Annotated in this window: 57 protein-coding genes and 1 riboswitch (2 of these 58 cut by a window edge); of the genes, 29 read left to right on the top strand and 28 right to left on the bottom strand. The window is 66.5% G+C overall.

What is annotated here, in order from left to right; all coding sequences use genetic code 11:
- The 4 genes in view from ACI0FO_RS13175 to ACI0FO_RS13160 are tightly spaced (at most 18 nt apart) and all read right to left on the bottom strand, a layout consistent with a single transcriptional unit that may run on beyond the window.
- On the bottom strand, positions 1-459 hold the start of the coding sequence (locus ACI0FO_RS13175) for an NAD(P)/FAD-dependent oxidoreductase (protein WP_416027248.1). Its footprint begins 789 nt before the window's first position; only the first 459 of its 1,248 coding nucleotides appear in the window; the start codon lies at positions 457-459; its stop codon lies off the left edge, out of view.
- Positions 460-477: 18 nt separating this feature from the next.
- A complete protein-coding gene (locus ACI0FO_RS13170; RefSeq protein WP_416027247.1) occupies positions 478-897 on the bottom strand; it encodes a DUF6691 family protein in 420 nt (139 codons plus the stop codon).
- A gap of 1 nt (position 898) precedes the next feature.
- Complete coding sequence (locus ACI0FO_RS13165; protein ID WP_416027245.1) at positions 899-1,330, bottom strand: YeeE/YedE family protein; 432 nt, start codon at positions 1,328-1,330, stop codon at positions 899-901.
- On the bottom strand, positions 1,327-1,662 hold the full coding sequence (locus tag ACI0FO_RS13160; protein ID WP_416027243.1) for an ArsR/SmtB family transcription factor: 336 nt from the start codon (positions 1,660-1,662) through the stop codon (positions 1,327-1,329). The genes ACI0FO_RS13165 and ACI0FO_RS13160 overlap by 4 nt, the downstream gene beginning before the upstream one ends.
- A gap of 99 nt (positions 1,663-1,761) precedes the next feature.
- On the opposite strand from ACI0FO_RS13160, the gene ACI0FO_RS13155 reads away from it, so the two are divergent.
- The 4 genes from ACI0FO_RS13155 (at position 1,762) to ACI0FO_RS13140 (ending at position 5,102) form a co-directional block, all read left to right on the top strand.
- Entirely contained in the window at positions 1,762-2,616 is an 855-nt protein-coding gene (locus ACI0FO_RS13155; protein ID WP_416027241.1) for an MBL fold metallo-hydrolase, read from the top strand.
- An 86-nt stretch (positions 2,617-2,702) separates the two neighbouring features.
- On the top strand, positions 2,703-4,169 hold the full coding sequence (gene pap / locus ACI0FO_RS13150; RefSeq protein WP_416027239.1) for a polyphosphate:AMP phosphotransferase: 1,467 nt from the start codon (positions 2,703-2,705) through the stop codon (positions 4,167-4,169).
- A gap of 22 nt (positions 4,170-4,191) precedes the next feature.
- Positions 4,192-4,641 (top strand): GNAT family N-acetyltransferase, encoded by a 450-nt coding sequence (locus ACI0FO_RS13145; RefSeq protein WP_416027237.1) that lies wholly within the window; start codon positions 4,192-4,194, stop codon positions 4,639-4,641.
- Complete coding sequence (locus ACI0FO_RS13140; protein ID WP_416027235.1) at positions 4,638-5,102, top strand: HIT family protein; 465 nt, start codon at positions 4,638-4,640, stop codon at positions 5,100-5,102. The genes ACI0FO_RS13145 and ACI0FO_RS13140 overlap by 4 nt, the downstream gene beginning before the upstream one ends.
- Before the next feature lie 52 nt (positions 5,103-5,154).
- Here ACI0FO_RS13140 and ACI0FO_RS13135 read toward each other — a convergent pair whose 3' ends face one another.
- Positions 5,155-6,309: a glycosyltransferase gene (locus tag ACI0FO_RS13135; protein ID WP_416027234.1), complete on the bottom strand. Its 1,155-nt coding sequence runs from the start codon at positions 6,307-6,309 to the stop codon at positions 5,155-5,157.
- Positions 6,290-6,682 carry a hydrogenase gene (locus ACI0FO_RS13130; RefSeq protein WP_416027232.1) on the bottom strand — a complete coding sequence of 131 codons (393 nt, stop codon included), beginning with the start codon at positions 6,680-6,682 and terminating at the stop codon, positions 6,290-6,292. Before ACI0FO_RS13130 ends, ACI0FO_RS13135 begins: the two co-directional genes overlap by 20 nt.
- A gap of 344 nt (positions 6,683-7,026) precedes the next feature.
- Between ACI0FO_RS13130 and nhaA the strand changes: the two genes are divergently transcribed.
- Positions 7,027-8,244 (top strand): Na+/H+ antiporter NhaA, encoded by a 1,218-nt coding sequence (gene nhaA / locus ACI0FO_RS13125; protein WP_416027230.1) that lies wholly within the window; start codon positions 7,027-7,029, stop codon positions 8,242-8,244.
- On the opposite strand, the gene ACI0FO_RS13120 is transcribed toward nhaA, so the two are convergent.
- On the bottom strand, positions 8,241-8,951 hold the full coding sequence (locus tag ACI0FO_RS13120; protein WP_416027228.1) for an N-acetylmuramoyl-L-alanine amidase family protein: 711 nt from the start codon (positions 8,949-8,951) through the stop codon (positions 8,241-8,243). The two genes, nhaA and ACI0FO_RS13120, sit on opposite strands and share 4 nt — an antisense overlap.
- A gap of 272 nt (positions 8,952-9,223) precedes the next feature.
- Between ACI0FO_RS13120 and tenA the strand changes: the two genes are divergently transcribed.
- From tenA to ACI0FO_RS13100, 4 genes are all read left to right on the top strand, one after another.
- The gene (gene tenA, locus ACI0FO_RS13115; RefSeq protein WP_416027226.1) at positions 9,224-9,886 is read left to right on the top strand and encodes a thiaminase II; all 663 of its coding nucleotides are present in this window, start codon (positions 9,224-9,226) and stop codon (positions 9,884-9,886) included.
- Between the two features lie 53 nt (positions 9,887-9,939).
- Positions 9,940-10,701, top strand: coding sequence for a uracil-DNA glycosylase (locus ACI0FO_RS13110; protein WP_416027224.1), 762 nt, complete (start codon positions 9,940-9,942; stop codon positions 10,699-10,701).
- A gap of 279 nt (positions 10,702-10,980) precedes the next feature.
- Complete coding sequence (locus ACI0FO_RS13105; RefSeq protein WP_416027223.1) at positions 10,981-12,780, top strand: DEAD/DEAH box helicase; 1,800 nt, start codon at positions 10,981-10,983, stop codon at positions 12,778-12,780.
- Between the two features lie 106 nt (positions 12,781-12,886).
- The gene (locus ACI0FO_RS13100) at positions 12,887-14,095 is read left to right on the top strand and encodes a class I SAM-dependent methyltransferase (protein ID WP_416027221.1); all 1,209 of its coding nucleotides are present in this window, start codon (positions 12,887-12,889) and stop codon (positions 14,093-14,095) included.
- Between the two features lie 30 nt (positions 14,096-14,125).
- Here the strand turns inward: ACI0FO_RS13100 and ACI0FO_RS13095 are convergent, their stop codons facing one another.
- Positions 14,126-15,220: a CCA tRNA nucleotidyltransferase gene (locus ACI0FO_RS13095; RefSeq protein ID WP_416027220.1), complete on the bottom strand. Its 1,095-nt coding sequence runs from the start codon at positions 15,218-15,220 to the stop codon at positions 14,126-14,128.
- Positions 15,217-17,346: a lytic transglycosylase domain-containing protein gene (locus ACI0FO_RS13090; RefSeq protein WP_416027219.1), complete on the bottom strand. Its 2,130-nt coding sequence runs from the start codon at positions 17,344-17,346 to the stop codon at positions 15,217-15,219. The genes ACI0FO_RS13095 and ACI0FO_RS13090 overlap by 4 nt, the downstream gene beginning before the upstream one ends.
- A 189-nt stretch (positions 17,347-17,535) precedes the next feature.
- On the opposite strand from ACI0FO_RS13090, the gene ACI0FO_RS13085 reads away from it, so the two are divergent.
- From ACI0FO_RS13085 to ACI0FO_RS13060, 6 genes are all read left to right on the top strand, one after another.
- Positions 17,536-18,210: a 5-formyltetrahydrofolate cyclo-ligase gene (locus tag ACI0FO_RS13085; RefSeq protein WP_416027218.1), complete on the top strand. Its 675-nt coding sequence runs from the start codon at positions 17,536-17,538 to the stop codon at positions 18,208-18,210.
- Between the two features lie 243 nt (positions 18,211-18,453).
- Positions 18,454-19,884 carry a circularly permuted type 2 ATP-grasp protein gene (locus ACI0FO_RS13080; RefSeq protein ID WP_416027216.1) on the top strand — a complete coding sequence of 477 codons (1,431 nt, stop codon included), beginning with the start codon at positions 18,454-18,456 and terminating at the stop codon, positions 19,882-19,884.
- Positions 19,885-19,886: 2 nt separating this feature from the next.
- Complete coding sequence (locus tag ACI0FO_RS13075; RefSeq protein WP_416027214.1) at positions 19,887-20,897, top strand: alpha-E domain-containing protein; 1,011 nt, start codon at positions 19,887-19,889, stop codon at positions 20,895-20,897.
- 13 nt (positions 20,898-20,910) lie between these two features.
- Positions 20,911-21,714: a transglutaminase family protein gene (locus ACI0FO_RS13070; protein ID WP_416027212.1), complete on the top strand. Its 804-nt coding sequence runs from the start codon at positions 20,911-20,913 to the stop codon at positions 21,712-21,714.
- Between the two features lie 54 nt (positions 21,715-21,768).
- Positions 21,769-22,632 (top strand): peptidase, encoded by an 864-nt coding sequence (locus tag ACI0FO_RS13065; RefSeq protein WP_416027211.1) that lies wholly within the window; start codon positions 21,769-21,771, stop codon positions 22,630-22,632.
- Between the two features lie 166 nt (positions 22,633-22,798).
- The gene (locus ACI0FO_RS13060) at positions 22,799-23,797 is read left to right on the top strand and encodes a tripartite tricarboxylate transporter substrate-binding protein (RefSeq protein WP_416027209.1); all 999 of its coding nucleotides are present in this window, start codon (positions 22,799-22,801) and stop codon (positions 23,795-23,797) included.
- Positions 23,798-23,907: 110 nt separating this feature from the next.
- Here ACI0FO_RS13060 and metF read toward each other — a convergent pair whose 3' ends face one another.
- The 9 genes from metF to ACI0FO_RS13015 form a co-directional block, all read right to left on the bottom strand.
- Complete coding sequence (gene metF / locus ACI0FO_RS13055; protein WP_416027207.1) at positions 23,908-24,750, bottom strand: methylenetetrahydrofolate reductase [NAD(P)H]; 843 nt, start codon at positions 24,748-24,750, stop codon at positions 23,908-23,910.
- Complete coding sequence (locus ACI0FO_RS13050) at positions 24,750-25,085, bottom strand: phage holin family protein (RefSeq protein WP_006224804.1); 336 nt, start codon at positions 25,083-25,085, stop codon at positions 24,750-24,752. Before ACI0FO_RS13050 ends, metF begins: the two co-directional genes overlap by 1 nt.
- Before the next feature lie 120 nt (positions 25,086-25,205).
- Positions 25,206-26,624 (bottom strand): adenosylhomocysteinase, encoded by a 1,419-nt coding sequence (gene ahcY, locus ACI0FO_RS13045; RefSeq protein WP_416027206.1) that lies wholly within the window; start codon positions 26,622-26,624, stop codon positions 25,206-25,208.
- 102 nt (positions 26,625-26,726) lie between these two features.
- A riboswitch (S-adenosyl-L-homocysteine riboswitch) is annotated at positions 26,727-26,876 on the bottom strand.
- A gap of 74 nt (positions 26,877-26,950) precedes the next feature.
- Entirely contained in the window at positions 26,951-27,991 is a 1,041-nt protein-coding gene (locus ACI0FO_RS13040) for a glycosyltransferase family 4 protein (RefSeq protein WP_416027205.1), read from the bottom strand.
- A gap of 88 nt (positions 27,992-28,079) precedes the next feature.
- Positions 28,080-28,316: a DUF1289 domain-containing protein gene (locus ACI0FO_RS13035; protein ID WP_416027204.1), complete on the bottom strand. Its 237-nt coding sequence runs from the start codon at positions 28,314-28,316 to the stop codon at positions 28,080-28,082.
- Between the two features lie 78 nt (positions 28,317-28,394).
- Complete coding sequence (locus tag ACI0FO_RS13030) at positions 28,395-29,282, bottom strand: alpha/beta fold hydrolase (protein WP_416027202.1); 888 nt, start codon at positions 29,280-29,282, stop codon at positions 28,395-28,397.
- A gap of 18 nt (positions 29,283-29,300) precedes the next feature.
- The gene (leuD, locus tag ACI0FO_RS13025; RefSeq protein WP_416027201.1) at positions 29,301-29,957 is read right to left on the bottom strand and encodes a 3-isopropylmalate dehydratase small subunit; all 657 of its coding nucleotides are present in this window, start codon (positions 29,955-29,957) and stop codon (positions 29,301-29,303) included.
- Positions 29,954-31,375, bottom strand: a complete 1,422-nt coding sequence (gene leuC / locus ACI0FO_RS13020; protein WP_416027199.1) for a 3-isopropylmalate dehydratase large subunit — start codon at positions 31,373-31,375, stop codon at positions 29,954-29,956. The genes leuD and leuC overlap by 4 nt, the downstream gene beginning before the upstream one ends.
- A 92-nt stretch (positions 31,376-31,467) precedes the next feature.
- The gene (locus ACI0FO_RS13015; RefSeq protein WP_416027198.1) at positions 31,468-32,451 is read right to left on the bottom strand and encodes a tripartite tricarboxylate transporter substrate binding protein; all 984 of its coding nucleotides are present in this window, start codon (positions 32,449-32,451) and stop codon (positions 31,468-31,470) included.
- A 141-nt stretch (positions 32,452-32,592) separates the two neighbouring features.
- Between ACI0FO_RS13015 and ACI0FO_RS13010 the strand changes: the two genes are divergently transcribed.
- Positions 32,593-33,516 (top strand): LysR family transcriptional regulator, encoded by a 924-nt coding sequence (locus ACI0FO_RS13010; RefSeq protein WP_416027197.1) that lies wholly within the window; start codon positions 32,593-32,595, stop codon positions 33,514-33,516.
- 10 nt (positions 33,517-33,526) lie between these two features.
- On the opposite strand, the gene ACI0FO_RS13005 is transcribed toward ACI0FO_RS13010, so the two are convergent.
- The 3 genes from ACI0FO_RS13005 to ACI0FO_RS12995 are packed head-to-tail and all read right to left on the bottom strand — an operon-like array spanning position 33,527 to position 35,960.
- Positions 33,527-34,168 (bottom strand): flavin reductase family protein, encoded by a 642-nt coding sequence (locus tag ACI0FO_RS13005; RefSeq protein WP_050446162.1) that lies wholly within the window; start codon positions 34,166-34,168, stop codon positions 33,527-33,529.
- A gap of 1 nt (position 34,169) precedes the next feature.
- Positions 34,170-34,949 (bottom strand): GntR family transcriptional regulator, encoded by a 780-nt coding sequence (locus ACI0FO_RS13000; RefSeq protein ID WP_416027196.1) that lies wholly within the window; start codon positions 34,947-34,949, stop codon positions 34,170-34,172.
- A gap of 48 nt (positions 34,950-34,997) precedes the next feature.
- Positions 34,998-35,960, bottom strand: a complete 963-nt coding sequence (locus ACI0FO_RS12995; protein WP_416027194.1) for a polysaccharide deacetylase family protein — start codon at positions 35,958-35,960, stop codon at positions 34,998-35,000.
- Between the two features lie 230 nt (positions 35,961-36,190).
- On the opposite strand from ACI0FO_RS12995, the gene ACI0FO_RS12990 reads away from it, so the two are divergent.
- The 3 genes from ACI0FO_RS12990 to ACI0FO_RS12980 are packed head-to-tail and all read left to right on the top strand — an operon-like array spanning position 36,191 to position 40,778.
- Complete coding sequence (locus tag ACI0FO_RS12990; RefSeq protein ID WP_416027193.1) at positions 36,191-37,381, top strand: ABC transporter substrate-binding protein; 1,191 nt, start codon at positions 36,191-36,193, stop codon at positions 37,379-37,381.
- 26 nt (positions 37,382-37,407) lie between these two features.
- A complete protein-coding gene (locus ACI0FO_RS12985; RefSeq protein WP_105555834.1) occupies positions 37,408-38,286 on the top strand; it encodes a branched-chain amino acid ABC transporter permease in 879 nt (292 codons plus the stop codon).
- Positions 38,286-40,778 carry an ATP-binding cassette domain-containing protein gene (locus tag ACI0FO_RS12980; RefSeq protein ID WP_416027191.1) on the top strand — a complete coding sequence of 831 codons (2,493 nt, stop codon included), beginning with the start codon at positions 38,286-38,288 and terminating at the stop codon, positions 40,776-40,778. Before ACI0FO_RS12985 ends, ACI0FO_RS12980 begins: the two co-directional genes overlap by 1 nt.
- A 361-nt stretch (positions 40,779-41,139) precedes the next feature.
- On the opposite strand, the gene metK is transcribed toward ACI0FO_RS12980, so the two are convergent.
- A complete protein-coding gene (gene metK, locus ACI0FO_RS12975) occupies positions 41,140-42,303 on the bottom strand; it encodes a methionine adenosyltransferase (protein ID WP_183014010.1) in 1,164 nt (387 codons plus the stop codon).
- Positions 42,304-42,589: 286 nt separating this feature from the next.
- Between metK and ACI0FO_RS12970 the strand changes: the two genes are divergently transcribed.
- From ACI0FO_RS12970 to xerC, 5 genes are read left to right on the top strand one after another with little or no spacing between them, the layout of a single operon-like run.
- Complete coding sequence (locus tag ACI0FO_RS12970; protein ID WP_416027189.1) at positions 42,590-43,459, top strand: lysophospholipid acyltransferase family protein; 870 nt, start codon at positions 42,590-42,592, stop codon at positions 43,457-43,459.
- 43 nt (positions 43,460-43,502) lie between these two features.
- On the top strand, positions 43,503-44,393 hold the full coding sequence (locus ACI0FO_RS12965) for a lysophospholipid acyltransferase family protein (protein ID WP_416027187.1): 891 nt from the start codon (positions 43,503-43,505) through the stop codon (positions 44,391-44,393).
- A gap of 31 nt (positions 44,394-44,424) precedes the next feature.
- Positions 44,425-45,336, top strand: a complete 912-nt coding sequence (dapF, locus tag ACI0FO_RS12960) for a diaminopimelate epimerase (protein WP_416027185.1) — start codon at positions 44,425-44,427, stop codon at positions 45,334-45,336.
- Positions 45,337-45,340: 4 nt separating this feature from the next.
- Positions 45,341-46,018, top strand: a complete 678-nt coding sequence (locus ACI0FO_RS12955; RefSeq protein ID WP_416027183.1) for a DUF484 family protein — start codon at positions 45,341-45,343, stop codon at positions 46,016-46,018.
- A 22-nt stretch (positions 46,019-46,040) separates the two neighbouring features.
- Complete coding sequence (gene xerC, locus ACI0FO_RS12950; RefSeq protein ID WP_416027181.1) at positions 46,041-47,054, top strand: tyrosine recombinase XerC; 1,014 nt, start codon at positions 46,041-46,043, stop codon at positions 47,052-47,054.
- A gap of 4 nt (positions 47,055-47,058) precedes the next feature.
- Here the strand turns inward: xerC and ACI0FO_RS12945 are convergent, their stop codons facing one another.
- Genes ACI0FO_RS12945 through ACI0FO_RS12920 form a run of 6 tightly spaced genes read right to left on the bottom strand, consistent with a single transcriptional unit; the run spans position 47,059 to position 51,585 of the window.
- Entirely contained in the window at positions 47,059-48,117 is a 1,059-nt protein-coding gene (locus tag ACI0FO_RS12945; RefSeq protein ID WP_416027411.1) for a nickel/cobalt transporter, read from the bottom strand.
- 59 nt (positions 48,118-48,176) lie between these two features.
- Positions 48,177-48,860 (bottom strand): DUF1007 family protein, encoded by a 684-nt coding sequence (locus ACI0FO_RS12940; protein ID WP_416027179.1) that lies wholly within the window; start codon positions 48,858-48,860, stop codon positions 48,177-48,179.
- Positions 48,821-49,813, bottom strand: coding sequence for a metal ABC transporter substrate-binding protein (locus ACI0FO_RS12935; RefSeq protein WP_416027177.1), 993 nt, complete (start codon positions 49,811-49,813; stop codon positions 48,821-48,823). Before ACI0FO_RS12935 ends, ACI0FO_RS12940 begins: the two co-directional genes overlap by 40 nt.
- 19 nt (positions 49,814-49,832) lie before the next feature.
- Entirely contained in the window at positions 49,833-50,699 is an 867-nt protein-coding gene (locus ACI0FO_RS12930) for a metal ABC transporter permease (protein WP_416027175.1), read from the bottom strand.
- On the bottom strand, positions 50,696-51,418 hold the full coding sequence (locus ACI0FO_RS12925; RefSeq protein ID WP_416027173.1) for a metal ABC transporter ATP-binding protein: 723 nt from the start codon (positions 51,416-51,418) through the stop codon (positions 50,696-50,698). Before ACI0FO_RS12925 ends, ACI0FO_RS12930 begins: the two co-directional genes overlap by 4 nt.
- Complete coding sequence (locus tag ACI0FO_RS12920) at positions 51,415-51,585, bottom strand: hypothetical protein (RefSeq protein WP_416027171.1); 171 nt, start codon at positions 51,583-51,585, stop codon at positions 51,415-51,417. Before ACI0FO_RS12920 ends, ACI0FO_RS12925 begins: the two co-directional genes overlap by 4 nt.
- A 174-nt stretch (positions 51,586-51,759) precedes the next feature.
- Here ACI0FO_RS12920 and ACI0FO_RS12915 point away from each other — a divergent pair, with 174 nt between their 5' ends.
- The 5 genes from ACI0FO_RS12915 to hslU all read left to right on the top strand — a co-directional run.
- On the top strand, positions 51,760-52,263 hold the full coding sequence (locus ACI0FO_RS12915) for a Fur family transcriptional regulator (RefSeq protein WP_006224833.1): 504 nt from the start codon (positions 51,760-51,762) through the stop codon (positions 52,261-52,263).
- A gap of 367 nt (positions 52,264-52,630) precedes the next feature.
- Positions 52,631-53,749, top strand: a complete 1,119-nt coding sequence (locus ACI0FO_RS12910; RefSeq protein WP_416027169.1) for a CobW family GTP-binding protein — start codon at positions 52,631-52,633, stop codon at positions 53,747-53,749.
- Between the two features lie 126 nt (positions 53,750-53,875).
- A complete protein-coding gene (dksA, locus tag ACI0FO_RS12905; RefSeq protein WP_006216410.1) occupies positions 53,876-54,340 on the top strand; it encodes an RNA polymerase-binding protein DksA in 465 nt (154 codons plus the stop codon).
- 132 nt (positions 54,341-54,472) lie between these two features.
- Entirely contained in the window at positions 54,473-55,012 is a 540-nt protein-coding gene (hslV, locus tag ACI0FO_RS12900) for an ATP-dependent protease subunit HslV (RefSeq protein WP_006216412.1), read from the top strand.
- 79 nt (positions 55,013-55,091) lie between these two features.
- Positions 55,092-55,213: the 5' end (the start) of an ATP-dependent protease ATPase subunit HslU gene (gene hslU, locus ACI0FO_RS12895; protein WP_169273399.1), read on the top strand. 1,213 nt of this gene lie beyond the right edge of the window; only the first 122 of its 1,335 coding nucleotides appear in the window; it begins with the start codon at positions 55,092-55,094; the stop codon falls past the right edge of the window.

The raw sequence follows: 55,213 nt of genomic DNA, 5'->3' as shown, positions 1-55,213 counted from the left end.
CCACACCGACTCCCAGGTGTAGGGCGCCAGATCGTAGCGGTAGTTGGACGTGACCCCGTGTTTGCCCAGCGCATCGGACAGGCCGTCGATCTTGTCCCAGGCCAGCCGCAAGCCGGGGCACACAATCAACTGCTGGTAGGTCACACCGCGGCCGTCCGCCAGCCGTACCCGGTTCGATTGCGGTTCGAATCCCGCTGCCGACGCGTGCAGCCACGTGGCGCGCGACGGCATCACCGAGCGGGTCGGGCGCACGGTCTTTTTCACATCGAACGCGCCGCCGCCCACCAGCGTCCACGCGGGCTGGTAGTAGTGATTGTCGCTGGGTTCGATCACGGCGATGCGCAAGTCCGGCCGGCGCCGCAGCAGGCTGGCGGTTACGCCGATGCCGGCCGCGCCCCCGCCCACCACCACCACGTCGAAATCGGCGGACGCCTGTGCTGCTGACTGTGCTTGGGGCATGTCTGTCTCCGCGCCGGTCTACCGGCTGTTGAAGTGTTCGAACGCCGAGAATACCCCCATGCCGGCCAACATCGCGGCCACGAAGATCAGCGCCTCGGTCACGCCCGCCGAAGCGGCCACGAGCGCGGGGCCCGGACAAAACCCCGCCAGCCCCCAGCCCGCGCCGAACGCCAGGCTGCCAGCGGCCAGACGCAAGTCGATGCGGGTGGCCGTGGGCCAGCGCATCGGTTCGCCGGACGCACTGGCGCGGCGGCGGCGCAGCACGGCAAAGCCTGCCGTCGTGACCAGCACCGCGCCGCCCATCACGAACCCCAGCGACGGATCCCAGTCGCCGGCAATATCCAGGAAGCCCAGCACCTTGGCGGGGTCGGCCATGCCCGACACGATCAGGCCCAGCCCAAAGACGAGGCCCGATGCAAAGGCAATCAACGCACCCATGTCAGCCCCCCGCCAGATGCCGCACGGCGTACACGGTGGCGAACCCCGCGGCCATGAACAGGGCCGTCGCCGCGAAAGACCGCCGCGACCCGCGCGACAGGCCACAGACACCGTGGCCGCTGGTGCAGCCCGATGCGAAACGGGTGCCAATGCCCACCAGCAGGCCGGCGACGATCAGGCGCGGCGTGCCCGCGTCCACGGTGACCGCCGGCAGCGCCGCCCCCAGTTGGTACAGCCAGGGCGACGCGCACAGGCCCAACAGGAACGCCACGCGCCACAGGCTGTCGCGCTGCGGTGGCAGCAAGCCGCCAAGAATGCCGCTAATGCCTGCGATGCGCCCGGCGCCCGCCATCAGCAGCACGGCGGCGGCGCCGATCAGCAAGCCGCCCGCCGTGGCGGGCGCGGGAGTGAAGGCCGCCCAGTCCAGGCTCACGCGAGTGACTCCAAGGCGCGGCCGCAGTACAAACTGGATAACGTCTTCATGACCTGGCTGACTTCAAAACTGGCCATCTGGTAGTACACGTACTTGCCGTCGCGGCGCGTCGTCACCAGCCCTTCGTCGCGCAGCACGCCCAGTTGCTGGGACAAGGTTGGTTGGCGGATGCCCGTCAGCGATTCCAGTTCACCGACATTGCGTTCTTGCTGTACCAGTTGGCACAACAGCAGCAAGCGGTCTTCGTTGGCCAGCGCTTTGAGCAGCGCGCAAGCCTGAGCGGCGGATTCCCGCAAGACGGCAAGTTCGCAATCAGTCAGGGCGGCATTCATAAGGCGGATCGACAGAAGGACATGAACGGATCATTATATTGACGGATAAATTATCAAACAATATTATTTAAATATATATATTGTTATTAGCGGGCGGCCATGAATCCCAACGTACAAGCCTTCTTCGATCCCGTCACCGCCACGGTCACTTACGTTGTGCACGATGGCAGCGTCTGCGCGATCGTCGATTCGGTGTTGGACTACGACCCCAAGTCCGGACGCAGCAGCACCACCAGCGCCGACCGCGTGGCGGCCTATGTGGGCGAGCAAGGGCTGACCGTCCAATGGCTGCTTGAAACGCATGCCCATGCCGACCACCTGTCCGCCGCCCCTTACCTGCAACGACAGTTGGGCGGTGTCATCGCCATCGGGCAGAGCATCCGCACCGTGCAGGGCGTGTTCAAGCAGATTTTCAACCTGGAGCCGGAATTCCAGCTGGACGGCTCGCAGTTCGGCCATCTGTTCGCCGATGGCGAGACCTTTCGCATCGGCGCGCTGGAAGCCACCGCGATCCACGTGCCGGGACACACGCCGGCCGATATGGCCTATCTGGTCGGCGACGCCGCGTTCGTGGGCGACACGATGTTCATGCCGGACGTGGGCACCGCGCGCTGCGACTTTCCCGGTGGCGACGCACACCAGTTGTACCGGTCGATCCAGCGGCTGCTGCGCCTGCCCGGCGGCACGCGGCTCTTCATGTGCCACGACTACCCGCCACCGACGCGCGAGGCCCATTGGCAGACCTCGGTGACCGAACAGCGGGCCGCCAACATCCACATTCATGACGGCATCAGCGAAGCCGACTTCGTTGCGATGCGCACCCGGCGCGACGCCACCCTCTCCATGCCCACTTTGATCCTGCCCGCCATCCAGGTGAATATCCGGGCGGGCCATTTTCCGGCGCCGGAAGACAATGGCGTGCGTTACCTGAAAATCCCCATCGACGCGCTCTGACCAGAGACCGCCCGCCGCACTTGCGCGCCGGGCGCTTATCCCGCAAGATCGGCCGATCTACCGATTGCCGATCAGACGGATCTCCCATGTTCGCAGAAGCCGAAAAAGACCCCAGCCTTTCCAAAGAGGAATTCAAGCCGCTGGAAGCGAGGCTGCGCGTGGCCCTGCTCAATGCGCAATACCGGCGTCTTGAACAAGCGGACAAGACGCTGCTGATCGTAGTCGCCGGGATCGATGGCGCCGGCAAGGGCGCCACGGTCAACCTGCTGAACGAATGGATGGACCCGCGCCACATCAAGACACTGGCATACGGCCCGCCCGAAGGCGAAGAGCAAGACCGCCCGCCGTTCTGGCGCTATTGGAAAGACCTGCCGCCCAAGGGCAGCACCGGCATCGTATTCGGTTCCTGGTATGCGCCGCTGATCATCGAAGCCGCCCGCAAGAAGCCTGATCACGAGGCCATCGAAGCGCGCGCCGCCGCGATCCGCCGCTTCGAGGCGATGCTGGCCGCGGAGGGCGTGCAGATCATCAAACTGTGGTTCCACCTGTCGGCAAAGGCGCAAAAGGACCGTGCGCAACGGCTCCTGGCCAGCCCCGAGACATCCTGGCAAGTCAGTCCCGTCGACTTGAAGGTCTACAAGAAATACGACCGCATCCGCGCGGGCGGCCAGGTCGTGGTGAACCATACCGACAGCGGCCACGCGCCCTGGGTGATCATCCCCAGCGCCGACGAGAACCTGCGTTCCGCCCGCACCGCGGAAGCCGTGCTGACCGCGATGCGCCAGCGCGGCGTGCCCCGCATCCCGCAGTCGTTCATGGCGCATTCCGCGCCTGCCCGCATCGTGGACCGTCTGGGTGAACTGGATTACGACGCCCGCGTCGACAAAGGCGACTACGAGTCCGAACTTGGCTTGCTGCAAGGCCGGCTGGCGCGTGCGGCCCGATCCAGGAAATTCCAGGACCGCTCCCTGGTGCTGGTGTTCGAGGGACAGGACGCGGCAGGCAAGGGCGGCGCCATCCGGCGCGTGACCCACGCGCTGGACGCGCGGCAGTTCGACATCACCCCCGTGGCCGCGCCAAACAGCTACGAGCTGTCGCGCCCCTACCTGTGGCGCTTCTGGCGCCAACTGCCGCGCCACGGCCGCGTCGCGATCTTCGACCGCTCGTGGTACGGCCGCGTGCTGGTCGAACGGGTCGAGAAGCTGACCGCGCCCGCCCACTGGCGCCGCGCGTATGCCGAGATCAACGACTTCGAGGGACAACTCGCGGCAAGCGGCGCGATCGTCCTGAAATTCTGGCTGGCCGTGACGGCCGACGTGCAGTTGGAGCGCTTCAAAGAGCGCGAGAAATCGCCTTTCAAGAATTTCAAGATTACGCCCGACGACTGGCGCAACCGCGACAAATGGAAGGAATACGCGGCGGCGGCCAACGAGATGCTGGCCCGCACCGATGTCGCGCACGCACCGTGGCATCTGGTGTCCGCCAACGACAAGCGCTACGCTCGCCTGCAAGTGCTGCGACACGTCGTCGAAGCGATGGAAAATCAACTCTGAACATCACAGGAGGCCCTGCGCCATGAGCACCGCCGAAATCCGCCCCGTCGTCGCCGCCGACTTCGAAGTCTGGCTGCCCTTGTGGAAGGGCTATCAGGACTTCTACCGCGTCAACATCGACGACGCCGTCACCCGCAACACCTGGGCCCGTTTCCTGGACCCTGCCGAACCCATGCACGCGGCGCTTGCCTATGAAAGCGGCCGGGCTGTCGGCATGGTGCACTGGATTTTCCACCGGTCCACCTGGACTGCGGGCGACTACTGCTATCTGCAAGACCTGTACGTGGACCCCGACGTGCGCGGCACGGGCGCGGGCCGCAAGCTGATCGAACACGTCTACGCCCAAGCCGCGGCCAACAATTGCGCCCGGGTGTACTGGCTGACCCACGAAACCAACGCGACCGCGATGCAGTTGTACGACCGCATCGCGGACCGCTCCGGCTTCATTCAGTATCGCAAGGTGCTGGCTTGAGCGCGCGCGACCCTGACTGTCCCCTGTGCCAGGAAGACGGCGGCACGCTGCTGTGGCGCGGTCCGCACTTGCGTGTGATCGAAGTCGCCGACGCCGACTATCCCGGCTTCACGCGCGTCGTGTGGAACGCCCATCTGGCGGAAATGACCAGCCTGTCCACGCATGGGCGCGACCTGCTGATGCGCGCCGTGTACGCGGTGGAAGAAGCGCAGCAGGCCGTGCTGGCGCCAGACAAGATCAATCTGGCTTCGCTGGGCAACATGGTGCCGCACCTGCATTGGCATGTCATTCCACGTTGGCGCGGCGACCGCCATTTTCCCGATCCGATCTGGGCGGCGCCTCGTGTCGCGGCGGGATCGGAGCCCGCCGAATGGCACGACCGGCAGGCACGCACGAATGCCCTGCTGCCGCGCTACCGCAATCGCGTGATCGAAGCGATGAACGCGTTGCTCATGCATTGAACGCCGGGAACCCCGGCCTTCAATGCTGGCCCCGGGGCCAGCGGATCCGGCCTTAGCCCATACGCGCGGGCCGGCGTCGCTCGGCCAGCCAGTGCGTGTAGGCATCTTCCACCAGCCCTGCGGAGCGTTCGGCGGAAAACAGGCCTTGGCCCCGAATTCGTTCACGGCCCGCGTCGCCCATTCTGCGGCGCATGGCCGGGTCCGCCAGCAACGTCTCCAGCGCGGCGGCCAGCGCGGCAGGATCGCGCGGCGGCACCAGCAACCCGGTCACGCCGGCCTGCATGGTTTCCGGCACCCCTCCGACTTCCGTGCCGATGACGGGCACGCCCATCGCCGCCGCTTCGATGAACACGGTGCCCAGGGCCTCGCGATGCGTCGGCAAGGCGAACACGTCCAGGGCCATCATCACATTGCCGATATCCTGCCTGCGGCCGGTGAAATGCACCCGGTCCGCCAATCCTAGCGCCGATGCCTTCGCGCGCAGTTGATCGAACAGCGGCATGCCGTCGCCCACCAGGACCAGGTGCGCCGACGGATAGCGGGCGGACACTTGGTGGAATGCGTCGATCAGGTCGCAATGCCCTTTTTCGGTCCGCATCACGGCGACGCAGCCCACCACCAGCGCGTCCGGCGGCAGGCCCAGTTCACGGCGCACGCATGCGTCTTCGCGTACATGCGGCAATACGATCGGGGAGTGGATCGTGGCGACCGACTCTGGCCGCGCCCCACCGTCCAGCAATTGCTTTCGCACGTAGCGGCTGACGGCGATGACCCGATGCGCCAGCCAGGTATAGGCATAGAGGGAATTGATGGGTTTGGCCAGATGACGCGTGCGCACGATCAAGGACGTGCCGGCCAGGCGCGCGGCCATGGCGGCCAGCACGGTGTCACGGCGGCTGTGGGTGTTCAACACGTCGAAGCGCCCCTGCCGCAGCAGGCGCCGCACGAACGCCACGCCGCGCACGAAGTTGCCGGCGCCGTCCATGACGATGCGGTGGACGGTGAACCCGGCCTCGGCCAGACGGTCTCCCAGCTCTGCCCCGGGCTGGCAGACCAGCTCAAGGTGATGGCCGCGGTCGCGCATGGCGATCATCTCTTTATAAATGCAGAATTCCTGCCCGCCGAAAGACGTGGCCGCCTCGGTGTGCAAAATGCGCAGACGGGCGCCGGCGCGGCCAGCGTGCGGTTCAGCGGGAGTATGCGTCATGCGAAGGATCCTCTGCGGCGTTGAAATTGTTCCAACTGCGGTTCTGCAGCAGCAGGTAGGCTTCGAGATAAGCGACGTCGTCCGGCGCCAACGGCGCGGCGGGCTGCGGCCCGCCCCCTGGTGCGCGCTCGGCCGCCGTCAGCTGGCGGCCCGCCCACACGCGGATCCCGCCGCTGCGCGAAAGGTCAAAGCGCGCCCCCTCGCGTTGCCACGTCAAAAGGCGCATGCTGGGCCTCAGCTGCTTGAGCTGATAGCTGCCATGCGAAGGCTGGCAGGCGGGGACGTCCAACGACGTTCCCACGTCGACCAGACGGCTCGTGGCGCCGGGCTTAGCGGGCGTGTAGATCAAGACGGATAGGGAAGGCAGGGTCATGTGCTAGCCGTTGTCGCCAAGCGTCGTCGCTAGCCACGAACTGGTCAAAATTAAGGCAGAAAGCGGAAGGCAAAACGCGCAAGAAAATGCGCCTTCTTGAATTTCTAGAAATATTTATTTACGCAAAAAGGCACCGTACTCCGAAATTTAATCGAAGCGCCTGGAGGGTGTCATCTGTACTTACCGCAATCGACGCCTGGGCGCCGTATCGCTATCCACCGTTTTTCGCCACAATTGCGGGAAAATGGCCGACGTTCGGCCGCATAAATCCGTCCCTTATATTTTATTCAGCTAAAATTCAGGATCAGTCCGCCATGTTAACAAAATATGACTAAGGAGGCCCAGTGAACCAGCAGGTTCCGCCCCATTCCCGTCCCCCCTCATTCCTTCAGGCGTTCCTGCAATCCGAAGCCCTGGGCGGCTACGTGCTCATGGCCGCCGCCCTGGCCGCGCTGATCATCGCCAACAGTGCGGCCGCGCCGCTCTACTCCGATGTGCTGGGAACCAAGCTGGGCTTCCAGGCCGGTCCCGTTGTGCTCAAGGAAACCGTGCTGCACTGGATCAACGACGGTCTGATGGCCGTGTTCTTCCTGCTGGTGGGGTTGGAAATCAAGCGCGAAGTGCTGGACGGCCAATTGCGCGGCGCCGCGCGCATCATCCTGCCCGGCATCGCCGCCCTGGGCGGCATGGCGGCGCCAGCGCTGATCTACGTGCTGATCAACCTGGGCAGCCCCGACACCCTGCGCGGCTGGGCCATCCCCGCAGCCACCGACATCGCCTTCGCGCTGGGCATCCTGGCGCTGCTGGGCAGCCGCGTGCCGACGTCACTGAAGATCTTCCTGACCGCGTTGGCGATCCTGGACGATCTGGGCGCCATCATCATCATCGCGCTGTTCTATACCTCGCAATTGAATGTCTTTGCGCTGGTCATGGCCGGCGCCTTGCTGGCTTGCCTGTTCTGCCTGAACCGCGCGGGCGTGCTGCGGCTGACCCCGTACCTGGTGATCGGCGCCGTGCTGTGGTATTTCGTGCTGAAGTCCGGCGTGCATGCCACCCTGGCCGGCGTGGCGCTAGCGCTAACGATTCCGCTGCGGCCGCGCAACGCGGGCAAGCCGGAGGCACATTCGCCGTTGCATGACCTGGAACACGTCTTGCACAAGCCCGTGGCCCTGCTCATCGTGCCCATCTTCGGCTTTGCCAACGCCGGCGTGTCGTTTGCCGGCATGGGCTTGGCCAGCCTGACGCAACCCGTGCCGCTGGGCGTGGCGCTGGGCTTGTTCCTGGGCAAGCAGTTGGGCGTGTTCGGCTTTGCCTGGTTGGCCATCAAAACAGGCGTCGCCAGCCTGCCCCGCCATGCCTCGTTCACGCAGCTATACGGCGTGGCGCTGCTGTGCGGCATCGGTTTCACCATGAGCCTCTTCATTGGCGCGTTGGCCTTCACCGATGCGGCTACGGTGGACGCCACCAAGATCGGCGTGCTGACAGGATCACTTGCCTCGGCAGTGATCGGCTTCCTGCTGCTGCGCATGAGCAGTCCGCCGGCAGAACCCGCGTTGAGCTAGGGCTGCTGGCAGGTGCGGGCCCCGTGTGCGATCGCCCGCGCGGCCCGTTGAATGACTTCAGGGCGGGCCAACCGGCGTTCCTCGTCCGGATTCACGATCACGCCCACCTCCACCAATACGGCAGGCATGGGCGCCGTCTTCAGCACGGCCAAGCCGTCGAAGCGGTGCACGCCCAGGCGGCTGTCTATCAAGGGCCGGTTTTCGCCGGCGATCGGCTCCGCGTGATACAGCGAGGGCTTTTCCCCGGCTGCGATCAGCGCCTCGGCAATGGCGCGGGCGCAGCGCAGGCTCTGCGCATACTTGGGATTGCGTTCGGACACGAACACGGCGAAGCCCGCGAACTCGCGCTGACGGCCCGCGTCGATGTACTGCTGCTGCATCGAATCGTGGTGAATCGACACGAAAAGATCCGCCGTTGGCGCCACCCATGACCGCTTGCCCAGTTCCACTTCCGCGCCATTGGCCGCCACCTGGGTCACGCGGTCGCCGGCGGCGCGTAGATCTGCTGCCACCAGATTGCTGACATCCAGGTTGTACAGGTATTCCACCCGCCCGCTAGCACCCGTCGCGCCCGGCCGCCTGAGCGTGTGCCCCGTATCCACCACGATATGCGCCGCCTGGGCGGGCGCCCCCGCCAGCAGAACGCCCGCGCACAACGCCACGCGGACCGCCGCTCCCGAAAAACACTGGATGAAATCTGCTGCCACGACGCTGACCGCCTGCAAGAAGAAAAGGCGTCTGGAAGGGTCCAGCCGCCGCAACGGGTCAGATATTACCGGCAAGCCGCGGTCGGATCGGCGGCCTGGCCCGACCGCACGGACGGGGTTGCCGGCAAATCGGGCGGGCCCGCGAATTGCGCATCCGCGAAGCAGACATGGTAAAGAAGGTTCGTGGTCTGCCACGGGAAGGTTCGTGATCAGCCACGGCGGGTACAAGCAAGCACCGCGCGTAATAACCGCATGCAAATACAAGGAATCCCATGTCTTTCAGTTCTGACGCGTGGGCGCGCAACGCCGCGCTCTACGAAAAAACGCGCGACATGCCGTTCAACCAGGCGTTGGCCAGCGGCCAGCTCGACGAGAACGCATTCAAGCACTACATGATCCAGGACGCGCACTACCTGGTCGCATTCGGGCGCGCGCTGGCGATCGCGGCCGCCAAAGCCGATGACGCCGACGGCGTGGTGCAGTTCGCGGATGCGGCCAAAGGCGCCGTCGTGGCCGAACGTTCACTGCATGCGGGCTTCATGAAGCAATTCGGCATCGACGCCGCCACCTTCGAGGCCACGCCGCTGACGCCCGCCAGCCACCACTACACCAGCTTCCTGATCGCCACCGCCTGGAGCGCGCCGTATCCGGTGGCGCTGGCGGCGCTGCTGCCGTGCTTCTGGATCTACGCCGAGATCGGCCGCGATATCCACGCGCATGCGGTGCGCCCCAATCCCTATGCGGCATGGATCGACACGTATGCCGGCGATGACTTCCATGCGTTGGTGCGGGCCGTGATCGCCTCGGTGGACCGCGCCGCCGAAACCGCCTCGGCGCACACCCTCGAAGCCATGCATCAGGCCTACACGCACGCCGCCCAGCTGGAATGGATGTTCTGGGATTCGGCCCACCGGCAGGCGGGTTGGCCGGTCTGATTCCGGCGGCGGGCCGCGTGTTCCGTCGGGCCGGCTATGCCAAAATCGCGCCCATGCCGATCGATAACCGCCTCGTTCCCCACGCCCTTGCCGCCCAGACGGCGCAACTACCCGACGCCTGGGCCGCCGCTTTCGCGCACAGCGCCGTCGCCGACGCGCTGGCCGCGATAACCGCCCACGTCGAACAACGCCTGACCGAGGGCGCCAGCGTCTATCCCGCCACGCCGTTCCGGGCGCTGCACGGGCTGGCGCCGTGCGATGTGCGCGTCGTGATCTTGGGACAAGACCCGTACCACGGCCCCGGCCAAGCCCAGGGCCTGGCGTTCTCGGTGCCCGACGACTGCAAGCGCCCGCCCAGCCTGCGCAACATCTTCAACGAGATCGCGCAGGAATTCCCCGGCACGCCGGTGCCACAAGGCAACGACCTGAGCCCGTGGGCGGACCAGGGCGTGCTGCTGCTGAACACCGCGCTGACCGTGGAAGATGGGTTGCCCGCTTCGCACGCCAAACGCGGCTGGGAAACCGTAACCGACGCGCTGATTACGCTGGTCGCCCGCGACCCCTCGCCCAAGGCCTTCCTGCTGTGGGGCGCCCATGCGCAAGCCAAACGGTCGTTGCTTCCCGACAACAGCGGGCATCTGGTTCTGATGTCCAACCATCCCTCGCCGCTTTCCGCCCGCAGGCCGCCGGTGCCGTTTCTAGGTTGCGGCCACTTCCGGGCGACCAACGACTGGCTGGTGGACCAAGGGAAAAACCCTATTGATTGGGGACTGGACAAAAAAATAATTCCCCTGCAAGGCGAATTCGGGTTATGATCCTCGCACTGCACAAAAAGAGTTCGGCATTTACCGCCTTGATTTAGCGGAATTTTTTGCAGTCTGCCGGGCAGCCTACGCCCCGGCCCCATGCCGAACTATCATCGATTCCTGACCTCCTTTCCTTTCGCCCTGCGTTCCACTCTGTATACGAGAACGCGCCACGCGCACGGTTGATTCGGTCGGCACGATGCTCCATCAACCGTCGCCTGGATCCGGCCGCCTAATCCCCTGGCCCGACCAAGCACTGCGTCGCATTGATTGCGGCAAGGGAAAGTAATGTCTTTCGAAAACCTGGGTCTTGCACCCGCTCTGTTGTCGGCCGTTCAAGAAGCTGGCTTCAGCACCCCCACCCCCGTCCAAGCCGCTGCCATTCCGCAAGCGCTGGCCGGCCACGACCTGATGGTGTCCGCGCAAACGGGTAGCGGCAAGACCGCCGCCTTCATGCTGCCGGCCCTGCACCGCATTGCCCAGATGCCCGCCAATAAAGGCGTCGGCGTGCAAGTGCTGGTCCTGACCCCGACCCGCGAATTGGCCCTGCAAGTCACCGAAGCGACCGATATGTATGGCCGCAAGCTGGCTGACCTGCGCACGGCAACCGTCGTGGGCGGCATGCCTTACGGCGCGCAACTGAAGGCACTGTCGCGCCGCGTTGACGTGCTGGTCGCCACCCCCGGCCGCCTGATCGACCACCTGCAATCGGGCCGCGTCAAGCTGAACACCGTGCACACGCTGGTGCTGGACGAAGCCGACCGCATGCTGGACATGGGCTTCATCGAGGATATCGAAACCATCATCAGCCGCCTGCCGGAAGACCGCCAGACGCTGCTGTTCTCGGCCACGCTGGACGGCACGATCGCCAAGCTGGCTGCGAAAATGATGCGCGACCCGCAACGCATCGAATTGGCCGGCGCCAAGGAAAAGCACACCAACATCACGCAAAGCCTGCTGTACGCGGACGATGCCAGCCACAAGATGCAGCTGCTGGATCACGTGCTGCGCGACGCCAAGCTGGACCAAGCCATTGTCTTCACGTCGACCAAGCGCGGCGCCGATGACCTGGCCGACCGCCTGGCCGACCAAGGTTTTGCCGCCGCTGCCCTGCACGGCGACATGAACCAGCGCCAACGTACCCGCACGCTGTCGCAACTGCAACGCGGCCAGCTGCGCATCCTGGTTGCCACCGACGTGGCCGCCCGCGGCATCGACGTGCAAGGCATCAGCCACGCCGTCAACTTCGACCTGCCGATGCAAGCCGAAGACTACGTGCACCGTATCGGCCGTACCGGCCGCGCCGGCCGCAGCGGTCTGGCGTTCACGCTGGCAACGCACTCCGAGCGCCACAAGGTCCGCCGTATCGAGCACTACATCGGCCAATCGATCACGCCTGAAGTGATCGCCGGCCTGGAACCGAAGCGCACGCCGCGTCCGTCCGCAGGTGGCAGCGGCGCCCCGCGCGGCGGCAAGCCGTTCGGCAAGCGTCCTGGTGGTTTCGGTGGTTCGCGCCATGAAGGCGGCGGCTACCAAGGCAACCGTGACGGCGCACCGCGTGAAGGTCGTTCGTTCGCCCCTCGTGACGGCGCCCCGCGTGGCGAGTTCAAGCCGCGTGAAGGTGGTTACCAAGGCAACCGCGACAGCGCACCGCGCGAAGGCGGCTACCAAGGCAATCGTCCTTTCGGCGACCGCCCGGCACGTTCGTTCAGCGACCGCCCCAGCTTCGGTGATCGTCCGCAGCGCGAAGGCGGCTACCAGGGCAATCGTCCCTTCGGCGACCGTCCCCCGCGTGAAGGCGGCTTCCGTGGCGGCGACCGCGATGCACGCCCCAGCTTCGGCGGTGATCGCCCCAGCTTTGGCGACCGCCCCCAGCGCGACGCCCGTCCGTTCAGCGAGCGCGCTCCCCGTGACGCCCGTCCGAGCTTCGGCGATCGCCCCAGCTTCGGCGACCGTCCGCAACGCGAAGGCGGCTTCCGCGGCGGTGATCGTCCGGAAGGCGGTTTCCGTGGCGCCAAGCCCTCGTTCGACAAGCGCCCCGGCGGCCCCGCCAAGCGCTTTGCCAAGCCGGCTGACCGCCGCGGCTAATTCGCCCGCTTGACCCCCAACAAACCCCGCGCCCGTCGCGGGGTTTGTGTTTTCAGGGTGGCAAATGCGCGCAGCGTGACCGTTCTTTTTTTGGGAAAATGCGGCTATGACCACGCCTTCTTCGACCATGCAACGCCCCGCCCCCGCCAATCTTCCCCCGCTGTCCGATTCCGCCCAGAAACACCGCGATGCCACCGCCGCGCACCTGCGCGCAGCCATCGCGGCCAACGGCGGCTGGCTGCCGTTCGACCACTGGATGGCAGAGGCCCTGTATGCGCCGGGCCTGGGCTATTACGCTGCCGGGAACGTCAAGCTGGCCGAGGCGGGAGACGACGCCAAGACGCCTGCCGGCGACTTCGTCACCGCGCCGCAATTGACGCCGTTGTTCGCCCGCACGATCGCCCGCCAGGCGGCCCAGGTGCTGACCCAGACGCAAACGCAGGCCGTGCTGGAATTTGGCGCGGGCACGGGCGCGCTGGCCGAAGGCGTGCTGCGCGAGCTTGACGCGCTGGGCCTGCCCCAGACGCAATACCTGATTTTGGAAGTGTCCGCCGACCTGCGCGCCCGCCAGGCGGCACGGTTGGCGCCTTTCGGCGACCGCGTGCGATGGCTGGACGCGCTGCCCCATGCGTTCGCCGGTTGCGTGCTGGCCAACGAAGTGCTGGACGCCATGCCCGTATCGCTGTTCTCGTGGGATGCGGCGGGCGCCGTGCAGGAACGCGGCGTGGCGCTGGATGCGAACGGCGGCTTCGTCTGGGCAGACCGGCCCGCCTCGCCCGCGCTGGCGTCCGCCGTTGCCGCGCGCATGCCGGCGCTGCCCGGCTACGTGTCGGAAATCAATCTGCAAGGCGAGGCCTGGATCGCCGCGATGGGCAGCTGGCTGGAACGCGGCGCGGCGCTACTGGTGGATTACGGTTTTCCGCGCAGCGAGTACTACCATCCGCAGCGCGCGGGCGGTACGCTCATGTGCCACTTGCGGCACCACGCGCACGGCGATCCCTTCGCGGCCCCGGGCTTGCAGGACATCACCGCGCATGTGGATTTCACCGCCATGGCCGATGCGGCGCTGGAACACGGACTGCAGGTGCTGGGCTATACGTCGCAGGCCCGCTTCCTGATGAACGCCGGGCTGATGGACCTGCTGGCGCAACTGGATCCGTCGGACGCCCAGCAGTACGCGCAGGCCGTGGCGCCCGTGCAGAAACTGTTGTCGGAAGCCGAAATGGGCGAACTCTTCAAGGTGCTGGCCGTGGGCCGCGGCATGACGGCGCCCCTGACGGGGTTCTCGCGCGGCGACCGGTTGGGAAAGCTGTAACCGCGGATTCGTGCCGCCGGGCGGGCGGTTTCAGCCTGCCCGAAGCTGGTCCAGCCGTGCCTGGCGCACGCTGTCCTTGATGCGGGCGGGATCGCCCGCACAAGCCCGGGCGATGGCGCCAGCGTCCACGCCGCGCGCGGCATCCGCCCGCGCCCGCCACGCCGCCATGTCTACTGGCCGCAACACCGAAGCCGTTTTCAACAGATCGAAAAACCGCTCGGGCTTTCGCAGCGCGTCCGCACGTTCCATCAGCGCCAGCTGTGCGTCCGGGCCGCCCGTTTCGGCCGCATCCAGACCCGTCAGCACGTCGGGCAGCAAGCGCGCGTAGTCATTGCATTCGGTGGGCACGCGCATGCGCCGGCCCAGCGCGTCGCGTTCGGGCGTCAGCCGGCACAGCAGGGCGTAGCGCCCCGCCAACGACAACGACAACGCCGCGGCGCGGTCCACGTCGGCGCCAACGACGTCCGCCCCTTGCAGTTCGGGCATCACGCGGGCCAGCGCACCGGAATCTTGCAGCACGCCCAACATTCGCGACGGCTTCTTCGCCATCAGGCCGCGCGACAGTTCCTTCCAGACCCGTTCGGCCACCAGCGCGTCGGCCTCGCCGGCTTCGACCATGCGGCGGCATAGCGCCAGCGTTTCGGGCGCGACGGTGAAATCATCGAAGCGCGCGGCGAACCGGCCCAACCGCAAAATGCGTACTGGATCTTCCTGGAACGCGTCGCCCACGTGGCGGAACACGCGCGCGCGCACATCGGCCTCGCCGCCCAGCGGGTCGACGCGCTGGCCGTCCTGGGTCTGGGCGATCGCGTTGACGGTCAGGTCGCGGCGGCGCAGGTCTTCTTCCAGCGTCACGTCGGCGCCGGTGTAGAACGTAAACCCCCTGTAGCCGCGGCCGGACTTGCGCTCGGTGCGCGCCAGCGCGTATTCCTCTTTGGTCCGCGGATGCAGGAACACCGGAAAATCGCCGCCGACGGGGATGAAACCACGCCGCACCATCTCTTCCGGCGTGGCGCCGACCACGACCCAGTCGTGGTCGCCCGGCGGCAGGCCGAGCAGCGCGTCGCGTACCGCCCCGCCCACGATATAGGCCTGCAAACCGTGGATGGCCGGGTCTTGCGTCATGGGATCGCCGTGCTCTCGGCGCCCAGCGGCACGATGTTGCCCAGACGTTCCTTCAGGGACTGCGACTGCCCGCTGAACATCGCCGCGTAATAGACGGCGTTGGACATCACGTTCTTCACGTAGGTGCGGGTTTCATTGAAGGGAATGGTCTCGGCGAAGATGGCGCCTTCGACGGGATGCGTGAAGGTCGAACGCCAATTGTGCGGCCGCCGCGGGCCGGCGTTGTAACCTGCGCTGGCCAGCATCTGCGACCCGTTCAGGTCGCGCAGCACCATGTTCAGGTAGTTGGTGCCCAGCACGGTGTTGGTGTCAAAGTCGTTCACGCTGGACGGCGTGAAATCCGTCATGCCGATCTTGCCCGCGACCCATTTGGCGGTGGCCGGCATCAGTTGCATCAGGCCGGAGGCGCCCACGTGCGAGCGCGCGTCCATGATGAAGCGCGATTCCTGGCGGATCAGGCCGTAGACCCAGGCCGGGTCCAGCGCGATGGCGTTGGCCTTGGCCGTGACGCGGCCTTCGAACGGCGCGATGAAGCGTTGGCTGAAATCGAATTCCTTTTCCGTGCGGTCGGACGTGTTGACCACGCGGTCGTAGATGTTCTCGGCGCGGGCCAGTTCGGCGGCGGCGATCAGTTGGCGGTCGGTCATGCCGCGCAACGTGAAGTTCCATTCGGGCACGGCTTCGCCACGCCAGCCCAGGCGGAACAGCTGCACGGCGCGTTGCAGGCCGGGATTGGCGCGGGCCTCGGCGATCTCGCGGTCGCTGACGGGCGCGGGGCGCGGCGGCACGTCGATGCGGCGGCCCAGTTCCTCGGCGGACAACTGGCCGTAGAAATCGAAACGGTCGGCGATGCTGGCGTACAGGGCGTTGGCTTGGTCCTTGCGGCCGGTCGCGGCCAGGCCGCGCGCTTTCCAGTACACCCATGACGGGTCGTTGCGCTGCGAAGCGGGCATCTCGTCAATGGACTCGATCACCCACTTCCAGTCGATCTTCGCTTGGCGCAGCGCGGCGCGCACCTTCCAGCCGGCGTTGTATTCCGTCATGCGGATGTGGCCGGCTTCGTGATACCAGTCGTCGGCGCGGCTATCCAGCTTCAAGGCCGCCATCAACGCGTACTGGCCGCGCACCCAGGCCAGGTTCGGCTTGGACATGGACTTGGCCCATTCGCGGCGCAGATAGGAATCGGCCACGCTGACGTCCGAACGCGCCAGGCGGGCCAGCGCGATGGTCACGAGTTCTTTCTCGTTGCGGCCCACCGGCATACGGTCTTGCCGGGTCAGCCACTTCATCGGGTCCTTCATCAGGACGTCGTAGGTTTTCAGGTCGCGCGGCTCGAACATGTATTGGACGAGTTTGCGCGCGTCCGTTGTCTTGTCGGCTTCGATGGCGTCGCGCAGTTGCGGCTCAAGTTGTTCCCAACCCAGGATGCCGTCGGCCACCAGCTGGTCGTATAGCGCCCAGCAGGCGCTGCCTGGCGCGAACACCGCCGTGGCCTGCGCCGCCGTGGCGCGCTGGCCGGTCATGTGCTTGGCGTCCAGGATGGCGCATTCGATCTGGGCGTTGCTGTTCTTCACGGGCGCCAGTTTGCGCACGGTTTCGAAGTCGCCGCTGCGGGCCGCGGCCAGCAGCCAGTCGCCACGCAGGCGATCGGCCAGATAGGCGTCGCTGTTGCTGCTGATGAAGCGCTGCAGATCAGCCGTGGGACGGCCACCGGCGGGCGGGGTCCAGAGTTGATAGCGCAGCAGCCAATATTCCGGGTACATGCCCAGCGTGTCGGACTTGGCCTGGGGTACCAGCATGCCCAGCACGGACCACTGCTTGCGGTTCATGGCTTCACGCGCGGCCACCACGGCGGCCAATGCCGGGGTATCGGCGGTGGGCGGCAGGCCCGCCAGCACGGCGGGCGGGACCGCGATAACGGGCTGCGCTGCCTGGACGGCGGGTTGCGGCTGCGGATTGACGGAGGCGCTGCGCTGTTGCGCATCGACGGGGGCACAGGCGGCGGTGAACAAGGCCAGCAACGGCAGCCAGCGGCGCAGGCCGGAACGGGGGTCCGGCGCGACGGCGCCGCGGGGGGATTTCCCGCCGGTTTTCTGATACCGTCGGGCTTGCAGAATCTGAGTCATGCCGTGTCCCTCATTTGCCGTCATACAGCGGCCTTGCTCGCCAGCATGCCGACGACGCGCGTGCCAGATTCCCGTGCGCCAGAGTCCCGTGCGCCACAGTCCCGCGTGCCAGGCTCTCGCTTGCCAGATTCCCGCATGCCCGATTCCAGCATGTTCGCCTTCATTGTCCACCCCCATCACAGCCACTGCATGACTACGCAAAATACACCAGAGGATACCGCAGTCCAGCACCGCACGCGATTGCGGAAACTGCGTGCCGAAATGCCCGAAGACCAGCGCAGCCGGGGTGGGCTGCTGATGCGCGCACGCCTGTTCACATGGCTGAATGTGGCGCGTGACGAAGCGGCCCGCGCCGGCCGCCCCGCCCCCGCCACCGTGGCCGCTTTCTGGCCCATGGCGGACGAACCCGATCTGCGCCCGCTGCTGTCGCAATGGGTGGAAAACGGGGTCGCCGTGGCGCTGCCGGTGGTGCGTGAACGCAACGCCCCGCTGGCCTTCCTGCCGTGGACGCCTGACGCCGAACTGCGCGCCGGCCCGTATGGCATCCAGGAGCCGGTGGCGGGCGCCGACGTGCTGCCCGACGTCGTCCTGGTGCCGACGCTTGGTTACACGGAACAGGGCGACCGCCTGGGCTACGGCGGCGGTTACTACGACCGCACCCTGGCGGCCCTGCGCGAACGCGGCCATCCGTTTATTACGATCGGCATCGCCTGGAGCTGCGGCGAACTGGACGCCGACTATGCCCCGGCCGCGCACGACTTCCCGCTGGATGCCGTGCTGACGCAGGACGGCTGGGTGCCGCATGCGCCGCTGGAACAAGGCGGCGCCAGCGGCACCACACTGCATACGTATCGGATGAACTGACGCACCAGAGCGGCCCGGCAGCGCGCACCAATCAGGTGCATGCCGCGCTGCGGACACATTACGCGCGACGGGGGATGGTGTTTCGGCGCCCTTGGGAGGATATTGTGCCCAAGGCGGCCGCCTGCCGAAAAGCTGGCACGGGGGTTGCTTATTCATTTAGACCGGCCACGCATCGGCCGGGTAATGACCGTGTGCGAGGCCGCCGCCTGCCGGCTGGCCGCCGCACCCAGCATCGGAGGAGCCATGAAGGACAGATCATCCCGTCCAGCCGCTTTTGACGAAATGCGCGACAGCGCCGGCGGCATACGCTCCCAATACCAGGCCTTCGAGCGCTGGCACCAAGAGCAATCGGCCGAAGCCATGGCCGTGCGACGGCTCGAGGCAGACCTGAGTTTCCGCCGCGTCGGCATCACCTTTTCGGTTGCCGGCGACGCCGCCGGCACCGAGCGCCTGATTCCATTCGACCTGATCCCCCGGATCATCCCCGCCGACGAATGGCGCCACCTGGAGGCCGGCCTGAAGCAGCGCGTGCGCGCGCTGAACATGTTCATCCACGACATCTACCATGGCCACGACATCGTGCGCGCCGGCATCGTGCCGGCCGAACAGGTGTTCCTGAACGCGCAGTACCGCCCCGAAATGCAGGACGTGGACGTCGCCGAAGACATCTACTGCCACATCGCCGGCGTGGATATCGTGCGCGCGGGCGCGGGCGAGTTCTACGTGTTGGAAGACAACCTGCGCGTGCCCTCCGGTGTGTCCTACATGCTTGAGAACCGCAAGATGTCGATGCGGCTGATGCCGGATGCGTTCAGCCGGATCAAGGTCGAGCCGGTGGCGCACTATCCCGACCTGCTGCTGGACAACCTGCGCGAAGTCGCGCCGCATGGCGGAGATGATCCCACCGTGGTGGTGCTGACGCCCGGCATGTATAACTCGGCCTACTTCGAACACGCCTTCCTGGCCCAGCAAATGGGGGTGGAACTGGTGGAAGGCCAGGACCTGTTCGTGGAACAGAACACCGTGTACATGCGCACCACTCAAGGTCCGCGCAAGGTGGACGTGATCTACCGCCGGCTGGACGACGACTTCCTGGACCCCTTGTCATTCCGCGCTGATTCGGCGCTGGGCGTGCCCGGCCTGCTGTCGGTGTACCGGGCCGGCCGCGTCACGCTTGCCAACGCCATCGGCACCGGCATCGCCGACGACAAATCCACGTATCTGTACGTGCCGGACATGATCCGGTTCTATCTCAGCGAAGAGCCCATCCTGTCGAACGTGCCCACCTGGCGTTGCGGCCGGCCGGATGAACTGTCCCATGTGCTGGCGAACATGCACGAGCTGGTGGTGAAGGAGGTGCACGGCGCGGGCGGCTACGGCATGCTGGTGGGCCCATCGTCCACCCGCGCCGAAGTCGACGCGTTCAAGGACCGCGTGCGCGCCAACCCCGCCAACTACATCGCACAGCCCACGCTGGCGCTGTCCACCATCCCTACCTATGTCGAGTCCGGCGTGGCGCCGCGGCATGTCGACCTGCGCCCCTACGTGCTGTGCGGCAAGGATATCCGCACCGTTCCCGGCGGCCTGTGCCGCGTGGCGTTGACCGAAGGCTCGCTGGTGGTCAACAGCAGCCAGGGCGGCGGCACCAAAGACACCTGGGTTCTGGAGGACTGACCATGCTGAGCCGAACCGCCGACAACCTGTTCTGGATGTGCCGCTACACCGAACGCGCCGAGAACACCGCGCGCATGCTGGACGTGAACCTGCAAATGTCGCTACTGCCGCAAGACCCGCAGACGCGCGAGGGTTCGTGGCTGGGCGTCCTGCGCATTTCCGAGCTGCAGGGTCTGTACCAGAGCAAATACGCCGCCATCTCGCCCCACGACGTGTTGCAGTACATGGTGCGCGACCCCGAAAACCCATCGTCCATCTATTCGTGCATGCGGGCCGCCCGTGAAAACGCGCGCGCGGTGCGCGGCAGCCTGACGACCGAAGTCTGGGAAACCTACAACACCACCTGGCTTGAACTGCTGAAGCACCTGCACACCGGCTTGCTGGAGCGGAATCCGGGCGAGTTCTTCGAATGGGTGAAGTTCCGCTCGCACCTGGCGCGCGGCGTCACCATCGGCACCATGCTGGAGGACGAAGCGCTGTACTTCCTGCGCATCGGCATGCATCTGGAACGGGCCGACAACACCGCACGGATGCTGGACGTGAAGTTCCATGAACGGGATGGCAACGGCGCGCAGGGCGCATCCCAAAACGGATCGCAGAACGGCGCGCAGGAAATGCGCACCGAGCCCACTGGCACCGCTGCGCTGCAAAGCGAGTTCTACCGATGGTCCGCGCTGCTGAGTTCGGTGTCGGGGCTGGAGATCTACCGCAAGGTGTACCGCGACGTGATCACGCCCGACCGCGTCGCCGAACTGCTGATCCTGCACGGCGACATGCCGCGTTCACTGTTGGCGTCGATGCGAGCGGTGGCTGACGACCTGGCGCGCGTCTCCAACCAGCGCTCGACCGAAACCGAACGCCGTGCCGGCATGCTGTGCGCCGAACTGCAGTACGGCCGCGTCGAGGACATTCTGGATAGCGGGCTGCACCAATACCTGGACCACTTCCTGGACCGCATTAACGACCTGGGCAACCGGATCAGCCAGGACTTCCTGGTCCCGCTGTCGGCATAACTCGGAGACAGCCATGAAACAGTTCATCACCCACGTCACCCACTACCGATACACCGCGCCGGTCACCTACAGCATCCAGACCTTGCGCCTGACGCCCCGCGACGACGAGCACCAGCGCGTGCTGCGCTGGCACATCGAAGCACCCGGCGCGCTGGAAAAGCAGGTGGACGCCTACGGCAACATCACCCACACGCTGACCCTGAATCGCGCCCATACCGACATCGAACTGCGCGTGGTCGGGCAGGTGCAGGTGGCGCCGCTTACGCGCGGCGTGCTGGGCGGCGAAGACAGCCGCTTGCCGGTACACGCCTATTGCGTTCAAACGCCACTGACGCAAGCCGACGACACGATCATGGCCTTCGTGCGCGAAGTCTTGCCCAACGGCCTTCGCACGCCGGACGACATCCTGGCGCTAGCCAACGCCATCAGCGACCGGGTGGCCTATGAGCCCGGCACCACGGACGTCACCACGGCGGCCAACCAGGTGCTGGCCATGGGGCACGGCGTCTGCCAGGACCATGCCCACCTGTTCCTGGCTTGCGTGCGCGGCCTGGGCGTGCCCGCCCGCTACGTCAGCGGCTACGTGTACACAACGTCGGAACACTCGGCCAGCCACGCCTGGGCCGACGTCTGGCTGGCCGACATCGGCTGGACCAGCGTCGACATCACCAACCGCCAATTCGCCTCGGACAGCCACTGCCGCCTGGCCGTGGCGCGCGACTATGATTCGGCGTCGCCGATCCGCGGCGTGCGTAGCGGCGGCGGCGAGGAATCCATGGAGATCAGCGTGCAGGTCCAGACTTCCGGACAGCAATAACGGCCGAACCCGCGCCGCAATACAATGCGGCGTGGTTTTTCCAAATTTCCGATCATGACTTACTGCGTAGCAGCCCGCCTCGACGCCGGCTTGGTTTTCCTGTCCGACTCCCGCACCAATGCCGGCGTCGACCAGATCAGCGTCTTCCGCAAAATGACCGTCTTCGAGCGCCCGGGCGAGCGCGTCATGGTCCTGATGACCTCCGGCAACCTGGCGGTCAGCCAGGCCGTGCTGCATGCGTTGACTCGCCAACACGACGATGGCGGCGACACCATCTGGAACGCGGCCGACCTGTTCGAGGCCACCCGCTGCGTCGGCGCCGCCGTGCGCGAAGTCTATCAACGCGAAGCCCCTGCCCTGCACGAGCAAGGCGTAGACTTCAACGTCAGCATCATTTTCGGGGGACAGATTGGCGCCGAGCGCTGCCGGCTGTTCCAGGTCTATTCGGCGGGCAACTTCATCGAGGCCGGCCAGGAGTGCCCGTACTTCCAGATCGGCGAAGCCAAGTACGGCAAACCCATCCTGGACCGCGTGCTGCGTCCCGACACCTCGCTGGACGAAGCCGCCAAGTGCGCGCTGATCTCGATGGACTCCACGCTGCGCTCGAACATCTCCGTCGGCCTGCCGCTGGACCTGCTGGTCTACGACACGAACGCGCTATGCGTCACACACTTCGCCAGTATCGACGAGCACAACCAGTACTTCCGCATGATCCGCAGCACGTGGGGCGAACGCCTGCGCCAGGTCTTCGCCGAGATCCCGGACCCGCTGTGGACCAACCCGGACGACCCCGGTTCACTGGTGCCGCCCAGCCGCGTCCATCAACCGCTGCGCCTTGAGCCCGCCAACACGCCGCAGCCCAGCTACCCCACGCCGCAGGTGCTGGCCGAAGACCCGGGCAAGGACCAGGCGAATTAAGGCCTGCTTGGTCGTCGCTGAATAGCGCAATACCGCGTAAACCCGCCTTTCCCCCAGCCGAAGCCCGGCTTGTGAAACGGCAAATTCTCATCCTTGGCCTGACACGCGACACTGGTGCCGGCCCGCGCTGCGTTCGCGGGCCCGAGACAACCACAAGGAGCGAGACATGCCCCCCATTTTCACGCGCGCGGCGACGCGTGCCGCCTGGCCCCTGCTGGCCCTGTCCTGCTTTGCCTGGGGTTCCGCCAGCGCGCAAGGCGCATATCCGAACCATCCCATTTCGCTCGTCGTGCCGTTCGCGGCGGGCGGGCCCACGGACGTCGTGGCGCGCAGCCTGGGCGCCTCCATGGCCAAGACGCTGGGCCAGAGCATCATCATCGAAAACCGCACCGGCGCGGGCGGCACGCTGGCATCCCAGCATGTGGCGCGCGCGGCGCCGGACGGGTATACCTTCCTGATCCACCACAACGGCATGGCCACCGCGCCGGCGCTGTATCGCAAGCTGTCGTTCAATCCGCTGACGGATTTTGCCTACGTTGGCCAGGTGGCGGACGTGCCTATGACGCTGCTGGGCCGCAAGGACCTGCCGGCCGACGGCATGGCGGGCTTCATCAAGTACGCAAAAGAGAACGGCAACAAGGTCAACCTGGCCAACGCGGGATTGGGCGCGGTGTCGCAACTGTGCGGCATGCTGCTGCAAGAGTCGCTAGGCGTTCAGTTCACGACCGTGCCTTATGCCGGCACGGCGCCGGCCATGACCGCGCTGTTGGGCGGCCAGGTCGATGTACTGTGCGACCAGACCACGCAGACCATCCCGCAGATCAAGGCGGAACGCGTGAAGCTGTACGGCGTCACGACACTGGACCGCATCAAGGCCCTGCCGAACGCGCCAACCCTGCAGGAAGGCGGTTTGAAAGGCTTTGAAGTGAAGGTGTGGCACGGCGTTTATGCGCCCAAGGGCACGCCGCCGGAGGCTATCGAGAAGTTCAATGCGGCGCTGCGCGCGGCGCTGAAGGATGCGGCCTTCACGCAGAAAATGGCCGAGCTGGGCGCCGAGATCGTGCCCGAAGCCAAACAGACGCCGGCAGGCCTGCAGACGTGGCTGCAAGCCGAGGTCGACAAATGGGGCGGCATTATCCGCAAGGCGGGCGTGTACGCGGATTGATCGCAGCGGCCGTGCGAGGCGTATCTCGCACGGCCCGCCCTGCGATTCAATAGCGAAAAAAAAGGCCGGCGGATGCGCCGGCCTTTCGCATTGCGCACGCGGCGCGACGCTTACAGCGCCAGTTCTTTCCACACCGCCAGCGGCGCTTCCGCATGGTTCAAGGTGTAGAAGTGCAGGCCCGGCGCGCCGTTGTCCAGCAGGGTTTGGCAGAGTTCGGTGACCACGTCCACGCCGAAGGCGCGGATGGAAGCCTTGTCATCGCCAAACTCCGCCAGCCGCAGCCGGATCCAACGCGGCACTTCCGCGCCGCACATTTCCGAAAAACGCAGCAGCTGCGTGTGGTTCGTGATGGGCATGATGCCCGGCACGATCGGCACGCGAACGCCCTTGGCCTGGGCCCGATCGACGAAGTCGAAATAAGCGTCGGCGTTGAAAAAATACTGCGTGATGGCCGCATCGGCGCCGGCATTCACCTTGGCCACGAAATGGTCCAGGTCCGCGGACGGATTGGCCGCTTGCGGGTGCGTTTCGGGATAGGCCGCGACTTCGATGTGGAACCAGTCGCCGGTTTCCTCGCGGATGAACGACACCAGTTCGTTGGCGTAGCGCAATTCACCCGCATCGCCGCCCATGCCCGAAGGCAGGTCGCCGCGCAGGGCAACCACCCGCCGCACGCCCTCGTTCTTGTAGGTCTGGAGGATGTCACGCAGGTCTTGGCGCGTGGCGCCCACGCACGACAAGTGAGGCGCCGCATCGCAGCCCAGGTTGCGCAGCGTGCGCACGGCATCCGCCGTGCCGGCGCGCGTGGAACCGCCCGCGCCGAAGGTCACGCTGACGTACTTGGGCTGGATGGCCAGCATCTGCTTGGCCGCGCGGACCAGCCGTTCCTGGCCGGCCAGATCGCGCGGGGGGAAGAATTCCAGACTGAAAGCGGGAGACATCGAATCGGACATTAGGGGATCAGTTTGGTAAGCAGGCCAGAGATGATGCTGTAGAGGATCGCGCCGCCCACGGCCCACCAGAACCCGTTGACCTGGAAGCCCTTCAGCACGGAGCCGACGAACCAGAACAACAGGGCGTTGATGACGATAAGAAAGAGCCCGAGCGTGACGATCGTGATGGGAAGCGTCAGCAGCACCAGCACCGGCTTGACCAGCATATTCACCAGGCCCAGCACCAGCGCCGCGATCAGCGCCGATCCGAAACTGGCCACGGCGATGCCGGGCAACAGGTAGGCAACGGCCAGCAGGGCCACTGCGTTCAGGATCCAGACGAGTATCAATGTCACCATGTTCGTTCTCCTGTAAGCGCTGCGCGGCCCCTTGATCGCCAAGCGACGCCGGGGAACCCCGCGGTTCGGAAAGCCCGCGCCAACATGGCGCGGCACTTCCCTATTTTGCTACATGCATCAATAGCGGTAGTGGTTCGGCTTGAAGGGACCTTCCACCGGCACGTTGATGTAGTCGGCCTGATCCTGGCGCAGCGTCGTCAGCTTCACACCCAGTTTCTTCAGGTGCAGGCGGGCGACTTTCTCGTCCAGGTGCTTGGGCAGCACATAGACTTCGCCGGACTTGTAGGCTTCGTTGCGCGTGAACAGTTCGATCTGGGCGATGGTCTGGTTGGCGAACGAGGACGACATCACGAACGACGGGTGACCCGTGGCGCAACCCAGGTTCACCAGGCGACCCTGGGCCAGCAGGATGATGCGCTTGCCGTCCGGGAAGATCACGTGGTCGACCTGCGGCTTGATCTCTTCCCACTGGCAATCCGCCAGGCCGGCAACGTCGATTTCGTTGTCGAAGTGGCCAATGTTGCAGACAATCGCCTGGTCTTTCATCGCGTTCATGTGGTCGCGCGTGATGACGTGGTAGTTGCCGGTGGCGGTGACGAAGATGTCGCCGTGGGCAGCGGCCTCTTCCATCGTCACGACCTTGAAGCCTTCCATCGCGGCTTGCAGGGCGCAGATGGGGTCGACTTCGGTGACCCAGACTTGTGCGCGCAGCGCGACCAGCGCCTGGGCGCAACCCTTGCCCACGTCGCCGTAGCCGGCCACGACCGCGATCTTGCCGGCGATCATCACATCGGTGGCGCGCTTGATACCGTCCACCAGCGATTCGCGGCAGCCGTACAGGTTGTCGAACTTGGACTTGGTGACCGAGTCATTGACGTTGATGGCGGCAAAGGCCAGTTCGCCCTTTTGCGACATCTGGTACAGGCGGTGCACGCCGGTCGTGGTTTCTTCCGTCACGCCCTTGATCAACGCCAGGCGGGTCGAATACCACTTGGGATCGCGCTTGAGCGTTTCCTTGATGGCGGCGAACAAGATGCGCTCTTCGTCGCTGCCCGGGTTGGCCAGCACCGAAATATCCTTCTCGGCCTTGGTACCCAGGTGCAGCATCAACGTGGCGTCGCCGCCGTCGTCGAGGATCATGTTGGCGTTCTGGCCGTTGGGCCATTCGAAGATCTTGTGGGTGTACTGCCAGTACTCTTCCAGCGTTTCGCCCTTGACGGCGAAGACCGGCGTGCCCGACGCGGCGATCGCGGCGGCGGCGTGGTCTTGCGTGGAGAAGATGTTGCACGAGGCCCAGCGCACTTCGGCGCCCAGGGCCACCAGCGTTTCGATCAGCACGCCAGTCTGGATGGTCATGTGCAGGCTGCCTGCGATGCGCGCGCCCTTCAACGGCTGCGCGGCGGCGAATTCTTCGCGGATGGCCATCAGGCCGGGCATTTCGGTTTCGGCGATGGCGAGTTCGCGGCGGCCCCAGCCTGCCAGCGACAGGTCGGCAACCAGGTAATCGGAAAAGGATTTATCAGTTACAGCGTTCATGGTGTGTGTAGGCTCCACGTGAATTTCGAACGGCGCACGATATGGCCGGTCAACGCGAATACACCACGACAGTCGAGTGCTCGCCTTTCCCGCCATATGCGACAAAGGTGAGCGCCGTTGCTGTAGCGACGCGCAGGGCGCGGCGCTTGAACAAGGATTCCTGAGCCTGGCGAGCCGGGTTCCACTTGGCATGGCTGTATGAGATCACAGCATGAAGGGAACCACAGGGTCGTCGCAACGCTCCTCAGGATTGCGAAGGATTGTACCGGTTTGGCGTGCCGTCCGGAAACCCGTCCCCGAAAATTTCCCCCGGCGCCCGCCGGCTTTCACCCCGCGCGGGCCAGCGACGGCCGCGACGACGCGTCCGCCACCAGCGGCACCAGCGAATCCAGCAGGTCCGACGCCACCGAATCCCAGCTGCGGGTCAGCGCGTGCGCCCGCACCGCGTGGCGGTCAAGCGGCAGCGCGGCGTGGCAGGCGTGGGCCAGGTCGTCGTCCAGGCAGCCGGTGACGCCTTCCGTCACCACGGCAAGCGGCGCTTCGCTGCGGAACGCCGCCACCGGCGTGCCGCAGGCCATGGCCTCCAGCATCACCAGGCCGAACGTGTCTGTCAGGCTGGGGAACACGAAGACGTCCGCCGCGGCGTAGAAACCCGGCAGCGCGTCGTCCTGCTGCATGCCCAGAAAGACCGCGTCGGGAAAAGCCTTCTTCAACCGCGCCTCGTCCGGGCCGGCGCCCACCACGACCTTGCTGCCCGCCAGCGGAAGCGACAGAAAAGCGTCCAGGTTTTTTTCGCGCGCCACCCGTCCCACGCTCAGATAGACCGGCCGCGGCAGGTGGGCGAAGGCGGCGCTATCCGCCGGCTGGAATTTGCGCGGATCGACCCCGCGCGACCAGACTCGCAGGTTTGCCAGCCCGCGCCGCACCAGAACGTCGCGCACGGTGGGGGTTGGCACCAGCACACATTGCGAAGGGCGATGAAACCAGCGCAGATAGCGCCACGGCAAGGCCGCCGGGATGCCCATTCGCGCCTGCAGATAGTCGGGAAACATCGTGTGGAACGAGGTCGTGAACTGCCAGCCGCGCGCCAGCGCCATGCGGCGCGCGGCCAGGCCCAGCGGCCCTTCGGTGGCGATGTGCAGCGCGTCGGGAATCGTGTCGCCCAGGATGCGCCGCAATTGACGCCCCGGCTGCAGGCATAGCCGCAGGTCCGGTTCGGATGGGGCCGGAATCGTCCGGCTGCCCTGCGGGTTCACCACGATCAGCTCGTGGCCCCATTCATTCAGGATCTGCTGCATGGTCGTCCAGGTGCGGACGACGCCGTTGACTTGCGGATGCCAGGCATCCGTAACCAGAACGATGCGCATGATAGGGCCGGAAGTGGGCGATAACGCGATTTAGCCCGCGCGATATGACATGCCCAAGACGGCCGGGCGTGCCGACCGCCGTTCGCGCTTAATTGTTGCGCCGGGGATACCCTTGCGCCTTGATGCGGATCCAGACTTCGCGCTTTTCCTCTTCCGTCATGAAGACCCAGTTGGCGACTTCCATGGCGGTGCGGCCGCAGCCGCGGCAGATATCGTCGAACAGGGTCGAACACACGGCCACGCAGGGCGAGTCGGTCGCTTTGAAGACGCGTTGCGCGTCGTCTGGATCGGGCAATTCGGAAAGATCGGCGAAGTAACGATTCATGGGGCGAAGGTTACCACCAGGGGTGCGTCCCTTATTGGATAGCCCTATCGCCCGCCCCGGCTTGATTGACAGCCCCGGCTACCGCCATCCAAAGAACGCGCCCGCCTCTTCCAGCAGCGCGTCGGGGGTTTCTTCGGCCAGGTAGTGCGCCCCGGGCAACGATGCCCCCGAGACCTCGTCGGCAACCGCGCGCCACAGCCCCAGCACGTCGAAATTCTTGCCGACGGCGCCACGCTCGCCCCATAGCGCGCGCACCGGCATCCGCAGGCGCTCGCCGGCGGCGCGGCTGGCGCGGTCATGGTCCAGGTCCAGCGTGGCCGACGCGCGGTAGTCCTCGCACAAGCCCGTGGCCCAGCCGGGCTGCCGGGCCGCGCGTTCGTATTCCGCCATGGCTTCGGCGGAAAAATGGGCCAGGCCGCCCGGCCGACCGCCCATCACCGAGCGCAGGTAGAACACGGGGTCGTGCCCGATCATGGTTTCGGGGCCGGGCGCCGGCTGAATCAGCCAGAACCAGTGGAAGTAAGCCTGCGCAAAAGCCCGCGTCGTGCCCTCGTACATGTCCAGCGTGGGCGCGATGTCTAGCAGCATCATGCGCGACACGGCGCCGGCATGATCCAGCCCCATCCGATGCGCCACCCGGGCGCCGCGGTCGTGCGCCAGCACCTCGAACCGCTCATGGCCCAGTGCGCGCATCACCGCGATCATGTCGGCCGCCATCTGACGCTTGGAATGGGCGGAATGATCCGCCGTGGCCGCGGGCTTGCCGCTGTCGCCGTAACCGCGCAGGTCGGCCGCCACACAGGTGCGGTGCCGCGTCAACTCGGGCCACACACGGTGCCAGATGGCATGCGTCTGCGGGTGGCCATGCAGCAACAGCAGCGGCGGCCCGGACCCGTCGATGCGCGCGGCAATGTCTATGCCATCGACCGGGATGCGGCGCACGGGCAAGTCGAAGAATGCGGTCATGGGTACTGCCTCCTGTGGTTACTTTGGCCCCGCGTCCAGACGGTCGCGCACTGTGCGCGCGACGTCCTTCATCCAGGGGTGGCGCGCCCAGTGGGCCGCTTCGAAACGTTCCACCTCGGGCAATTGGGCCAGCGACGCGCCCACCATGTCCTGCCCCTGCGCGAACATGCGGCGGTGCCGTTCCGGCAACGTGAAGCCCGCCGTCCAACCGTCGCCGGCACGGACCTGGCCCGCCATCACGTCGACGGCCACCCGATTGCCGCCCGCCACGCCCGTATTGGACACCCGCGCGAGCAGCGCGTCGACCTCGGTCGGCGGCAGGCTGACCAGCAGCAGGCCATTGTTTAGCGCATTGAAGTAGAAGATCTCGCCAAAGCTCGGCGCGATCACCGCGCGGATGCCGAACTGCTGCAAGCCCCACACCGCATGTTCCCGGCTGGAGCCGCAACCGAAGTTGGGGCCGGCCACCAGCAGCGATGCGCCGGCGTAGGCGTCCTGGTTCAGGACGAAGCCGGGGCGTAGCGCGCCATGTTCGTCAAAGCGCAGGTCGTACAGCAGGCCGCGATCCAGCCCCGCCTTGTCGATGATGCGCAGAAACTGCTTGGGCATGATCTGGTCGGTGTCCAGATTGGAAAACGGCAGCGGCGCGGCGATGCCTTCGATCATCGGATTCATTTGGCTTGCTCCCAGTCGCGGGCATCGACGATGCGGCCGGCCAGCGCGGCCGCGGCCGCCATGGCCGGGCTCATCAGGTGCGTGCGCCCGGCCCGCCCCTGGCGTCCTTCGAAATTACGGTTGGTAGTGGAGGCGCAGCGCTCACCAGGCCGAAGCACGTCGTCGTTCATGGCCAGGCACATCGAACAGCCCGGCTGGCGCCATTCGAAACCGGCGTCGATCAGTTGCGCGGCCAGCCCCTCGGCTTCGGCTTGCGTGCGCACCGCACCCGACCCCGGCACGACCATCGCGCGCACGCCGGCGGCGATCTTGCGGCCGCGCACCATCGCCGCGACCACGCGCAGGTCTTCGATGCGGCCGTTGGTGCACGAACCGATGAACACCCGGTCGATCGGCACCCCGGCGATCGGCATGCCGGGCGCCAGGCCGATGTAGTCCATGGCCTTTTCCAACGCCAGCCGGGCCAGCGTGTCGGGTTCCGCTTGCGGATCCGGCACCCGCCCGGTGACCGGCATGGCCTGATCGGGGCTGGTGCCCCACGTGACAAAGGGTGCGATGTCGGCCGCGTTGAACACGTGTTCGACATCGAACGTCGCACCGTCGTCGGTGCGCAGCGTGGCCCAATAGCTGCGCGCCGCGCGCAACGCCTCGCCGCGCAAGTGGGGCGCATGCGCGGCGACATACGCGTCCGTGGTCGCGTCCGGCGCGATCAGCGCGGCGCGCGCGCCGGCCTCCACGGTCATGTTGCACAGGGTCATGCGGGCTTCGGCCGACAACGCGTCGATCGCCGCGCCGCAGAACTCCACGGCGTGCCCCCGCGCGCCTTGGGCGCCGATGCGATGCACCAGATAAATGACCAGGTCCTTGGCGGACACGCCAGCGCCCAGCACGCCGTCGACCCGGACGCGCATGTTGCGCGCAACGCGGTAGACGAGCGTCTGCGTGGCCAGGATGTGTTCGACTTCCGACGTACCGATGCCGAAGCCCAACGCGCCCAACGCGCCATAGGTGGTGGTGTGGCTGTCGCCGCACAACACCACCATGCCGGGCAGGATCATGCCGTGCTCGGGCGCGATCACGTGTTCGATGCCTTGCAGCGGGTCGGTGGTGTCGAACAGCGCGATGCGCTGGGCGTCGCAATTGCGTTTCAGGTTCAGGGCCTGGCGCGACGACGCGTCGTCGGGAATCACGCGCAGCGGCGCCGGCACCGGATGCGTGGGAATAATGTGGTCCACCACCGCCATCTGCTGCCCGGGGCGCAGCACGCCACGGCCACGCGCGGCCAGGCCGCTGAAGGCTTGCGGGCTGGTGTATTCGTTCATGATGTGCAGATCGACGTAAAGCAGAATGTGCTCGTCGTCGATGCGGGCCACTTCATGGCTGGCCACCAGTTTGTCGTATAGCGTCATGCCGGGCATGTCTTGTCGTCCTTGATTGCGGCGCCCACGACCAACCGCGGGCGCATCCTGCGGCAAGGGCCTGTCAACCTGACAGGCGCCTCGCATTACCTCTAGTTGGCCTGGATACCGGCGTCCTTCACGATGCCCGCCCAGCGTGTCATCTCGGCGGCCACCATGTCGTCCGTCTTGGCCGGCGTGGAAATCAGGGGTTCGAACCCTTCCTTCTGCATGCGTTCTTTCAAAGCCTGTGACTGCAACGCTTCGGCCAGCTTGGCGTTCAGCGTATCGATCACCGCTTGCGGCGTACCGGCCGGCGCGCTAACCACGAACCAGGTGTTGAACGCATAGCCGGGCAGGCCGGATTCCGCGATGGTGGGCACGTCGGGCAACAGCGGCGAACGCGTGGTGCCGGTCACGCCCAGCGCGCGGAGCTTCTTGCCGTCGACTTGCGGCTTCGCTGCGGACAGCACGGGGAAGCTCATCTGCACCTGGCCGCTGATGGTGTCCACCATGGCCGGGCCGCCGCCCTTGTACGGCACATGCAGGATCTGCGTCTTGGATACGGACTTGAACAGTTCGGCGGCCATGTGGAAGGTGCTGCCCGTGCCCGCTGAACCGAAGCTCAGGTCATTGGCAGGCCGCGCGCGAACATAGGCCAGCAGCTCGCTCACGCTGGCGACCGGCAACGTGTTCGTCACCGTCAGAACGTGCTGCGACGTGCCCACCGTGCCCACCGACCGCAGATCCTTTCTGGTGTCGAAAGGCATGTCTTTGAACAGCGCGGGGTTGATGGCCAGCGACATCGTGTTGATCGCCAGCGTGTAGCCGTTGGGCTGGGCGCGCGCCACGGCGGCCATGCCGATGTTGCCGGAAGCGCCGGCCCGGTTCTCCACGATCACGCTCTGGCCAAGGGCTTGGCCCCACGCGTCTGAAATCAGCCGCGCGGCGATATCCACGCTGCCGCCGGGCGCGAACGGCACGACAAGCGTCACGGCGCGCTCGGGAAACGCGTTGGCGGCCACGGCGGCAAAGCTCCAACAGGATGCAACGGCAAGGGCGGCGCAGACCGCGCCGGCCACGGGTTTGAATTTCATTCCTGGTCTCCTCGGTTGGCCGCGTGGGTGCGGCTCTATATCGGTAGGGCCAGTGTATAAGCCGGTTTAATTCTTATAATTGCGGGCCAGACTAAATCTTTATTAAATTTAATTTATAAATAACGTTTACCAGGCCCGCCCATGGACGCCCTTTCCGACCTTGCCTTCTTCTCACTGGTGGTCAAGCACGGCAACCTGTCCGCCACCGCGCGCGAACTGGGCCTGACGCCGCCCGCCATCAGCGCGCGATTGGCCCGGCTGGAGCAGCGGCTGGGCGTCAGGCTGCTGAACCGCACCACACGGCGGGTCAGCGTCACGCAAGAGGGCGAGCTGTATCTGGCGGAAGGCACCCGCATCCTGGCTGACCTGGAAGCCCTGGAACGGTCGGTCTCAAGCGCCCGCGCCCAGCCGCAGGGCCTGCTGCGGCTGAACGCCACGTTCGGTTTCGGGCGCGCCCACATCGTGCCGGCCGTCTCGGACTTCGCGCGCCAATTCCCGGACGTCGAAGTGTTAATGCGGCTGACGGACCGGCCGCTGAATCTGATCGAGGAAGGCTTCGACGTGGCCGTGCGTTTCGGCGACCTGCCCGACGCCCGACTGACCGCACGCAAGATCGCATCCAACCGGCGGCTGCTCTGCGCGTCGCCCCGCTACCTCGACACTTACGGCGAACCCCGCGCGCCGGGCGACCTGCAGCGCCACCGCTGCATCGTGGTGCGCGAGAACGACGTGGCCTACGGCACCTGGCGGTTGGAATCCGGCCAGCGCGCCGAAACCGTCAAAGTGCGCGGTCCGGTCAGTTCGAATGACGGCCAAAGCGCGTTGGAATGGGCCCTGGACGGCCACGGCATCGTCATGCGGTCCGAATGGGAAACCGCGGCCTACCTGCGCGCGGGCCGGCTACGCGAAGTGTTGGCGGATTGGCGCACGCCGTCCGCCGACATTCACGCGCTGTATCCCGAACGCCTGAACCTGCCGGCCAAGACCGTCGCGTTCGTGGAGTTCCTGACGCAGCGTTTCGCCCGGCACCTGCGCCCGCCGGGCGGCCACGGCGCCGTCTGGTGAAGGCCGCGCCTTAGATTTCGTCGATCGCGGTGCTGGCCGCCGTTCCCGCAGGCGCGTCCCCCGCGCCGATCGCGTAGCGGTCGCGCGTCGTGACGTAGAAGCTTGCGCCGAAACGCCCCACCGGAAAATAGTCCTGCAGGCGCACGCGCCAGGTTTCCGTGTCGATCAGGCCATCGCGCGCATGCAGCCAGCGCACCTGGCCAATGAAGATCTGCCGGCTGGCGGTTTCCATCGTTTCATACAGCGTACATTCGAAGGCAACCGGCGCCTGCACGATGCGGGGCGGCTTGACGTGGTGGCTGGGCGCGGCGTCCAGCCCGGCGTGGGCCAGTTCACTGACGTCCGCCGGCAGACGGTCGCCGCAGCGGTGCATCTTTTCCGCCATCGCTTCGTCGGTCAGGTGCACCACGAATTCCTTATCGCGGGCAATGTTGCGGGCCGTGTCCTTCAAGCCGCCGTCTTCCAGCCGGTTGATGCTGACCATGACAATCGGCGGGTCTTCGCCCAGCATGTTGAACATGCTGAACGGCGCGGCGTTGACCACACCGGTTTCGGACAAGGTGGTGATCAGCGCGATCGGCCGGGGCACGATCAGGCTGGCCATCAACTTGTAGCGCTGGTATTCGGTGATTGCGTCGAAATCGATTTCCATGTCAGGCCAGTCCCAGCATCTGGGCAAGAGTTTGCGCGGGTTGCGGGCGTTCAAGGCTGATACGCCGCTCCAGGTCCGCAAGGTGGTTGTCATTGATCTTCACGGCTTCGGCTACGTCGCCGCGTTCCATCAGGTCCACGATCAGCACGTGCTCGCCGTGTTCGCAGGCGGCGTTGCCGGGCGGCTCGTACAGCGCCACGATCAGCGAGCACCGCGACACCAGTTCGGCCAGATAGCCGTGCAGGATCGCGTTGCCGGAGAGTTCGCCCAGACGCACGTGAAAGGCGCTGGCCTGACGCGCCCACGCGGGCTGCCCGGCGCGATGCAGCAAGGCGTGTTCGTCGCGCAATTGCTTGCGCAAGGACGCGTAGTCGGCCTTGGTGGCCCGGGCCACGGCCAAGGGCAGCAACGCCGCTTCCAGCGCGCGGCGCGCCTGGAAAATCTGGCGCGTATCTTCGGGCGTGGGCTCGGCCACCACCGCGCCGCGGTTGTGGTGCAAATCCACGACGTGCTCGTGCGCCAGCCGCTGCAGGGCTTTGCGCGCCACGGACCGCGACACGCCGAACAGCTCGCAGATCGCGGCCTCGGGCAGTTTCGTGCCGGGCGTCAGCCGCTGGCTCATCACGCTTTCGTACACGGCTTCGCAGATGCGGCGCTCCATGTCGCTGTCCGGCGCGGCGTCGGCATGGCCGGCGGCATCCGGGGCGACAACAGGCGGAGCGGCCGGCTTGCTGCGGGCGGCGGGCTGGCCGCGGGGTTGGGCGGGGCGACGGGTAGGCATGCGGGACTCGGTTGGGCTGACAGAGAAAGGGAATCGAAAAACCGGCGGCTAACGCGCGGCAGCGGCGCCGGACGGCAGGCTATCCACATGGCGGCAGATTTCGCCCGGCGTGGTGAACCAGATCTCGCCCCGGTCGCGCGCCGCAGCCAACGGCGCCAGCGCCCGGCGCAGGTGCCGCAGCCGGTAAGGCTGCCCCACAATATAGGGATGCAGCGCAATGCCCATCACCAGGGGCTGGCGAACGGCTTGCGCGCGCATTTCCTCGAACTGATCAAGAATCATATCGGCAAAGTCGCGGGCGTCCATCTTGCGGCCCATGATCATCGGGATGTCGTTGAGTTCCTGCGGATACGGAATGGCCCAGAGATCGCCCGCGCGGGTGCGCATCCGCATGGGCTGGTCATCGTGGCACCAGTTCAGCGTGTAGCGGTAGCCCGCCTCGGCCAGCAGGTCCGGCGTGGCGCGGCTTTCCGATATCCATGGCGACAGCCAGCCCGCCGGGGCTTGGCCGGCGTGCTGGCGGATGCGGTCGCGGCAATGCGCCAGCAGCGCGCTTTCTTCGGCTTCGGGCAGGCCGCCCTGGCGATGCGCGTTGCTGTAGCCATGCCCGATCAGTTCATCGCCGCGCGCCAGGAAGGCGTCGACCAATTCCGGGCAGTGCTCGTACAGCGCGGTGTTGAGCAATACGCCCGCAGGCAAGCGCAGTTCGTCGAACAGTTCCAGGCAGCGCCACGCGCCCACCCGGTTGCCGTACTCGCGCCACGCGTAGTTCAGCACGTCGGGATGGGGCGAGGCCGGTCCCAGTTCAGCCCCCAACCCCTCGCCAAAGGCGAAGTGCTCGATGTTGAAGCCCAGGTACACGGCCAGGCGCGCGCCGTTCGGCCAGGCGTAATCCCCCCGGCCGGTGATCGGCTGATAGGCGAAGCGGCCATGGCAGGCCAGCGGCGCGGGCGCCCATGCGGACGCGTCGCCACGCCCCGGATTAGTGCTTGAAAGCAAGGTTGGATTCATTTTGGTGCAAATCCTGATGCATGATTGTTAACAAAATCTCGGAATCTTTGTAGACAAAACTTGGATCTGACGCGGACAAACCACGCCTGAAGACGCCACATTCCCCCTCGTGACAGCGCGATCGCCGCAGCTGGCGGCCGGTTGGGACCAGATGGCATGGATCTTGCATGGGGAAACCAGGCAGCCCTTAACCCCATGCAAGATCCGTTCCACTTTTCCAGGAGTGCCCAATGGTCCCGACCCGCCGTTCCTTTTTGCTTCGCGCCACCGCCGCCGCCCTCTTCACGGCCGGCTTGACCCTGCAACCGGCGCTTGCCGCCGACCCCATCAAGATCGGCCTGATCACGGCGCTGTCCGGCGAGTCGGCACGAGCGGGCGAAGCGCTGACGCGCGGCATGACGATCGCCATCGACGAGATCAATGCGAAAGGCGGCCTGTTGGGCGGCCGCCAGATCGTGCTGGTGCGGCGCGACGACGAAGGCAATCCCGCCAAGGGCATGGCCGCCGCGCGCGAATTGATCTTCAAGGAAAAGGTCGCCGTGCTGTTCGGCGGCCTGGACACGCCGGTCTCGATGGCGATCGTGCCCATCGTGAACCAGGAAAAGGTGCCGTTCATGGGGCCGTGGGCGGCCGGCACCGCCATCACGCAAAACAAGGGCAACCCGAACTTCGTGTTCCGCGTGTCGGCCATGGACGAGATCGTGGACAGCGCGATGGTCCAGTACGCGCAAAAGACGTTCCAGAGCGCAAAGCCGGGCATGATCCTCGTGAACAATCCGTGGGGCGAATCCAACGAGAAGGGCCTGAACGCCGCGCTGGCCGCGGCCAAGATCACGCCCGCCGGCGTCGAGAAATTCCAACCCAACGACCTGGACGTGGTGCCCCAACTGAGCCGCCTGAAGGCCGGGGGCGCCGACACGCTGTTCCTGGTCGGCAACGTCGGCCCGTCGGCGCAGGTCGTGAAATCGCTGGACCGCATGGGCTGGAAGGTGCCGATCGTGTCGCACTGGGGCCCCGCGGGCGGCCGCTTCACCGAGCTGGCCGGCCCCAATGCCAAGAACGTGCACTTCGTGCAGACCTACAGCTTCTTCGGCAAGCAGGGCCCGGTGGGCGACAAGGTGATGCAGGCGCTGAAGGCCAAGTATTCCGACATCAAGGGCCCGCAGGACATCACGCCTGCCGTGGGCGTGGCCAATGCCTACGACGGCATGCAGCTGGCCGCGCTGGCCATCGCGCAAGCCGGTTCTACCGATGGCGACGCGGTGCGCCAGGGCTTCTACAAGATCGACAAGTACGACGGCCTGATCAAAACCTATGAACAGCCCTTCACGCCCACTTCGCACGATGCGCTGCGCGAAGACGATTACGTGTGGACGCAGTTCATCGATAACCGCATCCTGCCCGTCAAAGGCGCGCAGTAAACAGCTGGTCCACGCGGGAGACGCGCATGTTGTTGATGTCCGCCATCGTCAGCGGCCTGGGTCTGGGAAGCATGTACGGGCTGATGGCCCTGGGCTTTTACCTGACCTACGCCGTGTCCGGCACGGTGAACTTCGCCCAGGGCAGTTCCATGATGCTGGGCGCCGTGCTGACCTTTACGTTCGCGCAGACGCTGGGCTGGCCGCTGGCGCCCGCCTTGCTGGCGGCGCTGGCGCTGTGCGCGCTGTACGGCCTGGTGGTCGAACGGCTGGCCGTGCGGCCGTTCGCCAGCCGGGGCTCCAACGCCTGGCTGATGTCCACGGTGGCGCTGGGCATCGTGCTGGATAACGTGGTGATGTTCACGTTCGGCAAAGAGCCGCGCAGCCTGCCGTCGCCACTGGCGCAGGCGCCGCTTGAAATCGGCGGGCTGGGCCTGGGCGTCTACCCGTTGCAGCTGCTGATTCCGCTGGTCGGGCTGGTGCTGGCGGCGGCGCTGCACACGCTGTCGCGCCGCACGCGCTGGGGCGTGGCGCTGCTGGCGGTCGTGCAGAACCCCAGCGCGGCACGGCTGATGGGCATTCCCGTGCGCCGCGCCATCATGGCGGCGTTTGCCGTATCCACGCTGTTCGCCGGCGTGGCGGGCGCGCTAGTCGCGCCGCTATTCAACGTGCAGGCCGACATGGGCACGCTGTTCGGCCTGAAGGCCTTCGTCGTCGCGATCCTGGGCGGCATTACCAGCGCCTGGGGCGTAATGATCGCCGGCCTGCTGTTCGGCGTGGTCGAAGCGCTGATCACGGTGGCGCTGGGCTCCGGATATACCCAGATCATCAGCTTCACGCTGGTGATCGTCATGCTGGCCGTGCGTCCCAACGGACTCTTCGGCCGCGCCGATGTCAGGAAGGTCTGATGAATAAGCGACTTGCATCGCGCTGGCTGCCGCTGGCGCTCTACGCCCTGCTGGCAGCGGCCGGCCTGGCCCTGGCGGCCACCGTCAACGGCTACTACGTGTTCGTGCTGGGCAATGTGGCGCTGTTGGCGCTGGCCGGCATCGGGCTGAACGTACTGCTGGGGCTGACCGGGCAGATGTCGTTCGGCCACGCCGGTTTCTACGCCATCGGCGCGTACACCGTGGCGATCCTGACCGGCCAGGCCGGCTGGAGCTTTTGGCTGGCCTGGCCGGCGGCGGCGCTTATCGCCGGCGCCTTCGGCCTGCTGCTGGCCCTGCCCGCGCTGCGCGTGAAAGGCCCTTACCTGGCGATGATCACCATCGCCTTCGGCTTCATCGTCGAGCACGCGCTGATCGAAGGCGGCGAGCTCACCGGCGGCCAGAACGGCTTGATGGGAATCGTGCAACCGTCGCTGGCCGGCATCGGCGGGGACCGGGGCGTGGCCATGCTGGCCATCGTGGCGGCATTCGTGGCGCTGGCGGCCTACGCGCTGCTGTCCCGCGGCACGTGGGGCGCGGCGATGCGCGCCGTCAAAGACAGCGAAACGGCCAGCGAGTCCATCGGCATCAACCCGCTGGCGGTCAAGGCCGTGGCGTTCATGGTGTCGGCGGCGGTGGTGGGCCTGGCGGGCGGCCTCTACGCGCCGCAGGCCGGCATGATCACGCCGCACAACTTCAACTTCATGCAGTCCATCCTGTTTGTGCTGGCGGTGACGCTGGGCGGCGCGGGATCGTTGGCCGGGCCATTGCTGGGCGCGGTCGTCGTCGGACTGCTGCCAGAGCTGCTATCCAGCCTGGAGGAATACCGCCTGTTGTTTTTCGGGGCCTTCCTGCTGGTGGTGCTGTGGGCCGCGCCGGACGGCGTGGCCGGGCTGCTGTCGCGTTGGCGCCGCAACGCGGCGGGCCATGCGCTGACGCCGCGCCAAGGCAGCCCAATGCCGGCCGGCGGACGCCCCCGGCGCATCTTGCGCGCCGACGCGCTGACCATGACTTTCGGCGGCGTGCGCGCCGTGCAATCGGTGTCGTTCACCGTGCCGCCAGCGGCCGTGACGGCGTTGATCGGACCCAACGGCGCAGGCAAGTCGACCGTCATCAACATGCTCAGCGGCTACTACCAGCCCACCGCCGGCGCGGTGGCGCTGGGCGACACGCCACTGGCCGCGCTGCCAGCCTACCAGGTGGCACGCAGCGGCATCGGCCGCACCTACCAGACCTCGCAGCTGTTCGACACGCTGAGCGTGGAAGACAACGTGGCGCTGGGCATGGTGCGTGGCCGGCTGGGCGGGCTGCTGGCGTCGCGGCGCTTCCGGGCCCCGGACGCGCGCGAACGGGCGCGTGCGCTGTTGGCGTTCTGCGGTTACGAAGGCGCGCTGGACATCCCCGCCGCCGACCTGCCCCACGTGGACCGGCGCTTGGTGGAGATCGCCCGCGCGCTGGCCACCGATGCCGACATCCTGCTGATGGACGAACCGGCGGCGGGCTTGTCCCGCGAAGACAAGACGCGGCTGGCCGGCCTGCTGCGGCGCATCGCCGAGGCCGGCGCGGGCGTGTTGCTGGTGGAACACGACATGGCGCTGGTGATGGGGGTGTCGGACCACATCGTCGCCATCGACGCCGGCCGCGAGCTGGCGCAAGGCAGCCCCGCCGACATCCAGCAATCGCCTGCCGTGCGCCAGGCCTACCTGGGCGATGACGCCGCCCGGCGCGCCCCGGCATCACGGCAGCGGCCAGCCGGCGCCCCCATCGCGCCCGAAGTGCTGGGCGTGGGCAATCTGGTGACCGGCTATGGCGCCAACCCCGTGCTGCACGGCATCGACCTGCAAGTACGGCAGGGCGAAATGGTGGCCTTGCTGGGCGCCAACGGCGCGGGAAAATCCACCTTGATGCGCACGCTGGCCGGCCTGCATCGGCCGGCGCAAGGCGGCATGCATCTGCAAGGGCAGGAATTGAATGGCCTGGCCGCCGACCGCATCGTGGCGCGCGGCCTGGTGCTGGTGCCCGAAGGCCGCCAGGTCTTTCCGGGCCTGAGCGTGCTGGACAACATCCGCTTGGGCGCTTTCCTGCATCCCCACGACCGCGAAGCGCGCGTGGAAGAGATGCTGACGCGGTTTCCGCGTCTGCGTGAACGCTTGCACCAACGCGCCGGCCTCTTGTCTGGCGGCGAACAGCAGATGCTGGCGATTGCCCGCGGCCTCATGTCCAAGCCCGTGATCCTGCTGCTGGACGAACCGTCGTTGGGCCTGGCGCCCAAAATTATCGACGAGTTGTTCGACGCGCTGGACCAGCTGCGCACGGAGTCCATGACGATCCTGCTGGTGGATCAGATGGCGGCGCTGGCGCTATCGCTGGCCGACCGCGCCTACGTGCTGGAGTCCGGCCGCGTCGCCGCGCAAGGCACGGCGGCGGAAATCGCGCAGGACGGCGCGCTGGCCCGCGCCTACTTGGGCGCCTGAGGCCCCGACGCGGCTTCGCGGCGGGCGGCGGGATATCGCAAGCCGACTATGACGCCGCCCTTGCTGATGCCCGCCTGCGACCAGGCCGCGCAAGCGCTGGACGCCGAAGACGTCCGACCGGGCGCAGGAGGGGCGGAGCGCAAGACGTCCCATTACCCGAGCGCAGGCGCTTAATGCGCGCAGCCCATCAAGCAGCGGTTGCGTTATGGCTAAAGTTGCCAAGAAATCATCGCTGCTTGATGGGTTGCGCGCGCTTGAGGCCGGTGTTCTTGTGTACGGAATCTCGCGCTCCACCCATCCTACGTGCGAACCAAAGCAAAAAGCCCCTGCATCCGCAGGGGCTTTTCCGTGAAGAACCGCTTTACAGCGCCTTCTTCAGGTCCTGGACCTTGTCCGTGGCTTCCCACGAGAACTCGGGCTCGGAGCGGCCGAAGTGGCCGTAGGCGGCGGTCTTCGCGTAGATCGGGCGCAGCAGGTCCAGCATGTTCACGATGCCCTTCGGACGCAGGTCGAAGTGCTCGCGCACCAGCTTGGCGATCTCGTGGTCGGGGATGACGCCGGTGCCTTCGGTGTAGACGGTGATGTTGATCGGTTCGGCGACGCCGATGGCGTAGCTGACCTGCACCTGGCACTGGCGCGCCAGACCGGCGGCCACGATGTTCTTGGCCACGTAGCGCGCGGCGTAGGCGGCCGAACGGTCGACCTTGGAAGGATCCTTGCCCGAGAACGCGCCGCCGCCGTGGGGGCAAGCGCCACCGTAGGTGTCGACGATGATCTTGCGGCCGGTCAGGCCGCAATCGCCTTGCGGACCGCCGATGACGAAGCGGCCGGTCGGATTGACCAGGAACTTCGTGTCCGGCGTGATCAGGCCTTCGGGGAAGCTCGGCTTGATGATGTCTTCAATGACGGCTTCGCGGATGGTCTCTTGCGTGACTTCCGGCGCGTGCTGCGTCGACAGCACCACCGTATCGACTTCCGCCGGGCGGCCGTCGACGTAGCGGAACGTCACTTGGGACTTCGCGTCCGGGCGCAGCCACGGCAGGCGGCCATCCTTGCGCAGTTCGCTCTGGCGCTGCACCAGGCGGTGCGCGTACCAGATCGGAGCGGGCATCAGGTCGGGCGTTTCATCGCACGCGTAGCCGAACATCAGGCCTTGGTCGCCCGCGCCCTGGTTCAGATAATCTTCCGAGCTGCGGTCCACGCCTTGGGCGATGTCGGGCGATTGCTTGTCGTAAGCAACCAGCACGGCGCAACCCTTGTAGTCGATGCCGTATTCGGTGTTGTCGTACCCGATGCGGCGGATGGTGTCCCGGGCGACCTGGATGTAATCGACGTTGGCGGTAGTGGTAATTTCACCAGCCAGGACGACCAGGCCCGTGTTGCACAGGGTTTCCGCCGCGACACGCGCGTTGGGGTCCTGCGTGAAGATGGCGTCCAGAATCGAGTCGGAAATCTGGTCGGCAACCTTGTCGGGATGCCCTTCGGAGACGGATTCGGAAGTGAAGAGAAAGTCGTTATTGGCCACAGATACGTCCTTAGTGTCCGGCCTTGCCGGCGCATAGGTTCACGAGGCGCGTTGCACCCCTGACTGCATGGCTTACGCTAATCTGGGCGCGACGCTTTAGCGGATTTGGCAAAGGCCGCGCAATGCGCTGCACCCTGCCGTCGCCCCGCAAGTTGTCGGTTAACTCGGCGACTGAGCGCATTTTAAGCGAAAATGCCGTTCTTATGCTCACGCCCGGTATGTAAACATATTCCCGGAAACCCGGCATCCCGTGGCATGACCGTGCCCGTCCTTACCCATCCGCCGAATGCTGCTTGCCCTGTTCAGACTCTTTGCCGCCTTGCCGCTACCCGTCGCGCACGCCATCGGGCGCCTGGCCGGGCTTGCCGTCTACGCCTGGCCCGGCAAATATCGGCGCCGACTGCAGGCCAACGCCGCCCAGGCCGGCTACCCCGGCGCGGCGTTCGCCCGCCAAGCCGCGGCCGAGACCGGCGCCATGATCCTTGAAAACCCCCGCGTCTGGTTCAAGAATGAGCAAAGCCTGGCGCAGGTGGTGTCGGACGACAACGACATCGTCACCGCCGCCCGCGCCGAAAACCGCGGCATCCTGTTCCTGACGCCCCATCTGGGCTGCTTCGAGATCACCGCGCGCTACCTGGCGCGCCAGATGCCGATGACGGTGATGTTCCGTCCTCCGCGCAAAGACATCCTGGCCCCGCTGCTGGAAACGGCGCGCAACAGTTCCGCCGTCAACGCCGTGCCCGCCACCATGCAAGGCGTGCGCGAGTTCGTGCGCGCGCTGCGCCGCGGCGAATCCGTCGGCATGTTGCCCGACCAGGCGCCCAGCGTGGGCGACGGCGTGTGGGTGCCGTTCTTCGGGCGTCTGGCCTACACCATGACCCTGCCCAGCAAGCTGGCCTCGCAAACCGGGGTGCCCATCATCCTGACCGCCGGCGAACGGCTGCCCAAGGGCCGCGGCTGGCGCATCCACTACGTGCGGGTGCCTGAACCCCTGCCCGCCGACCCCGAAGCGCAGGCGGCCCTGATCAACGCCTCGATGGAAACGCTGATCCGCCGCTGCCCCCAGCAATACCTCTGGAGCTACAACCGCTACAAGACCCCGCGCGGCGCTCCGCCAGCGCCCGACGCCGGCACGGCGCCCCCCGCCGCTTCCTGAAAGCGCCCGCCCGTCCCGAGCAGCCCGGTCTTATCCTACCGCCATGAATGATCCGAAAACGCGCACGCTGGTCACCCTGTTGAAATGGTTCAGCCGCATCAAGCCGTCGACGCGCCAGCGCATCGGCGCGGTGCTGGGCTGGCTGGCCCCCCGGCTGGCAAGATCCCGCGCGCACATCGTGCGCCGCAACCTTGCCCTGTGCTTTCCCGACCAGCCCGAGTCCGTGCGCGAGCAATGGCTTGCCGACCACTTCCGGGCGCTGGCGCAATCCATCGTGGACCGCGGCGTGCTCTGGTACGGCACGGCCGAGGCCGTCAAGGAGATGGTTACGCAAACCGGTGTCGAGCGCATCAACGAACTGATCGTCCAGGGCCGCCCCGTGATCCTGCTGGCGCCGCACTTCATTGCGCTGGACGCGACGGCCACCCGACTGACCCTGGAACTTCCCAGCGCGGCCACCATGTACACCCCGCAGAGCGACCCGCACATCGATGCCGTCGTCGCGGCGGGCCGCGCCCGCTTCAACGAAGTCTTCCTGGTCAGCCGCAAGGACGGCGTGCGCGATCTGATCCGCCACCTGCGCGCGCCGCGCCCGGTCTATTACCTGCCCGATATGGACTTTGGCCGCCAGGGTTCGGTGTTCGTGCCGTTCTTCGGCGTGCAGGCCGCCACCCTCGTGGCCACCGCCCAATTGGCGCAAAAATGGAACGCCGCCGTACTGCCGGTCGTGGGCTTCTGGAATCCGGATACGGGCCGCTACCACGTGGACGTACTGCCCGAGCTTGCCGATTTTCCGGGCGAGGACTCACTGGAAGCCGCCACCGCCCGCTTGAACCGCGAGCTGGAATCCTGGGTGCGCCGCTGCCCCAGCCAGTACTACTGGGTGCACCGCCGCTTCAAGACTCGCCCCCCGGGCGAACCCAAAGTCTATTGAACGTCCGGCCCAGGCTGTCCGCGCCTTAATAATGGGCGATAATCCCGGGATGAACTGGAACTTCACCAAAATGCATGGCGCGGGCAACGATTTCGTCGTGCTCGACGGGGTCCGCCAGACCATCGAGATGACGCCCGAACGGGCGCGCGCCTTGGGCGACCGGCACTTCGGCATCGGCGCCGACCAGATCCTGCTGGTCGAACGCGCCACCCGGCCGGACGCCGATTTCCGCTATCGCATTTTCAATTCCGACGGCAGCGAAGTCGAACACTGCGGCAACGGCGCCCGCTGCTTCGTGCGCTTCGTGCACGAACAGGGCTTGTCCGACCGCAATCCGCTGCGCGCCGAAATCGCCACGGGCATCCTCGTTCTGGACGAAGGCGACGACGAACAAGTCACCGTCGAAATGGGCAGCACCCGCTTCGACCCTCCCGCCCTTCCCTTCGACACTGCCGGCCTGGCTTCGCAACGCCAGGGCGAAGACACCCTTTGGGAACTGGAACTCGACACGCCCGCCGGCGTGCCGGCCAAGGTGCTGCTGTCGGCCGTAGCCATTTCCAACCCGCACGCCGTGCAGGTGGTCGACAACGTCGACACCGCCCCCGTCGCCGTGCAAGGCCCGCTGATCGAAACCCATCCGCGCTTTGCGCGCCGGGTCAACGCGGGCTTCATGCAAGTGGTCGACCGCCACAACATCCGCCTGCGCGTGTTTGAGCGCGGCGCGGGCGAAACCCTGGCCTGCGGCACGGGCGCCTGCGCCGCCGTCGCGGCCGGCATCCGCCGTGGCCTGCTGCAATCGCCCGTGCGCGTGCAGACGCGCGGCGGCGTGCTGACTGTCGCCTGGAACGGCGAACAGCTCCGCATGACCGGCCCGGCCGAATCCGTATTCACGGGGCAAGTCGACATCGACAAGCTCGTCTTCTCCATGGCGCTGAACCGCTGACCCTATGACTGATACCGCATTCACCGCCCACGACATCGCCGCCTTCCTGCAAGAGCACCCCGGCTTTTTCGACGAGCACGCTGACCTCTTCGCCACCATGCAGGTCCCGCATCCGCATGGTTCGCGCGCGATTTCGCTGGGCGAACGCCAGATCCTGACGCTGCGCGAACGTAACCGCGAACTGGAATGGCGTTTGAACGAACTGGTGCGCAACGCCACCGCCAACGAGAGCATTGGCACGCATGTCGCCAAATGGTGCAGCCGCCTGCTGTCCGAAAACGACGCGCAGCGCGTGCCAGGCGAAATCGCCCTGGGGCTGGCGGAACAGTTCGAACTCAACCACGTGGCGCTGCGCCTGTGGGACTTGTCCGAACTCGCCCCCACCGGTTACGGCGAACCCGTCTCGCAAGACGTGCGCACATTCACCGACAGCCTGAAGACCCCGTATTGCGGCACCGATACCGCGTTCGAAGCCGCCAGTTGGCTGGATGGCAAGCCGAAGTCGCTGGCGCTGGTGCCGTTGCGCCTGGAAGCCGACGGCCCCGCTGTCGGCCTGCTGGTGTTGGGTTCAGACGACCCCGAGCGCTTCATCCCGGAAATGGGCACGGCGTTCCTGGAATCCATCGGCCAACTGGCTTCGGCGGCGCTGCATCGCCTGAATCCGGCTTCGCCGAAGGCGTAGGGCAACACCCGGGCGGGCGCACATGACCCCCACCACGCGCAACGCGCCGCCGCTCGACTCCCCGCCCGCCGACGCGGGCGCGCAAGCCTTGCCCGATCCGATGCGCGCCTGGCTGCGCCATCTGGAAACCAACCGCCGTTATTCGCCCCACACGCTGGACGGTTACCGGCGCGAACTGCACTTCCTGACCGAGCTCGCCGACAAGGCGCGCCTGCCGCTGGACAAGATCGCGAATGGCCACATCCGCCAGTTCGTCGCGCGCCTGCATGCACAGGGCCGCGGCCCGCGCAGCCTGGCCCGCACACTGGCGGCCTGGCGCGGTTTCTACCAATGGTGGGCGCCGTCGATGGAACTGGCCGGCAACCCCGTGGCCGGCGTGCGCGCGCCCAAAGCCCCGCGCGGCCTGCCCAAAGCCCTATCCGTGGAACAGACACAGGCGCTGCTGGACCGCCCGCCGGCCAAGGTCGCGAACGAGCCCGCCGCGCTGCGCGACCAAGCCATGCTTGAACTGCTGTATTCCAGCGGGCTGCGGCTGTCTGAACTGGTGGGGCTGGATCTGCGCTACACACGCTCGGCCGGCTATGAATCCCGCGGCTGGCTGAAGCTGGACGAAGCCGAAGTCGAAGTGCTGGGCAAAGGCGGCAAGCGCCGCTCGGTGCCGGTAGGCCGCGCCGCCGTCGACGCCTTGCAGAAATGGATTGCGGCGCGGCCGCGCCTGGCGCCGCCCGGCGCCGCGCCGGAAGATGCCGCGGCCCTGTTCCTGGGCGCGCGCGGCAAACGCATTTCTCCGCGCGTCGTGCAACTGCAATTGGCGCAGATCGCGCAACAGGCCGGCCTGCCCACGCATGTGCATCCGCACGTGTTGCGCCACAGTTTCGCCAGCCACGTGCTGCAGTCGGCGCAAGACCTGCGCGCCGTGCAAGAAATGCTTGGCCACGCCAACATCTCTACCACCCAGGTCTACACGCGTCTGGATTTCCAACATCTGGCCAAGGCCTACGACCAGGCCCATCCGCGCGCTGGCCGCAAATCCTGAACGCCTAGCCGCCCCCCGCCACCATGCCGCCCAGCAGCATGACGCCCAGCAACAGCACCGCCAACGCCGCCAGCGCTTCCACGCCATAGCGCAAACGCGCAGCGCCCGCGCTGGACAGGCGCTGCCCAAGGCGCGTTGCCGCGCCGCCGGCCGCAACAGCCAGGCACGCCAGCGCCGCCACCGTCAAGCCGGTGCCCAGGCCCATCGCCAGGGCAGACGCCACGCCGGCCAGGAAGAAGCCCTGCGACAAGGCAAACACCAGCACAATCAGCGCACCGCTGCATGGCCGTAGCCCAACCGCCAGAATGGCCGATCCAGCGCGGCGCCAGTTCATCTGGCCCGCCACCTGGTCGGGCGGCGGCACATGCGCATGGCCGCAACCGCAGTCGTCATCGTGATGGTGATGGTGATGCTGATGCGCCTGACCATGAGCCGGCGCGGCGGCCGCATGCACGGAGATCGCCCGCAGCGCGGCGGCGCCCTTCAGGGCGGGCGCGGGCGACACCGGCGCCACGGCAGCAACAGGCGCCGGCGCAACGGCAACCGGCGCCGCCTGGCCTGCGCCACGCCGCCGCAACAACGGACGGATCGCCTTCAGCCACACCAGCCAGGCGCCCAGCAACGTCACCAGGACGTAGGACGTCAACTCCAGCCAGCGCGTCGCCTGGTTCATCGTCGCCGCGGTGGCGTTGAACACGACTGCCAGCACCGCCACCATCGCGATGGCCACCAGCGCCTGAATCAACGCCGACGCCAGCGCCAGCAACGCGCCATTGCGCGCGGTCTGCCGATTGGCCAGCACGTATGACGAGATCACCGCCTTGCCGTGCCCGGGGCCCAATGCGTGAAACACGCCATAGGCGAAAGACAGGCCAATCAAGGCCCAGGCCGCGCCGCCTTCCGCCTGCCAGGCGCGCACCGCGCCCGTAAGCTGGCGGTAGAAGTGGCTCTGCCAGACCGAGACCTGGCCAAAGAAGCTGGCCAACCATCCCGGCCCGCCCATGCCCATGGCGCTTTCCGGCACGCCAAAGGGGTGCCCGCCCTGAGCCGCCGCCACGCCCATGCCGCCCAACAGCAGCGCCGCCGCGATCAGCCACGCCGCCGCGCCGCGTCGGGGCGCGGCTACGAGCATTTCACCTCGATACGGTGCGTCAACCCCTTGGTGATGGCGAAGAGTTCGTCGGGCAACGCGTCCGGGTCGGCCGGGATCGCGGCCAGTTGCTGCATGGTCTTCCAATCCAGTTCCTTAGGCTTGCGGTAGTGGGACGAGCACGCCGCGGCATCCGGGCCGCCCAGCGCCACCGCCTCTTTCTCGTCGAAAGCGTAGGCGACGAAATACGTCGGGTCGTAGATATCGACCTGCGCGCCCTCCGCCCCCATTGCCGCCGGCGACGCCAGCGGCAACGTGAAGGACAGCGTCAATCGCTTGGTTTTCGCATTCCAGTCGACACGCGCATCGCGCGGGGCCGCGAACGCCGCCGTCTTGCCATCCACCGTGACCCGGGTGAAGTAATGCGAAATCGGTTCGCCCAGGGCCTTCATCCAGTCGTCGGCCATGCCCTTCAGGGTGGCGGCGGGCAAGGAACCGTCCTTGCCCATCTTCAAACCTTGCGTGGCGTAAGCGCCGAACATCTCGTCGAACAACCACACCTGGCGCACCGCCGTGATGCGGTGCCGCGCATCGATTTCGATTGTCGCGCGCGCGTCGATCCACATGTGCGGGTGCGCGCTGGCGGCGCCCGCCGCCAGCAAGGCCGTCGCGGCGCTCAGGGTTGCAAGGCCGCGGCAAGCTGACGTACGTTCCATTCAAACATTTCCAGATAAGTGGCGCCCGGTTGTCCGGGCTTGGACAACGCGTCGGAATAAAGCGTACCACCCACCTTGGCGCCGGTCTCGCGCGCAATCTGCTGCACCAGCTTGGGGCTGGTGATGTTCTCGACGAAGACAGCGGGCACGCGTTCGCGCTTGACCTGTTCGATGATGGCGGCGACTTCACCGGCCGACGGCTCGGCATCCGTCGACACGCCCATCACGGAAACGAATGCCACGCCGTAGGCCGCGCCGAAATAGCCAAAGGCATCGTGCGAGGTCACGACTTTACGGCGCTCGGCGGGAATGGCGGCGAACGTCTTCTTCGCACTGGCATCCAGCGCTTGCAGCTTGGCGATGTACGCGGTGGCGCGCTGGCGGTAGTTGCCGGCATGAGCCGGATCGGCGGCGGCCAGGCCTTCGGCCACGTTGCGCGCGTAGGTCACGCCATTGGCCAGATCCTGCCAGGCGTGCGGGTCGGCGTCGCCATGGTGATGATGACCGTCCTTGCCGCCATGGTCGTGGCCATGGTCATCGCCGTGATCGTGATCCTGTTCGTCTTGCTTGCCGGCGCCGCCTTGTTCCGCGAACTTGCGCGGCATCACGCCCTGGGAGGCCACTACGGTCTGCCCCGCGAAGCCCGCAGCCTTGGTCAGCTTGGGCAGCCAGGTCTCGAAATCCAGGCCGTTCACGAACAGCACCCGCGCGGCGGACAGTTTCTTCGCGTCGCCCGGGGTGGGCTCATATTCGTGCGCATCGCCGTCGGGTCCCACCAGCGTGGTCAGACTGATGTCGTTGCCGCCCACTTCGCGCACGATATCGCCCAGGATGGAAAAGCTGGCCACGGCCTTCAACGGCTCGGCGGCATGCGCCGCGCCGAAAACGGCCGACAGGCACAACCCGGCCGCGGCGAACAGCGCGCGGCGGCGCGTCGGCAGAATGGAACGCATAGCGAATCTCCTAGTGAAGTCAGGCCCGGCGCATGCGGCGCGGCGCCCGCAGCAGCCCGCCATGCGGGCCGCCGACGATGGAAAACAGGTAAAGGGCGCCCGCCGCCAGGATGATGGACGGTGACGCGGGCACGTCGTAGTGGTAGGACACGAGCAGGCCGCTAACGGAGGCCAGCACGCCGAACGCCGCGGCAAGCGGGATCTGCCGCGCTGCGGAACGCGCCCAAAAGCGGGCGGCGGCGGCGGGCAGCATCATGATCCCGACCACCATCAGCGTGCCCAGCACCTGGAAGCCCGCCACCAGATTGACGACGACCAGCACCAGAAAACCCATGTGGACCCAGCCGCCTCCGCCACCGCTGGCGCGCAGAAAGCCCGGGTCCAGGCATTCGGCCACCAGCAGCCGGTAGATGGCGGCCAGCGCCAACAGGGTCACGCTGGCCGTGATGGTCACCAGCAGCAGCGCCGCATCGTCCAGCCCCAGCACCGTGCCGAACAGCACATGCAGCAGATCCATATTGGAGCCGCGCAACGACACCAGCAGCACGCCCAACCCCAGCGATATCAAATAGAAGGCCGCGAAACTGGCGTCCTCTCGCAGCGGCGTCAGCCGCGCGACCAGCCCCGCCAGCAAGGCCACGGCCAGACCGGTAACGATGCCGCCCAGCATCATCGCGCCCAGCGACAGGCCCGACAGCAGGAAGCCGGCCGCTACCCCGGGCAGGATGGCGTGCGACATGGCGTCGCCCATCAGGCTCATGCGCCGCAGCACCAGGAACACCCCCAACGGCGCGGCGCCCAGCGACAGCGCGCTGGCGCCCGCCAGCGCGCGCCGCATGAATCCGTAATCCAGAAAGGGCGACACCACCCATTGCGCCAAGCTCACAGGCAGGCCTCCGCATGCCATTGCCGCGCCATCTTCAGATGCGCGTCATTCAAGGCGTCTTCGGTGGCCCCCCACGCCACGACCGACCCGCACAGCAGCAGGCAATCGGGGAAGTGGTCGCGCACCAGGTCCAGATCGTGCAGCACGGCAATCACGGTCCGGCCCTGCCCGTGCAGTCCGCACAGCAAGGCCATCAGATCATCGGTCGTGTGGCTGTCCACCGCCGCGAACGGCTCGTCCAGCAACAACACGGATGTGTCCTGAACCAACATCCGGGCAAACAGCGTGCGCTGCATCTGGCCGCCCGAGAGCGTGTCCATTCCGCGTCCGGCGGCATCGGCCAGGCCCACCATCTCGAGCGCGTCCATGCAGCGGTCGAGCTCTTCGCCACCATACCGGCGCCAGCCGCCCACGCGACGCCACGCCCCCATCGCCACCAGGTCCAGCACCGTCACGGGAAACGACCGGTCCAATTCGGCTGCCTGCGGCAGCCAGGCCAGCTCGGACCGTCCCGCGCCGCCGATGCGCACCTTGCCGGTCATCGGGCGCAGCACGCCCATGATCCCCTTGATCAGCGTTGACTTCCCCGCCCCGTTGGGTCCCACCACGGCCGTCATGCCGCCTGCGGCGAACCGGCCCGACACCGATTTCAGCGCGGGATGGCCGTGCCAGCCGAACGAGGCATCTTCCAGGTCAATCGTCACCGCTGCGGCGTTCATTGCGGCCACCAGCCCAACGCCCAGCCGGTCAGCGCCCACAGCGCCGCGGCGGCGGCCAGCGCCACCGCCATGCGGCGCCAGGCAGATACCAGGAAAGCGGAACGGCGGATGGCGCTTTGCCGGGAAGCGGCGCCGGGCCGCGGAGGCAGAAGCGAGAAATGGGACATGGGAAAACAGACGGTCAAAAGACGGCGGAATTGCGGTGCAACACGATTTCATTATGTTATATCATAACTAATACGGCTTGAATCTGCCTTGGCCGCCCGCATATCGATGTTTTCTGCTACCTTCCAGGCATCTCGCGCGCGTCGCGCGCGTTCCCCATTCAGGTAAAGCCCGCCATGCCCGCTCCGCCCCGATCCCCCCGCAGCGACACCGTCGGCGCCCAGCTCAGCGTCGCCGAAACGCTGTGTGAGCAACGCGGACGCCGCCTCACGCCCATCCGTCGCAAGGTGCTGGAACTGCTGCTGCGTCACGGCCGCAGCTTGAAAGCCTACGAATTGCTGGACGCCATGCGCGAAGTGCATCCCGGCGCCGCCCCTCCCACCGTGTACCGCGCGCTGGACTTCCTGATGGACGAAGGCCTGATCCACCGGCTTGACGCCGTCAACGCCTGGAGCGCCTGTCATGACGCCGGCGGCGCACCCCACGATCTGCTGGTGGTCTGCACGGGTTGCGGTGCGGTGGCCGAAGTGTCCGATCCGGCAATGAGCCGCCAGTTGGCCGAACGCGTCGCCCAAACGGGCTATGCGCTGGCCACTCACGAGACCGAGATCCGCGCGTTGTGTCCCCAATGCCAGCAGAAGCAGCCCGCCGACGCCGGCCACCACCACCATCACCACTAGGCAGCAGCGCCAAGTGGCTGCGAAGCGGGCCGGCGCTGCCGGTCCGCCTTCCTGCCAGGCCCGACCGGATAGGCGCCGCGGGTCTCCCGCGCCGGGGCGCCCCCCGCCCTTGAAATTCCGAAAATCGCCCCAAAATAGTGATATCGCCGAATACTTGACGGCGTACAGCCGCGATCCGGACGGCTTCAGCCCCTGGGTTGACCCGGGGTTTGCCCCCTGCCCCCGACTGTGCTGTAATCCTGCGTCCGGCCGCTATTGGCGGCCTTCGCAGCCTGTGGCAAACCTCATCCTGCACGGGAAAACTCCCTGCCAGGCCGTGTGTTGAATGCCTAGACTTCAGCCTTGACCTCACGCTAGCAGCTTCGCCATGAACACCCCGCGCAGTTTGGACAAAATGGTTCCCGTCACCATCCTCACCGGCTTTCTCGGTGCGGGCAAGACCACCCTGCTCAAACGCATCCTGACCGAATTCCACGGCCGCCGCGTTGCGGTCATCGAAAACGAATTTGGACCGGAAAGCATCGACAACGACCTGCTCGTGCAAGACAGCGATGAAGAGATCATCGAACTGTCCAACGGCTGCGTCTGCTGCACGGTCCGTGGCGACCTGATGCGCACGCTGTCCGAGCTGCGCGTCAAGCGCGAAGCCGGCGAACTGACGTTCGAACGCGTCATCCTTGAAACCACCGGCATGGCCAACCCCGGCCCCGTCTGCCAGACGTTCTTCATGGATGACGACATCGCCGAATACTACCGCCTGGACGCGGTGGTGACCGTGGTCGACGCCAAGCACGGCATGGCCACGCTGGACGCGCAACCCGAAGCCCAGAAGCAGGTCGGTTTCGCCGACCGCATCCTGATTTCGAAGCGGGACCTGGTCAACGAAGTCGACTACGAAGCGCTGCGCCACCGCCTGGTTCACATGAACCCGCGCGCGCCGATCACGCCGGTCAACTTCGGCGAAGTCGACCTGAAGTCCATCATCGACATCAGCGGCTTCAACCTGAATTCCATTCTGGACATCGACCCGGAATTCCTGGCCGATGAACACCCCGACGCCGCTCACAGCCACGATCACGATCATGGCCACGGGCACGATCACGGCCATGGCCACGATCATGACCACGAAGGCGATTGCGGGGCGCACTGCGATCATGCCCACCATCATCACCACCACCAGCACGACGACGAAATCGGCGCGTTCGTGTTCCGTTCCAACAAGCCGTTCGATCCCGCGCGCCTTGAGGAATTCCTGGGCGGCGTGGTGCAGGTCTATGGTCCCGACCTGATGCGTTACAAGGGCATCCTGTACATGAAGGGCATCAACCGCCGCATGTTGTTCCAGGGTGTGCACATGATGATGGGCGCCGAACCCGGCAAGCCGTGGACCGCGGCCGAAAAACCGTCCACCAAGATGGTGTTCATTGGACGTAAGCTGCCCCAGGAGATTTTCACCCGGGGCTTGGAGCAGTGCCTGGCGGGGTAATCCCCCTTCCTGACGTGACGCAATGCGACGAAGGCAGTACTGTGAGGTACGAATAGCGTAAGCAACAAGCAACACGGACCGGGAAAGGACGCCCGCGCCAGGATCGATTCATAGTGGAGTGTTTTCATGGCTACCAAGGCAGCAACCAAAAAATCAAGTAAGTCGACGAGCGATACGGCGATTGATCTGCCCAGCGAGAAGGAATTGCTGGCCATGCCCGAGTCCGACTATATGAACGAACGCCAGCTGGCTTTCTTCAAGGAACGGCTTAAACAACTCGAACAGGACATCCTGGCCAACGCCGGCGAGACCACCGAGCACCTGCGCGAAACGCAGTTCGTGCCCGATCCCGCCGACCGCGCCACCATCGAGGAAGAACACGCCCTGGAGCTGCGCACCCGCGATCGCGAGCGCAAGCTGCTGAAGAAGGTGCAACAGTCCATCGCGCGCATCGACAGCGGCGAATACGGCTGGTGTGAAGAAACCGGCGAACCGATCGGCGTACCTCGCTTGTTGGCCCGCCCCACGGCCACCCTGTCGCTGGAAGCCCAAGAGCGCCGTGAAATGCGCCAAAAGCTGTACGGCGACTGATCCGTCACGTTTTCATGCCATGCCCTGAAAGGCTATGCTGGTTACCAGCATGGCCTTTTTTATTGGCCGTTGCACACCGCGCTTGATTTCCCTGGAACCGCCCCCAGCTAGTCCTTTCAAAGGAAGGAACGCATGGAACAATTTCACGCCACCACCATCGTGTGTGTGCGCCGCGGCAACCGCGTCGCGCTCGGCGGCGATGGCCAGGTCACCCTGGGCAACATCGTCGTCAAGGGCACGGCCCGCAAGATCCGCCGCCTGTACCACGACAAGATCCTGGCCGGTTTCGCCGGCGCCACCGCCGACGCATTCACGTTGCAGGAACGCTTCGAAGCCAAGCTGGAAAAACACCAGGGCAACCTGATGCGCGCCGCGGTCGAACTGACGCGCGACTGGCGCACCGACCGCGTCCTGCGTCGGCTGGAAGCCATGCTGATCGTGGCCGACACCGAGCATACGCTGGTGCTGACCGGCAACGGCGACGTGCTTGAACCCGAACACGGCCTGGCCGCCATCGGTTCCGGCGGCGCCTATGCGCAATCGGCCGCGCTGGCGTTGCTGCGCAACACCGAATTGTCGCCCGAGGCCGTCGTCAAGCAATCGCTGGAAATCGCCGGCGACCTCTGCATCTACACCAACCAGAACCACGTCATCGAAACGCTGGGCGACTGACGCCCGCCACGCGGCGCACGGGTGTGTCCCCGCGCCGCGGCCGCCTCCCCAGCCCGCCCTAGCCCAAGGATTCGCCCTCATGTCCGCATCCAACATGACGCCCGGAGAAATCGTCTCCGAACTCGACAAATACATCGTCGGCCAGAACCGCGCCAAGCGCGCCGTCGCCGTCGCCCTGCGCAACCGCTGGCGCCGCCAGCA

The organism is Achromobacter marplatensis (assembly GCF_049060505.1).
Taxonomy (GTDB): domain Bacteria; phylum Pseudomonadota; class Gammaproteobacteria; order Burkholderiales; family Burkholderiaceae_B; genus Achromobacter; species Achromobacter marplatensis_A.
Note: the sequence above shows the minus strand (reverse complement) of the source record. Positions and strands in the feature narration are given on the sequence as shown.

Excerpts from the sequence above, each read along its gene's own strand:
- ACI0FO_RS12915 (WP_006224833.1), top strand. The coding sequence starts at position 51,760 with ATGCCCGCTCCGCCCCGATCCCCCCGCAGCGACACCGTCGGCGCCCAG.
- ACI0FO_RS13030 (WP_416027202.1), bottom strand. The coding sequence starts at position 29,282 with ATGACCGCATTCTTCGACTTGCCCGTGCGCCGCATCCCGGTCGATGGC.
- ACI0FO_RS13135 (WP_416027234.1), bottom strand. The coding sequence starts at position 6,309 with ATGACGCATACTCCCGCTGAACCGCACGCTGGCCGCGCCGGCGCCCGT.
- tenA (WP_416027226.1), top strand. The coding sequence starts at position 9,224 with ATGTCTTTCAGTTCTGACGCGTGGGCGCGCAACGCCGCGCTCTACGAA.
- ACI0FO_RS13090 (WP_416027219.1), bottom strand. The coding sequence starts at position 17,346 with ATGACTCAGATTCTGCAAGCCCGACGGTATCAGAAAACCGGCGGGAAA.
- ACI0FO_RS12985 (WP_105555834.1), top strand. The coding sequence starts at position 37,408 with ATGTTGTTGATGTCCGCCATCGTCAGCGGCCTGGGTCTGGGAAGCATG.
- leuC (WP_416027199.1), bottom strand. The coding sequence starts at position 31,375 with ATGCCCGGCATGACGCTATACGACAAACTGGTGGCCAGCCATGAAGTG.
- ACI0FO_RS13060 (WP_416027209.1), top strand. The coding sequence starts at position 22,799 with ATGCCCCCCATTTTCACGCGCGCGGCGACGCGTGCCGCCTGGCCCCTG.
- ACI0FO_RS13110 (WP_416027224.1), top strand. The coding sequence starts at position 9,940 with ATGCCGATCGATAACCGCCTCGTTCCCCACGCCCTTGCCGCCCAGACG.
- ACI0FO_RS12995 (WP_416027194.1), bottom strand. The coding sequence starts at position 35,960 with ATGAATCCAACCTTGCTTTCAAGCACTAATCCGGGGCGTGGCGACGCG.
- ACI0FO_RS12980 (WP_416027191.1), top strand. The coding sequence starts at position 38,286 with ATGAATAAGCGACTTGCATCGCGCTGGCTGCCGCTGGCGCTCTACGCC.
- ACI0FO_RS13105 (WP_416027223.1), top strand. The coding sequence starts at position 10,981 with ATGTCTTTCGAAAACCTGGGTCTTGCACCCGCTCTGTTGTCGGCCGTT.
- ACI0FO_RS12935 (WP_416027177.1), bottom strand. The coding sequence starts at position 49,813 with ATGCGTTCCATTCTGCCGACGCGCCGCCGCGCGCTGTTCGCCGCGGCC.
- ACI0FO_RS13000 (WP_416027196.1), bottom strand. The coding sequence starts at position 34,949 with ATGCCTACCCGTCGCCCCGCCCAACCCCGCGGCCAGCCCGCCGCCCGC.
- metF (WP_416027207.1), bottom strand. The coding sequence starts at position 24,750 with ATGTCCGATTCGATGTCTCCCGCTTTCAGTCTGGAATTCTTCCCCCCG.
- ACI0FO_RS13040 (WP_416027205.1), bottom strand. The coding sequence starts at position 27,991 with ATGCGCATCGTTCTGGTTACGGATGCCTGGCATCCGCAAGTCAACGGC.
- ACI0FO_RS13170 (WP_416027247.1), bottom strand. The coding sequence starts at position 897 with ATGGGTGCGTTGATTGCCTTTGCATCGGGCCTCGTCTTTGGGCTGGGC.
- ACI0FO_RS13005 (WP_050446162.1), bottom strand. The coding sequence starts at position 34,168 with ATGGAAATCGATTTCGACGCAATCACCGAATACCAGCGCTACAAGTTG.
- ACI0FO_RS13015 (WP_416027198.1), bottom strand. The coding sequence starts at position 32,451 with ATGAAATTCAAACCCGTGGCCGGCGCGGTCTGCGCCGCCCTTGCCGTT.
- ACI0FO_RS13145 (WP_416027237.1), top strand. The coding sequence starts at position 4,192 with ATGAGCACCGCCGAAATCCGCCCCGTCGTCGCCGCCGACTTCGAAGTC.
- ACI0FO_RS13070 (WP_416027212.1), top strand. The coding sequence starts at position 20,911 with ATGAAACAGTTCATCACCCACGTCACCCACTACCGATACACCGCGCCG.
- ACI0FO_RS12955 (WP_416027183.1), top strand. The coding sequence starts at position 45,341 with ATGACTGATACCGCATTCACCGCCCACGACATCGCCGCCTTCCTGCAA.
- ACI0FO_RS12990 (WP_416027193.1), top strand. The coding sequence starts at position 36,191 with ATGGTCCCGACCCGCCGTTCCTTTTTGCTTCGCGCCACCGCCGCCGCC.
- pap (WP_416027239.1), top strand. The coding sequence starts at position 2,703 with ATGTTCGCAGAAGCCGAAAAAGACCCCAGCCTTTCCAAAGAGGAATTC.
- ACI0FO_RS12920 (WP_416027171.1), bottom strand. The coding sequence starts at position 51,585 with ATGTCCCATTTCTCGCTTCTGCCTCCGCGGCCCGGCGCCGCTTCCCGG.
- xerC (WP_416027181.1), top strand. The coding sequence starts at position 46,041 with ATGACCCCCACCACGCGCAACGCGCCGCCGCTCGACTCCCCGCCCGCC.
- ACI0FO_RS13035 (WP_416027204.1), bottom strand. The coding sequence starts at position 28,316 with ATGAATCGTTACTTCGCCGATCTTTCCGAATTGCCCGATCCAGACGAC.
- ACI0FO_RS13085 (WP_416027218.1), top strand. The coding sequence starts at position 17,536 with ATGACTACGCAAAATACACCAGAGGATACCGCAGTCCAGCACCGCACG.
- ACI0FO_RS13095 (WP_416027220.1), bottom strand. The coding sequence starts at position 15,220 with ATGACGCAAGACCCGGCCATCCACGGTTTGCAGGCCTATATCGTGGGC.
- hslV (WP_006216412.1), top strand. The coding sequence starts at position 54,473 with ATGGAACAATTTCACGCCACCACCATCGTGTGTGTGCGCCGCGGCAAC.
- ACI0FO_RS12940 (WP_416027179.1), bottom strand. The coding sequence starts at position 48,860 with ATGGAACGTACGTCAGCTTGCCGCGGCCTTGCAACCCTGAGCGCCGCG.
- ACI0FO_RS12910 (WP_416027169.1), top strand. The coding sequence starts at position 52,631 with ATGAACACCCCGCGCAGTTTGGACAAAATGGTTCCCGTCACCATCCTC.
- ACI0FO_RS13010 (WP_416027197.1), top strand. The coding sequence starts at position 32,593 with ATGGACGCCCTTTCCGACCTTGCCTTCTTCTCACTGGTGGTCAAGCAC.
- ACI0FO_RS13160 (WP_416027243.1), bottom strand. The coding sequence starts at position 1,662 with ATGAATGCCGCCCTGACTGATTGCGAACTTGCCGTCTTGCGGGAATCC.
- ACI0FO_RS12925 (WP_416027173.1), bottom strand. The coding sequence starts at position 51,418 with ATGAACGCCGCAGCGGTGACGATTGACCTGGAAGATGCCTCGTTCGGC.
- ACI0FO_RS13065 (WP_416027211.1), top strand. The coding sequence starts at position 21,769 with ATGACTTACTGCGTAGCAGCCCGCCTCGACGCCGGCTTGGTTTTCCTG.
- ACI0FO_RS13155 (WP_416027241.1), top strand. The coding sequence starts at position 1,762 with ATGAATCCCAACGTACAAGCCTTCTTCGATCCCGTCACCGCCACGGTC.
- ACI0FO_RS13080 (WP_416027216.1), top strand. The coding sequence starts at position 18,454 with ATGAAGGACAGATCATCCCGTCCAGCCGCTTTTGACGAAATGCGCGAC.
- ahcY (WP_416027206.1), bottom strand. The coding sequence starts at position 26,624 with ATGAACGCTGTAACTGATAAATCCTTTTCCGATTACCTGGTTGCCGAC.
- dapF (WP_416027185.1), top strand. The coding sequence starts at position 44,425 with ATGGGCGATAATCCCGGGATGAACTGGAACTTCACCAAAATGCATGGC.
- ACI0FO_RS12965 (WP_416027187.1), top strand. The coding sequence starts at position 43,503 with ATGAATGATCCGAAAACGCGCACGCTGGTCACCCTGTTGAAATGGTTC.
- dksA (WP_006216410.1), top strand. The coding sequence starts at position 53,876 with ATGGCTACCAAGGCAGCAACCAAAAAATCAAGTAAGTCGACGAGCGAT.
- leuD (WP_416027201.1), bottom strand. The coding sequence starts at position 29,957 with ATGAATCCGATGATCGAAGGCATCGCCGCGCCGCTGCCGTTTTCCAAT.
- ACI0FO_RS12970 (WP_416027189.1), top strand. The coding sequence starts at position 42,590 with ATGCTGCTTGCCCTGTTCAGACTCTTTGCCGCCTTGCCGCTACCCGTC.
- ACI0FO_RS13130 (WP_416027232.1), bottom strand. The coding sequence starts at position 6,682 with ATGACCCTGCCTTCCCTATCCGTCTTGATCTACACGCCCGCTAAGCCC.
- ACI0FO_RS13075 (WP_416027214.1), top strand. The coding sequence starts at position 19,887 with ATGCTGAGCCGAACCGCCGACAACCTGTTCTGGATGTGCCGCTACACC.
- ACI0FO_RS12945 (WP_416027411.1), bottom strand. The coding sequence starts at position 48,117 with ATGGGCGTGGCGGCGGCTCAGGGCGGGCACCCCTTTGGCGTGCCGGAA.
- ACI0FO_RS13100 (WP_416027221.1), top strand. The coding sequence starts at position 12,887 with ATGACCACGCCTTCTTCGACCATGCAACGCCCCGCCCCCGCCAATCTT.